This window comes from Aliiglaciecola sp. LCG003 (assembly GCF_030316135.1).
Taxonomy (GTDB): domain Bacteria; phylum Pseudomonadota; class Gammaproteobacteria; order Enterobacterales; family Alteromonadaceae; genus Aliiglaciecola.
Genome location: NZ_CP128185.1, coordinates 2,479,873 through 2,537,543, shown reverse-complemented (window position 1 = coordinate 2,537,543; position 57,671 = coordinate 2,479,873). Strand labels below are relative to the sequence as shown.

Below are 57,671 nucleotides of genomic sequence, written 5' to 3'. Positions count from 1 at the left end.
GAGCAAATAGGCGCATTGCTAACAAATGGCACTATTACTGCTGGCCCAAATAACGATTTATGTCAGGCGGCCTCTGGGGGTCAACTGATGGATTTGGACTTAACCAATTTAGGTATTAATGATTTGCGTCATGTAACACGCTATAGTCCAATTCCAGCTAGACAGGGAAGTAACGACGATGGTACTGAAACGTTAGACGTACAGATTACAGTCCCTGATCCGTCAGTGGTTAACGTGCTTGCGGCTATTCCTGAATCAGGCGTTTCTGCTATTACTAAACCCGAAGGCGGTTGGCCAATAGTGATATTGCAACATGGTATTACTTCTAAGAAAGAAGATTTCTTAGCGATCACCGGCGCTTTATCACTGGCAGGTTATGCAACTGTAGCAATTGACCATCCTTTGCATGGTAGCCGCGGTTTCACTATTGATGGCCAAGTGGTTAATACATCTGGCGGTTTCGGTGGTTCAACCACCGATTATATGAACCTAGCGTCATTATTGACGACCCGTGACAACAATCGTCAAAGTATTGTTGACATTATGGGCCTGCGTTTAGGCTTAAATGCCATAGTAGATACCACAGGTGGAACGGTTGATCTTAATGCCGGCAAAGTTTCCTTCATTGGTCAAAGCTTAGGTTCTATTTCTGGAATCAGTGCTGTGGCAGTTGCCAACCAGTCTTTCGGCGAAGACAGTCCGTTGAATGCATTTGATGGTATGTATAACTTCGAATCTGCAGTCTTTAGTGTGCCTGGCGGCGGTATTTCTGGCTTCCTAATTGAATCGCCGAGCTTTGGCAATTTAATCAAGGGCTCTTTGTTAGCCGCTTCTTCCACTGATTTCCAACAGTTCCTTGCAACTTACGCTGCTGAACAGGAGATCCCTGCAGATCAAGCCATTGTTCCAGCCTTTATCGCGTTTGAAGCCCAATTGACTGAAGCACAACGTGCTGGTGTTAATGCTACTTTTGCAAGCTTTGTGTTTGCGGCGCAAACAATCAGTGATGCTGCAGATCCAAATAACTTTGCTGCCCTATTGGCAGGTAATAGTAAATTTGTGTTTCATGAAGTTGTTGGTGGTGGCGTGAACGATGATGGTTCAGTCGCACTGCCGGATCAGGTTATTCCAAACAGTACAACCAATTCTTCAACTTTCGCCGGAACTGAGCCTCTTGCTCGATTCGCTGGCTTGAGTGGAGTGTCTACTACTACAGAAGGCAATGGTTTGGTGCGTTTCGTAGCAGGTTCACATTCATCATTGCTCAATCCATCGCCTAGTGCGGCGGTAACGGCTGAAATGCAACGCCAAGCTGCGACATTCTTGGCAACCAATGGAACTATAGTAGTGACTAATCCAGAGGTTGTTGCGAACTAGTTTCTAGCTGGTCAGAATAACAAAAAAGCCAAGTCACTGACTTGGCTTTTTTTATGTGAAATTGGTAAAAAAGCCCTGATCATGTATCTTGTCTGCAAATCTGGGTTTTAATTAGCAAAAATAGCCCCATAACCATCAGGTATTATTTTTTAACTAGGAGTGTCATTTGGAGTTTTTATTTCAATACGGTTTGTTTGCTGCCAAAGCTATTACTATTGTTGTAGCAATACTATTGGTTGTAGGAGGCATAATTGCCTTAGCAGCAAAACAAAAACAGGGATCAGGACAGCTCGAAATTAAATCTTTGTCTGAGCAAATTGAAGAGTTGAAACAGCATGCAAAGCACTTGCTGCTAGACAAATCTGAGTTGAAACAGCAACAAAAAGATGAAAAGAAAGCTGAAAAAGCAGCCAAGAAAGCTAAAGATGCGGATAAAGATCATAAAGCGAATTTGTTTGTAGTCGACTTCAAAGGCTCAATGGACGCGCACGAAGTTGATAGTTTACGCGAAGAAGTCACCGCGATTTTGTGCAGTGCGCAAAAGCAGGATGAAGTATTAGTTAGGCTTGAAAGTGGCGGGGGGGTGGTACATGGTTATGGCTTAGCCGCGTCTCAATTACAACGTTTAAAAGACCGTGACATTCACCTAACGGTAGCGGTAGACAAAGTCGCGGCAAGTGGCGGATACATGATGGCCTGCGTAGCTGACCATGTTTTGAGTGCCAAGTTTGCCATTATAGGTTCAATTGGTGTGATTGCCCAACTACCTAATTTCAATAAGTTATTAAAACGCAATAATATCGAATTTGAACAACACACTGCTGGGGATTTTAAACGAACGCTGACTATGTTTGGTGAAAACAATGATCAGGGACGTGAAAAGTTCAAGCAAGAATTGGAAGAAGTGCATGTGATGTTCAAAGACTTTGTGTCTTCACATCGCCAGCAATTGGATATCGACAGAGTCGCAACAGGCGAGTACTGGTATGGTGCTAAAGCACAAGAGCTAGGCTTGGTAGATGAAATCCAAACTTCAGATGATTTTTTGTTGAACAAGTTAACCAGCCATAAGATTTATTCAGTGAAATATTCCAAGAAGAAAAGTGTGGCAGAACGCTTGGGTATGGCGGCGTCAACTGGAATTGAATCAGCATTAATTAAACTCTGGTCAAAAGGCCAAACGATTTTTAAATAGTGCGAATGTTTTAAGTATCGCGGTTGATGATCAAGTTAGCTCTGGTTAATTTGTTCATCCTACAAAGCAACCCGATTTGAGCTTTATCCAGCTCAAGTCGGGTTTTTTATATTGAGCTTCTATTTATAACATGTTGAAATATTGTTAGTTAGCTACATTCTCAATCGTGCATTTTTTGTTGAATGTTAATTAGGATAAATTCCGCTGGTTTGTTAACTGCAACCGCAAAAGAGATACGAAACATGCCATCCTCTATGTCTTGGCTGGTCATCGATTGGTTTAATCCTATGTTGACATAGAAAGCATCGCTAGGCTTAACGCCTACCAGTCCACCTTGTTTCCAAATATCGGTCAAAAAATTAGATACCATATTTTTTATCAGTGGCCAGGTCGGAGGCTCGTTTGGCTGAAATACAAAAGCCTTAACGGCTAATGCTATCGATTGCTCTAACCTAATTTTATGATTTATTCGCCTTTAGTAAAAATGACTTCAAATATCACCTCGAATTTTTAATACTAAATACAATAAGATGAATAACAAATAATAAATTATTTACCTTTCTCTGATCTTCTAAAATTTTTACAGCGTAAGGATCAATGTTGATAAACAGAAGGTGATAATGATGAAATCGATAAAAATATTTACCCTGATGACGGTGTTTTCGTTTGCGTTAGTGGGCTGTAATAATGACGACGATGAAGTTGTAACTCCCCTCAAGCTAAAACTAGCGTGAGAGTAATTCATGCTGCACCCGACGCGCCACCTGTCAATGTATACGCCAGTGGCAGTATTTTAGCTGGCCTTGAAAATGTTGACTATCAAGAGGGCTCCGAAACCATTGAAGTTGATGCTGGTAGTTACGATGTTCGTGTAGAAGCTGTCATCCCAGGTGGCAATATGGACGTCATCAACGAAACACTGCTGCTTGAACAAGATACCTTATACAACGTATTTGCTATTGATACGGTTGCCCAGGACGTAGAGCCATTAATTTTGGCTAATCCGATTACGGCCGTTTCAGCTGGCAATGCTCGAGTACAAATCGTGCATGTCGCGCCTAATGCGCCAGCGGTAGACATATATGTTACGACCCCCGGGGACGATATCACAACAGCTCAACCTTTGGTCACCGCAGACTTTAGAGATTTTACTGGGCAGACAGAGGTCGCAGCTGGCGATTATCAAGTGCGTATTACCTTAGCAGGTGCGACGGAGGTGATTTACGACTCTGGGACATTGAGCTTAACTGATGGCGCAGATTTGGTCGTGGCAGCCACTCAAAGTGTCGCGGCAGGCGGATCGCCGGTTACTTTACTAATAATCGATGATGCTGGGGCAGGACAAGTGTTGGACGTCAATTCGGGGTCAGATTTACGTGTGGTTCACGGTATCGCTGACGCACCAGCGGTTGATGTCATAGCAAACAATGAAATTGTATTGTTCGACGGTCCTCAATTCACCCAATTTTCTGAGTATATCAATATAGGCGCAGCGTCTTACACTATAGATGTAGTGGCTGACGCAGATAATAATATTGTTGCCATCGACGACGCGCCTGTGACATTAGAGTCTGGTAAAATTTATACTGCAATAGCCAACAATACCCTTGCCAACGCCGACCTCGATCTTGTCACTGATATGCCACGTTCTGTGGCAACTGAAGCCAAGGTAAGGATCATTCATGCCGCCTCTGCGGCCGGGGCAGTTGATTTATATATCACGTCGGATGGCGGCATTATTGCAGTGGAGCCTAGTTTCGTAAATATTGATTACAGTACTGGAGCACTCACCGATACAGGTTATGTCAGTTTGGCAGCGGGCGATTACGTAGTGACCGTCACTGCTACAGGAAGCAAAGAAGCTGTGATTGAAACACCAGTTTTGAGTTTAGACGGGGGAGGAGTATACACAGCGATAGCGGTGAATGGTGAGGCTGATATGCCACCACAACTGATTACATTGGACGATTTAGCTGGGCCATCAATTTAGTTAAATTTATCCAAAATTTAACGCCATAAAAAAAGCACCTCTGTTGAGGTGCTTTTGGCATTTAGGGATAACTATTCAGAATAAGTATCTATCACCATCCACATTGACGGTTTTTATTTTGTTCATCCAACCAGACTTTCAGCGGGGCAAAGTAATCTAGTACTGCCGTTGCATCCATTTGATCTTTACCTGTCAAGGTTTCAAGCGCTTGCTGCCAGGGCTGACTTTGCCCCATCTCTAACATGGCGTTGAGGGCTGTGCCTGCATCTTTACTACCATAAATAGAACAGCGGTGCACCGGTCCTTTATCTCCGGCTATTTCACAAAGGGATTTGTGAAATTGAAATTGTAAAATGTGTGCAAGGAAGTATCGGGTGTAAGGCGTATTAGCCGGAACATGATACTTTGCGCCGGGATCGAAAGCATCCGCAGGTCGTTCAATGGGTGATTGTAGACCCTGATATTTCTCTCTCAATTCCCACCAAGCGGTATTATAATCTTCTGGCTTGATTTCGCCTGAAAACACCTTCCAACGCCATTGGTCAACCATTAATCCGAATGGCACAAAGGCAATTTTATCCAAGGCTAATTTGAGTAACATACCAATGTCGTTTGACGCATCAGGTACAGTATCTACCAAACCAATTTCTTTTAAATATTTGGGTGTAATTGATAAAGCTATAGTGTCACCAATAGCTTCATGGAAGCCATCGTTAGCTGAACCTTGATACAACAAAGGTAATTGATTGTACGCTCGTTGATAATAGTTATGACCCAGTTCGTGATGGATAACGGCAAACTCTTCACCGGTTTTCTGAATACACATTTTGATGCGAAGATCGTCTTTATTATCCAAATTCCAAGCTGATGCATGGCAAACTACATCTCTATCGGCTGGCTGAGTAAACAGTGAACGTTGCCAAAAGGTCTCTGGTAGAGGCTCAAAACCTAAAGAAGAAAAGAATGACTCCGCTTGTTTGACCATTTTAACTTCATCGTAGTTATGCTCATCCAGCGCGGCCGTGACATCTATCACATCGAGCTTCTCATCGGGTTTGACTATGTCGTAGATATTTCCCCAAGTTTGGCCCCACATGTTGCCTAGTAGATGGGCTGGAATAGGCTGGTCTTGCGGAACTACTTGTTCGCCGTACTCTTCACCTAATTCCGCTCGAACGTGACAATGAAGGGCTTCGTAAAAAGGTTTTACTTGACCCCACAAACGGTCTAATTCGACTGCAAAATCATCGGCTGGCATATCATAAGCACCACGCCACAATTCGCTAGTATCCTCGAAACCAAGTTCTTGAGAACCTAAATTGGCCAACTCAGTTTGTTCTACATATAAGTCTTTCATTGGCGGAGAAACCTCTCGCCAACCTTGCCACATCTCTAACAATAATTTTGGATCTCGTTCGGTGGCCATGATATTTGACATGTCGGTCAGTCTGAAACACTCTTCTTCACTTCGGCAATACTTACCACTGCCATACATACCGGAAAGTTGGGACCCTAACTCGGCTAAGCGTGCTGACTTATCTGGGTCGGCTGGGGCCGGCATAACTAGGCCATTACGCATTAAATTGAGTTTGCGACGGGTATCTGTGTCAACTTCTATTTGATTAAATTTGGCTGATTCTTTGGCCAGCCCAGACACTGTGGCGGTGATCTTCTCAGACATATAAGCACTAAGTGCAGCGGTGTCTTGATTAATATAAGTCTGATATGCCCACTCAGCTTGCGCGGCGGGAAGTTGTAATGTGGCAATGTCTTGTTGGGCTTTATCAACAAAATCTTTGGCGTCTTTAGCGGTCAATGGAGTGGGCACTTCTTTAGAGACGACTTGCTTGTCGCCACAGGCGCTGAGGCAAAGTGCGGCGACCACCACCACTGTGCATTTATCTAATCTTATGTTCATTGTTGTACCTTCTTAACTGCAATAGATGGCTGATAGAAACAAAAAAACGGCTTCAAAAGCCGTTTCTAGTATTTTGTACCTTCTAATTATCGAGGTTGTTTCGAACCTGGATTACGAGATTCTATTTGTTCTGCCCAATAAGCTTTGACTGAAAAATTGCTTTTGGTTTTTTTCTTTGCTGGCTTAGCTTTGGCTGCCGGTTTGGCTTTAGCTTTGCTCGCTTCTTTAGGGGCTGCTGCAGGTTTTTCGCTGGCAGACCCAGAAGATAGCTCAGATGTCATTTCTTCTAATGCAGCTAATCGGACATTTTTTTCACCATTAACGCTATACCAACCACCTTTTGCTTCGATAGTTGGTGCTTTTCCATGGGCTGCTTTGTAAGCTTCAGTAAATTTTTCAATAACTTGGTCTTTATCCAGATTACTCATTGTGTAGTCGACACCCTTAGTTAATATTAATTGATATTCATCGTTGGCTTTTATACCTTGTTTTTAGAATAATGTCTAATTTCGACAAATTTGTATCGGAAATGCATATAATGTTACAAAAAGGGTCACCATGAGTATAACCAATCAAGCGCTTCTTCATTATCTTAACGATTTACTCAAACCAGCCAGATTAAAAGATTATGGCCCTAATGGTTTGCAAGTTGAAGGTAAACAGCACATAAATAAAATCATCACAGGGGTGACCGCTTCACAGCAACTGATTGACTATGCAATTAGCCAACAGGCAGATGCGATTTTTGTCCATCATGGTTATTTTTGGCGTGGCGAGGACCCGTGCATAAGGGGTATGAAGCGTAATCGACTGAAAGCCTTATTGACTCACGACATCAATTTGTTTGGATATCATTTGCCCTTGGATATTCACCCCCAGTTGGGCAATAACGCCCAGTTAGCAAAGCTATTGGATATTGAAACAACAGGGGGGTTAGAACTCGACAATCCAGTTAGCGTGGCAATGCAGGGGATATTTGCTCAGCCTATCTCACTAGCAGCCTTAGAAGCAAAAGTGACCACTGTGCTACAGCGAAAGCCACTAGTAGTTGATGGAGGGGAACACCAGATCAAAACCGTTGCTTGGTGCACCGGTGGTGGCCAAAGTTTTATCGAAATGGCCGCTGAACAAGGTATAGATGCTTTTATTACCGGTGAAGCTTCAGAGCAAACGGTGCATACCGCACGAGAAATGAATATTCATTTCATCGCCGCCGGCCACCATGCCACTGAGCGTTATGGCGCTAAAGCCATAGCGCTGCATTTGTCCCAACAATTTGATCTTGAAACCGAATTTGTTGACGTGGATAATCCCGTTTAGTCAAACCAACTTTTTAGGCTGATCCACATATTGCCCATTTTCTCATACCACCAACGTTCGGTATGAATGATATTTCTGGCTTGGGGAAAATAATAGCCTAGGCCAGGGACATCGGATTCTCTGACTAAATGATCTGTAGGGGCGGGGATAGGGTTAAGGTTTTGGTGCTGGAAGAGGTACATTGAGCGTTTCATATGGGTCGCTGCCGTCACCAGAGCAAACTTTTTATGAGTCAGTCTAGTGGCCAAATTCGCCGCTTCATCTTCGGTGTCACGGGATTTCTCCACTTCGAAGATTTTATTTGCAGGTACGCCCATCGCAACTAAGAACTCTTTATTCATGTATGCGTTGCTAAAAGGTTCATTACCCAGGTTGCCGGAGGTAATAATGCTAGCATTGGGGTTAAATTGTAAAATACGCATAGCTTCAGTCGCCCGAACAACTGAACATCTAGACATTTGCGAGGTGATAGGTAATGCCCGGTCATTTACATGATTGCAACCTAACACCACAATTACGTCAACTTTGTTTGATACATCAAATTGCGGATACTCTCGTTCCAGATCATATAACAGCGCATTGGGGACTGGGCTAAATGAGATGACAAATAACAAACAGCTTGCGCTACCTAGAAATACCAAGGCTTTGGTCTGTTTATTTCGGAGTAAAAAATACATTCCCAGCAACAGTAACAGCAAAATGAAGGGCATGGGCATCAGCAAAACACCTAATAGTTTTTTAATAATGAAGAAATCCACGTAAGATTGGCCTTATCTGAATGTATGTAAAGTGGTTATGAATAAAAACACCGATCAAAGCTTCGACGCTATCATCGACAAATTTGCAAATAATATCTACGGCTCAACTAAGGGTCAATTGCGCCATGAATTACTGCTGCATTATTTGCAACAGTATATCAACCTTGCGGAAAGGTCGCTTGATATTATAGATGTGGGAGGCGGCACAGGTATCATGTGCGAAGCCTTAGCAAAATACAATCATCGATTAACCTATAATGATATCTCTGAACAAGCCGTATTATTGGCAAAGAGCAATTTAGCGCAGCTGAGCAATATTGAATTTAATTGCGGTAGTTTGACCGAGTTGCCTGACTCAAAACACTATGATCTGCTTATCTGCCATGCCGTTTTAGAATGGTTAGTATCACCTTTCGAGGCCATTGAAAAAATGCTCAGTATGGTCAGAGTTGGTGGCGTCCTATCAATAAGTTTCTTCAATCAAGATGCACACCGATTTGGTAATCTGCTATACGGAAACTTTGATTATGTTGAAGCGGGACTGAAGAATAAAAATACGGTGAGATTGAACCCTAATAATGCGTTAAAACCTGCTGAGGTACTAAGCTATTTAAGCGAGAAATCAGTTGAGGTGATCCATACGGCAGGGATCCGATGGTTTCATGACTATCTTCAAGATAGAAGTATGCAACAAAGTCGGTATCAGCAAATAAAATCCTTAGAACTGGAATATGGTACTCGAGAGCCTTATAAATGGCTGGGCAAGTATTTCCATATTATATTACGAAGAACGGCTTGATGCGCAACAATCTCAAGCGATGAAGGTGTTAGTGTCGGTATTACCTTGGTTAACCAGCATCAAGTTATTGATAGTCGTACTGGCAATTTGTCGCAACGCTTCATCGGTATAGAATCCCTGATGGCCGGTGATGACCACATTCGGAAAACTTAATAATCGGGCAAAAACATCATCTTGCATAATATCAGACGACTTATCTTGGAAAAACAACTCGGACTCCATTTCATAAACGTCCAGACCGAGATAGCCAATTTTGTGTGATTTAAGACCATTTATGATGGCTTGGGTATCAATTAACCCGCCTCGAGACGTGTTAATTAGCATGACATTGTGCTTCATTTTATCGATAGTCGAATGATTGATTAAATGATGGCTTTCTTCTGTCAGCGGACAATGCAGGGTAACAATATCAGACTCTTCGATTAGCTTGTTCAGCGGTACATAGTGCACATCTGGCAGCTCTTCTAAGCTAGTATCTGGGTGGGGATCGTAGCAGCGTACATGGCACCCTAAGCCGCGCAATATATTGATCACACAACGGCCTATTTTCCCAGTACCTACAACACCAACAATTTTGCCGTGAAAATTAAACCCAGTAAGCCCTTCTAAGATAAAGTTATTTTCCCGAACTCGATTGTAGGCTTTGTGTATCTTTCTATTTAATACCATCATTAATGCAATAGTATGTTCGGCAACTGCTTCTGGCGAATAGGCGGGCACCCGAGATACTGTGATCCCGGCCTGCTCGGCGGCTGCCAAGTCTACATTATTAAAGCCTGCACAGCGCAAGGCAATATGCTTCACGCCCAGTGAGGCAATTTGCCCAATGACAGCCTTAGTCAATTGGTCGTTAACAAAAACACAGACTATGTCGTATCCTGCGCATAGTGAAGCAGTGCTCTCTACCAACCGTGCGTCGAGATAGTCAATCGATAAATCTAAACCTTGGTTGGCAGCTTCAAAATAGCGCCTGTCATGGGGCTTGGTACTAAAAAGAAGCGTTTTCATGACGTTATCTGCTGGCAATGGTTCATAAAAGTTTTTCGATGTCTTTTTCGATATCTTCAGGCTTGGTTTTAGGTGCATATCGTGCAATCACTTTGCCGTCTCTATTGACTAAAAACTTGGTGAAGTTCCACTTTATACTTTTACTGCCTAATAAACCCGGAGCTTCGGACTTTAGGAAATCGAAAAAAGGCGATGCATTTTTGCCATTCACATCCGTTTTTTTGAATAATGGGAAATCAACATTGTAATTAAGCGAACAGAATTGTTCGATCTCGCTATCATCACCAGGTTCTTGATGACCAAATTGATCACAAGGAAAGCCAAGCACTTCAAATCCACGATCTTTGAACTTTTCGTGCATAGCCTGCAAGCCAGTATATTGCGGAGTAAAACCACATTTACTCGCTGTATTAACAATCAATACTACCTGTTGCTTATAGTCAGCTAGGGATTTTTTTTGTCCATTGTTAAGGGGCATGTCGAATTCGTAAATAGTGCTAGGCATAGATGAATCTCAATTAATATATTAGAAGGGTATATTGAGGCTTTTTGACACCGGATCAACAATTATATTCAAATGTTGCGGGCCTAAAAATACATAGGCCCACATTAACTGACTAAATCACACTAGAGGGACGTAGTTCCATTGGTGGCCTTCATAATGGATTTTCGCTTTTGCGTACTCTCGCTCCGCCCGCCAAGTGCGATTGTTGAGTTTTACCACTACGCCTGCATAGAGACGCTTATTTGCCACCAACATTATGTCTTGCTGATACGCATCTTTGGCGTATTTCATTAATTCTGCTTTGGCTTCCAGCCACTCCAAAAGCTGATTTTCATTTTTAATCAACTCTTCTGCTTCTTGCAATTTGCGGCGTAAATCAGGATGGATTTTCTTACTGCGGATCAAGTCCATCTTGTCATTATGCCGCACGTTATTGCTACGCATCTGATCGAGTAATTCATCAATGGTGTCTTTGCGTTCCATTAAATTGTTAAAACCCGGGCTGAAATCTATGTTTAGGTGGCTGCCTGAAACGGCTCCTAAGGTACCGGCGATAATCTCAGCATTGCATTGGATATCACAGGCAAAGAGGTTACCGTTTGGCTTGTCAATGGGACCAACAATAACGCTGCCGCCACATTCAATTTTACTGTAAGCCAGTTGTCGACCAATGGTGACATTGCCTTTACATTTGATGTTAAGTCCTTGTCCGTGTTGAACGTGAATACCACCGTCGGCAATTAATTTAGTACTGAATTCTGTGCTGTTTTCGTTTACTTTCCCCATGGCACCTTCGGTAATGATGATGTCACCTCCGGCAATAATGGTGGCAGATTCGACAAAACCATTTACCGTCACATCACCACTGGCAGTAATTTCCATCTTTTCAGTAACATCGCCGTTGACTAAAACGGCGCCATCAAATTTGATGTTACCTGTACCTACATTTACGCCTTTACAAATAAAGGTATCATCAACCCACATTTTATCATTTTGAAATTTCGGCATACCGGTGATCGCAGCAATATATAGATTTTCGTCATGATCGCTGATTTTTGTTCCATCACCTGGTCTGAATTTGACCCAACCACCAGGTTTTGAAACTAACGGAGTGCCTTTAACGGTGTAACCATTGCGTCCTTTGGTCGGAGGCTGACGGCGTAAAATTTCCGCGCCAGCTTTGACACAGATGACGTCACCTAAATTACGCATATCGACGCGGCTAACACCAGATGTTTGAGGTTTGAGGATACGCTCTAAGGCATTAGGTACTAGTGGTTTGAGCTTGGATTCTTTGCCGTTTTTAACTGGAAGGCCTTTAGCAACAACGTCTTCTACGACTTCTCCAGGTGCGGCTTTCTTGGCTTGAATAGCCATGGTACGTAAACGTTTTTTACTTAACCCGCGTTTAATGCCTTTCTCAGCGGCTATTTTGAGTAATTCTTTCGGTGATGGTGAATGACCGCCAAAGGCAGTGGTGATACTCAAAGATGCAACCATATCGTTATCTTCGATACGAAACTTAATTACCGCATCTTTTAACTCGGCAATATTGACCTTTATCGGATAGGGGGTTTTTTCTGCTTTCGCTTTGGAATACTGATTGTAAGCATTGGTGATGTCGTCTTCGGAAAAGTCACAGTTGCGAAACTCACTGTTTTTAAGAAGCTTAATCAGTGTTTTTACGTCCAACTTCCCAGGAACTTCCTGTGGCATTATCACCACATTCAAGTATTTTTTGGAGTCGTCGAGTTGAAAATCTATCCCTTTCATTCATACCACCGGAAGTATTAAAAATTAACGCGTCAATACCATATCGACTATTTTACCAAATATATAACTAATTTCGTTGTTGTTTAAAGATTTTCTGCATAATCATACAGCGCTCGTAAAATCGCTTGCTTGTCAGGGTTGTTCTGATTGGCTTCAGATAACACTTCAAGCTGTTGGATATATTCAGAAAGTTTTATACTTGCTGGAGAGTCAGGGTCGGTCAAACGGTACTCCCGATGGCGCTGCCATTTTAGTACTTCTGCTTCATCTAAGGTATTGGCAAAATTGCGAGCGCGGTAGCGAAATAACATAGTGCTGAGTCGAGCATCTTCAAATTGCCAATCTTTGGCTGCTAAGTGCATTTCAGGTGTGTCGTGGATCTGGTGCAATGTTTTACGGTCACGATCACTGATAAACCCCCCTGTATAGAGTGCGAAATCCACATCTGGTGTATTGCGAGCTTGCTCTTCTAATTGATACATCTCACTTAACAGATTAGCCAGCGAGGGTTGTGCTTTTATTAATGCAAGATGTTTTAAACAACGTTGCCGGTCAATCTGCAGTCGCTCAGCATTTTCCTCGCTTAGGGTTTTGGCCGGCGCGATAATAGGACACTTATTCAAATGGATTAATTTAATTGGCAAACGCTGTTCACCCTCATCTAATAAATGAGATGCTTGATAGAGTTTTGCCTTGATTTGCTCTGCCGTCATATTAAAAAGCGGACTCGGGTCAAGGGCCAAATTAAGACAGATTACCGCATTTTTATTTGTAGGGTGGTAGGCAACAGGGACTATCCACGTACAGCACCCGTTGATAGCAGGTAATTTTGAAGAGATATGTACCAAGGGCACCATATTCTGAATGTCAATATGCTGACCCACTGCTTGTTTTCGTCGAAGGTCAAAGACGTATTGGAATAGTTTAGGTTGTTTTTGTTTGATTAATTTCGCCAATGCAATGGTGGCCGTTACATCAGACAATGCATCATGAGCGTCCTGATGGGAAATATCATTTGCTTGCGTAAGCTGATCTAATTTAAAACTAGGTGAACCATCTTCTTTATATACCCAATTGATGCCTTCTGGCCTCAGTGCATAGCAGGCTCGGACTAGATCGATTATATCCCATCGACTATTTCCGTTTTGCCATTCTCTGGCGTAAGGATCATACAAATTTCGGTACAAACTGTTGCGCGTTACTTCATCATCAAACCTAATGCTGTTATATCCTGCAGTGCAGGTATTTGGCCGGGCCATTTCCAATTGAATTTTTCGGATAAATTCTGCTTCGCTGACCCCATCACGCAGGGTCAATTGGGGCGTGATACCGGTGATTAGCGCTGCTTGAGGATGAGGTAGGTAGTCATTGGGTATCTGGCAATACCAATTGAGAGGTTTTTCGATCGGGTTAAGCTCTAAGTCGGTTCTGATAGCGGCGAACTGACTCGGAAAATCCTTTTGCGGATTTACCCCCCAGGTTTCATAGTCGTGCCACAAAATAGTATCGGTCAAATCGTGTGCCTTGTTGAACAGCCTCAGCGGGCGGAAACGTGTTGATCTTGATAGTCATATCTGAACAGATTTAGCGGCTAAACACAATCTCAGTTATTGCCAACAAGCCGCTATCGAAGGGATTTTAGGCTGTTTTTAGTGCAAACCGGCCTGTTCGCTTTTATTTTCGTTAAAAAGTATTGAATAAGTTAGGTTTTTTAAGCAGTTATGACTATCTTTAAAGTAGCAGGTCGAAACTTAAGAGTTTGCCAAACAGGAGGCTTAGTGGAGTCATTAAAAGTCAGTCATTATATGAATCGTCGTCCCGTTACCTTCACTACTGAAATGCCAGTAGCTGAGGCTGTAGAACGTTTATTAACTGGAACGCAATCAGGTAGCGCAGTGCTGGACTCACGTCGAAAGGTGGTGGGATTTTTATCCGAACAAGATTGCATTGAACGGATGATTACCAGCAGCTATTATCGCGAACAGGTCGCTCGGGTGAAAGATATTATGCGCACGGAAGTTTTGTCGGTTAAAGAATACGACTCAATTCTTGAGGTTGCTCAGCGAATACTAAAAGAAAAACCCAAAGTCTATCCTGTGGTAGATGATGACGGCTATTTCCTTGGCACAATAAGCCGAGCAGATGTGTTATATGCCATTGATATACAACTGCGAGATGGTTACAAGCGCACTTAGAAAATCGCCTAGGTCCCACCTTGGCAAGGTGTTAAAGTGATTTAAAAGATCAGCATAGCAGCAGGTTTTACTGCCGTTATGCTAATTGGCGCAAAATAAACTCAATCCATAGCAACAAGCAGAATAAATATATCAACTTAGTCAAAACCTAAATTCTCTTGTTTTATCAGCTAAGGCTATGATTATCCTATGTAATTTCTTGTATCCCTGAGGGATTCCTGCAAATTTCAGCTGAAAGTGAGGCTTAACGGGCCGGCAATTCTGGTAATTTTGTGCGTATTCTTCTAGGATCCAGCGGATTTTGTTTATCTTAGCTAGGTTTCCTTTGTCTCAAAGTGCTCAAACAGACCAACAATTATTATCTTCCTTACGTCAGCGGATCTCACTGTGTGTGGGGGCTGATAGGTTTCACCTGCGCAAAAAGTTGCAGCGTCTCCAACAGTCTGCACCCTCTGAGTTAGCCACCAAGCTGGATAAGTTGTTGGCTGAGATCCAGATGTCAGCGCAGAAGCGTCAATCCCGCATTGATAACCTGCCGCATATCAGTTACCCAGATCTGCCAGTGAGTGAGCACAGAGACGATATTGCCCAAGCGATCCGAGATAACCAAGTGGTTATCATCGCCGGTGAAACCGGCTCGGGTAAAACTACCCAAATCCCGAAAATATGTCTCGAAGTAGGCCGGGGTATCGATGGTCTTATTGGCCACACGCAGCCGAGAAGACTGGCAGCCAGAACTGTAGCGAACCGAATTGCGGACGAATTACAGACGCCCCTAGGTAGTAAGGTTGGTTTCAAAATACGCTTTTCTGATCAAGTCAGTGATGATACTTATGTGAAGTTGATGACTGATGGTATCTTGCTAGCCGAGATTCAAAATGATCGATTGTTAAACCAATACGATACGATCATTATTGATGAGGCCCATGAACGAAGCTTAAATATTGATTTTATTCTGGGCTATTTGAAGCAGATGCTCCCGAAGCGTCCCGATCTCAAAGTCATCATTACCTCTGCCACTATTGATCCCGAACGTTTTTCAAAGCACTTTGATAATGCGCCAATTATTTCAGTAAGTGGGCGTACTTATCCGGTGGAAATGCGCTATCGGCCACTGAATGAGGCTGAGCAAACCCTTGACCAAACTCAAGGTATTATCGCTGCTATTGAAGAGCTGAACCGCGAAACCAAAGATGATGTGTTGGTATTTCTCAGTGGTGAACGGGAAATTAGAGATACCGCAGAAGCCCTTAAACGTCGACAATTTAAAGGGGTCGAAGTGCTACCCTTGTATGCGCGTTTATCTGTTGCAGAGCAAAACCGTATTTTTCAGCCCCATGGACTTAGACGCATAGTGTTGGCCACCAACGTTGCTGAAACCTCGTTAACTGTGCCTGGCATCAAATATGTCATAGACCCAGGGTTTGCCCGTCTTTCCCGCTATAGCTATCGCAGCAAGGTTCAGCGCTTGCCCATTGAAGCGATTTCTCAAGCGTCTGCGAATCAGCGGGCAGGGCGCTGTGGTCGAGTATCTGAAGGTATCTGTATCAGATTGTATTCAGAAGAGGATTTTAATAACCGCGATGAATTTACCGATCCTGAAATTTTACGCACCAATTTAGCATCGGTTATATTGCAAATGTTGTCGCTGAATTTAGGTGGCATTCAAGCCTTTCCCTTTGTGCAATCACCAGACAGCCGCTTCGTCAACGATGGCTTTCGATTGTTGGAAGAATTACAAGCCATTGAGAAGCGCAATGGTAAGTCTGTGTTGACCCACATTGGTCGCCAAATTGCCAAATTACCCATAGACCCTCGTTATGGTCGGATGGTGGTGGAAGCTGCTAAGCAATCTTGCGTATCTGAACTAATCATTATCTCTGCGGGCCTGAGTATTCAGGACCCACGCGAGAGACCTCAGGAAAAGCGCGCTGCAGCGGATGAAAAACACAAGGAATATGAAGATAAACAATCTGACTTTATTGCTTATCTCAATCTATGGAACGGTTTCAAAGCACAGCAACAAGCCTTGTCATCAAGTCAGCTAAGAAAATGGTGCCAACAAAATTTTATTAACTACCTCCGCATGCGTGAATGGCAAGACATCGTCAGCCAGCTAAAAAAGGCCATTGTAGATATCGGCATTCGACTCAACGCTAATCAAGCGGATTATCAAGCCATACATACTGCTTTGTTATCCGGTTTGTTATCCCATGTAGGTTTTAAAGATAAAGACAGTGACTTCTTAGGCGCACGCAGCAGTAAATTTGCTATTTTCCCCGGTTCTGCCCTTGCCCGTAAATCGCCGAAATGGACCATGGTTGCGGAACTGGTGGAAACCTCGCGCTTATTCGGCCGAGTCGCTGCCAAGATAGAGCCAGAATGGATAGAACCTTTGGCCGGCCATTTATCTAAACATCAATATAGTGAGCCATCTTGGTCTAAACGCCGCGGCGCGGTGCAGGCTTTCGAAAAAGTCTTGTTGTTTGGATTGGCAATTGTGTTTAATCGACGGGTGTCCTATAGCCAAATCGATCTGCAGATAAGTCGAGAAATATTTATTCGTCAGGCGCTGATCAATGGTGATACCAAGTTGAATATGCCATTTTTGCAGTTCAATCATAGTTTGATTGATGAAGTGCATTTGCTCGAAGCCCAATCTAGACGCCGTGATGTACTAGTTGACGAGCAGACACTATATGAATTTTATGATCACATTGTGCCCGCTGATGTTTGTTCAGAAGTAAGCTTTAGTAAATGGTGGAAGCGCACGGATCAGGCTATCAAAGAAAATCTCAAGTTCGATTTGGAGCAACTCAAAAAGCATGATGCAGCCGACATAAATGATTGGAACTTTCCTAAGGTGTGGCAGCAAAATAATCTTTCCTTAGCGTTGCAATACTGTTTTGAACCCAATCAGGCTGATGATGGCGTCAGTGTACTAATTCCGTTACCCATTTTAAATCAGGTAGACGAAAGCGGATTTGATTGGCTGATCCCTGGTTTTCGCCATGAACTTATTATGACGCTGATCAAATCATTGCCTAAGCGACTCAGACGTAATTTTGTGCCGGCTCCAAATTATGCGGATGCCTGTTTGGATGATATGGCGAACACTGACAAGCGTGGACATCCGCTCCCTTTTATTGAGTCCTTGAGTCAAAAACTTCTAAAAATGACGGGGGTCAAAGTTGAGTTGGATGAGTGGGATGTGCTTAATCTGCCGGTTCATTTACGTTTCAATTTTATCGTCATCGATGGCAGGGGGAAGGTGCTGCAACAAAGCCGTGACCTACATCAACTCAAACAGGCGTTGAAAGGTAAGGTTAGTCAAACCCTTCAGCAAGCGGCGAGTCCCGAGGTGGAACAGAAAGAGCTGACGGATTGGTCGTTTGATACCCTTGAAAAAGAGTATCTAGACAACTCTCAAGGCTATGAAGTAAGGGCTTTTCCTGCTCTGATACCGGATAAAGTTGGGGTGGCGATCAAGTTGTTTGACACCCCGGAAAAAGCTCAAGCGCAGCATCAAATAGGCTTGCGCAAGTTGATAAGGTTGAACATAACTTCACCGGTTAATTATCTGCAAAACAAACTGCCCAATAAAGCTAAATTAGGGCTCTACTTCAATCCCTTTGGCAAAATTCAAAACTTAATCGATGATTGCATTGATGCTGGAATAGACAGTCTGTTAGACAGTTTCCAGAAACAGAACCAAACTGAGATAAGAAGTCCTGAATTGTTCGCGCAAGCACGAGAGTATGTGCGCAGCGAAATCAATGATCGCGTATTGGCAATTGCCGAAAAAGTAGAAACTGGACTGACTCAAGCCCATAAAATTCAGAAACGTCTTAAAGGCTCAGTATCACTGGATTTGATCAGCGCCCAAGGGGATATTAAACAACATCTTAATTCATTAGTGTTTACTGGATTCGTGGCGCAAATTGGCTATGCAAGACTAGACGATTGGAATCGTTATATTAATGGCATTGATCGGCGTTTAGAGAAGCTACCCATAGATCCACACAAGGATCGTATGCATCAGTTGAGCATCGAAAAAATTCAGGCCAAATATCAGGTTAGCTTGCAAAAAATCCCACAAGGTAAGCCAATACCAGATGCGTTAGCAGCCATAAGATGGATGATCGAAGAATTGCGTGTGTCACTATTTGCGCAGCAGTTAGGGACCGCCTTTCCAATCTCTATTAAGCGGATTGAAAATCAATTGCAGGGATTTTAAGCAAACATCGTTGACTTTGCAGACAATGCACCCTATAAAAGTGATTGGACACAATTCGCTAAATTGAGGTAGAAAATGCTGGGATACGACGATAAACGTAACTTTTTTCGCATGATGTTGAATTCACCCTGTGAGTTGACCGTTCACGATGATGAATCTACTCGTTCGCTGCAGGCAGTGTGTAAGGATATCAGCGCGACGGGCATGTCATTCGAAGTTGAAGAACAATCCGTTGAAATAGGTACCCGAGTAGATGTATCTATTGAGTCTACAAGCAGCCAAATCCCATCACTTAATGCTAAAGCAAAAGTGGTGAGATGTGACAGCGTGTCAGATTCTAGTTGTATAATTGGTGTTGAAATCAACGAGATGAAATAATCCAATTAGCCTTGTGAAGATTGGCTCTGTTGGCTTAGGCAACTCGGCAAACAAAGCCTTTTAGGTAAAATCCTTCTGGATAATTACTTGCCACTGGATGGTCTGGGGCTTGACCTAATCTTTGTAAGAAGTGCATGGTTCGGTTAGCATCAAGTGCCGCATCGGCCACAACTTTTTGAAAAAGATCCGAAGATAATAAACCTGAGCAACTAAAGGTAAACAACAGCCCGCCAGGATTGAGGATCTGCATCGCCAGCATATTGATATCCTTGTACCCTCTACATGCCCTGTTAAGCGATGCCTTAGAGTCAACGAATTTTGGTGGATCGAGTATGATCATATCAAATTTTCTTCCGGCATCTCGATATTCCCGCAGTGCCTGAAATACATCCTGATTAACGAACTCAGCTTTTTCTAATGGTAATTGATTGATTTCCATATTGCGTTTAGCTGTGGCGAGTGCGTTGTCCGAAACATCTAAATTAACTACGCTTTTCGCTCCCATCGTCAGGGCATAACTGGAGAATGTGCCTGTGTAGCAAAAACAATTTAATACCTCTTTATCTTTGGCATAAGAGGCTGCAATTTGACGGTTATCTCGTTGATCCAGATAGAATCCTGTCTTGTGCCCCTTATTTAGATCGACAATTATTTTAATACCATTTTCTTCGATGACGACTTCGTCAGGTACATCGCCATGTAATACTTGAGTCAATTGCGGTAACCCTTCTTTTTCGCGCACGGCGACATCACTGCGCTCTAACACCGAACAATCGGGAAAACACTTGGTCAGGGCCCATAGAATTTTAGCCCGGTGCTTTTCAGCGCCCGCACTCAAAAGTTGGCATACGATCACATCAGCATATTTATCTATGGTGATCCCCGGCAAGCCATCCGATTCTGCGGCCACGATGCGATATCCTGTTAAACCATGTTTAGCAATAATCGGGGTGCGCAACGCAATCGCTTGTTCAATTCGGCGGCGAAAAAAACCATTGTCGATAATTTCATTTTTATCAAAGGTCCAAACTCGGGCCTGTATTTGAGATTTCGGTGACCAAGCGCCTCGGGCTAAAAATTGATTATTGGAGTCAAGGATATCAACCGTATCACCGCTTCTGACGGTTCCTTTGAATTCTTGAATCGCGCTGGCAAAGATCCAAGGATGCTTGCGTAACAGCGATTTTTCACGGCCGGGATGTAAAATAAGCGATGCGGACATATATTTCCTAAATCAAAATTGGTTTTTAACGATTAAAAAAGCGAATATAGCACATCAAGCTAGCAGACGTGTATTTTGGACATTAACAATGAGCATCTCACAACCCATGCGATACGTAGAATATGTTTCTGGGGGTACGCCCACACAAATGAGTATTCAGGACGGCACCTTGAGCCCACCTAAAGCCAATCAAGTGACGGTCAAGGTCCAGGCATTTGGCGTTAATCGAGCCGATACCCTGCAGCGACAGGGTAAGTATCCAGCACCAGCTGGGGAAAGCACGATTTTGGGCTTGGAAGTTGCGGGTAGGGTAACCGCTTTGGGCGATAAAGCGGATAACTGGAAAGTAGGGGATATGGTATTTGGGTTGGTCGCCGGTGGAGGGTATGCTGAGTATGTGAATGTTGACCAAACACATTTGATTACAAAACCTGAAAATGTGGATTTCAGTTCAGCGGCTGGGATCGCTGAGGTGTTTTTAACCGCCTACCAAAGTCTATTTACTATCGCCAATTTACAACCCGGGCATCGTGTATTGATCCATGCCGGGGCTAGTGGCGTGGGACTGGCCGCTATACAATTGGCAAAACGTCATGGTTGCCAAGTTGCTGTGACCAGTTCAACTGCAACGAAATTAGCCCAGTGCAAAAATACAGGTGCAGATCTACTGATTAACTATAAACAACAAGATTTTGTTGAGGTCTTAACAGAGCAAAAATTTAGCGCCGATGTGATCATTGATTTTGTCGCCGCAGATTATGTTAACCGAAACCTCAAAGTGTTGAATTTAGATGGTGTTATTATTCACTTGGCGCTACTTGGTGGACGTTACACTGAGCCATTGGATATGGCGCAAGTGTTAACCAAGCGCGCTAAGATTATGGGTTCAACCCTGCGCAGTAGAACGGATCAATATAAAACCCAACTGATTGCGGATTTTAATCGCGACTGTTTAGCGGGTTTTAACAGCGGTGAACTGTCTGCAACTATTGATACGGTAATAAATGCCGAGGATATTGCTCAAGCACATTTGCGGCTGGAGAATAATGACACTATGGGCAAATTGATAGGCATTTGGGAGAAGTAAAAGTCTCCCAATTGTTGCAGTTAAATTATCTATTCAAAACCGATGTCATCAAGTAAGTTTTTACCTTCCGCTGCTTGGCGGGCAATATCATCACAGCGTTCATTTTCAGGATGTCCTGAATGGCCTTTAACCCATTTCCAAGTTATTTTTTGCTTACTAGCTTGCTCATCCAACCTTTTCCAAAGATCGGCATTTTTGACAGGTTTTCGAGCGGATGTCTTCCAACCATTCTTTTTCCAGTTCTGAATCCACTGATTGATGCCATTTTTGACGTACTGGCTGTCGGTAGTTAAGGTTACAGTACAGGTCTCATTCAAGGTCGCCAATGCTTCAATGGCTGCCAATAATTCCATCCGGTTGTTGGTGGTATGTTTAAAACCTTGGCTAATCTCTTTGCGGTGATGGTTGAAAATCATGATAGCGCCATAGCCACCTGGTCCTGGGTTGCCAAGACAAGACCCGTCTGTATATATATGAATTTGTTTCATGCGATTATTGGTGATTTAACAATGCATGCAAGTATAATGGCTCTATTAGTGAAAAGTACATGAGTAATACAGGTAATGCGTCAGATAGTATTAGATACAGAAACAACCGGTATTGACCCAAGACAGGGTCATAGAATTATTGAAATTGGCTGCGTGGAACTAATTAATCGCAAGTTAACCGGTAATCATTTTCATGTGTATATCAATCCAAATAGGGAAGTGGAGCAAGAAGCGATTCAAGTCCACGGTATCACTAATGAGTTTTTGGCCGACAAACCTAAGTTTCACGAAATTTATGATGGTTTCGTCGACTTCATTAAAGGCGCTCAACTGGTTATCCATAATGCTCCTTTTGATATAGGCTTTATGGACCATGAATTTGCTCTATTGAAACCAGTCAATCCATTGCGCTCAGCCGATATATGCACCGTGCTTGACACCCTTGCATTAGCGCGAGATTTCCACCCAGGCCAGAAAAATAATCTTGATGCTTTATGTCGTCGTTATGGTATCGACAACTCTCACCGAGAACTGCATGGTGCGTTGCTAGATGCTGAAATACTAGCAGATGTTTACCTGTTGATGACAGGTGGCCAAACTGACTTGAATTTATCCGGTAAACAACAAAATGATAAGAACGCTCAACAACAAGAAGCTATTCAACGTCTAAGCACAGATCGAAAAGCATTTAAGGTAATTCAAGCTTCAGCCGATGAATTAACACAACATGAACAACGTTTAAAAATTATTGAGGAAAGCAGTGGGTCGTGTATCTGGCGTCAATACCAATAAGTTCAGCGCTTTTAGATTAGCCGTTCTAACGGCTTTTTGGTTCGCGTTTACGCCAGCAAATGGGCAACAAACTGAGCCAGTGAACCCTGAAAATCCCCTCATTCAGTTAGGGGATGAATACCACAACAGTATTAAATTACTGCAAAATAGATTTCGGATAGATTATCAAGTTGAAGACATCACTATGGTATTTTTCCGAGAGTATGGCAGCCGTCCAGTGGTGCTAGTCAGACCCGATGGCTCTAAAATTTTCCAGATTCAAGCCGATGGTGAAAAAGTCTATTGGTATGACTCCGCCACTTATGATCTGATCAATATTAAAAATCCTATGCCAGGCCCCTGGCAAGCGGTTGGACAAATTTTACCCAACAGTCGGGTCATGGTATTGAGCGATGTGAAGTTAAATGCTGATCCTTTACCTGACATACTTTTCTCCGGTGAAATATTAAAGCAAACCGCACGCCTAACCAATGGTGAAGAGCCCATTAATAATGCTGAGTTTCGAGATGTAGTATCGCTAGATATAACCTTCATCAGCACCAACAATCCAAATTACAATAATTTTGGGGCGGCCAAGCAAAGCATCGCAACCTTCGAAGATAATGGTCGCGGTATGGACGAGACGCCCCTTGATGGAATTTTTACTGGTCAGTTCAATTTGTCCATTGCCGATGGGGAATGGACTCCTGTGTTTGTTGTCAGCACGCCTATGCTGACAAGAGAGCAGGTCGGTCGTCCGTTGATGCTATATCCAAACCCGATCAAAATAAATTTTGAAGAAAACGGCGGGGGAGATGGCTATCACAAACTCCTCATAGATGCAGACCGTGAACACGTGGATATGAAAACTCTGCTCATCGATGGCAAAATACGCTTTCCCAATGGCGACGTGCAAAATTTTTCCCTAACCGAACAGATACCAGGTGTTCGTGAACATCTTATTATTAATTATGAGTCAGGGGTTTATCGGATAAAGCTGACCGCTTATGGTAGTACTACTACTGGGCGAGACTTCATTCTAGATGTGCCGGAATTTACCCATTTAGTTGAAGAGCCGGTGCCCTTTGTCGCTAGCGACGAACAGATGCCGGAGCAAGCCGACGCTCTAGAGCCTACTAAAGCTACTTCGACGAACCTTGTTACGGATGACACGGAAAAGCTAACAACCGAAGAAGTGTTAGAAGATAGCATGTCTGCGGGCTTATTTTGGACCTTGATCATTGGCCTAAACGTCTTTGTACTATTTGCTGGGGCAGGCTTAATTTGGTTCTTTTTAAAACCCAAAGGTGTGAAAAAAGCTAAATTGCCGAAACCTCCCAAAAACAAGTCCGCTAAATTTAATCCCATTGGCAAGGTAAAGGGATTATTTAAAAAAAACAAAGTACCCGCAACCACTGATGTCAATGTTGCAGAATCTGAGGACAGCGGCATTATAGATTTGTCTCTGCCGAAAGACTCTTAGTTAGCGGATAACTTTGTGAGCAAGCTCCGTTTTGCAAGAAGTGGATTTAGCCCCCTAGGAAATGCTGTTTTTTTTAGCGGTTTGAATAAAAATAAAGCAAAATGCTCATAGCTTATTCAATAAGAATAAAAACCAACAAAAACAGGTTGACTCCCCTAAGGTGAACCCTTATTATCTGCGCCGCGGTTGACCGAGGGGTTAAATACTCAGTCAGCCCGGAAGTGCAACACAGCAGCGGAGTGGTAGTTCAGTTGGTTAGAATACCGGCCTGTCACGCCGGGGGTCGCGGGTTCGAGTCCCGTCCACTCCGCCAACTTGTGTTGTAGTTTTTGCGAATGGAGTGGTAGTTCAGTTGGTTAGAATACCGGCCTGTCACGCCGGGGGTCGCGGGTTCGAGTCCCGTCCACTCCGCCAGCAAAACATCTTCGAAATCTATATAGCGGAGTGGTAGTTCAGTTGGTTAGAATACCGGCCTGTCACGCCGGGGGTCGCGGGTTCGAGTCCCGTCCACTCCGCCATTTTAGATTTCGTTAGAAAATTTCCTGTCGTAATCTATGTTCCTCTTCAGAACCTAAAATAAATTCCTGTGTCAATGCTGTTTCTATACATAACATAGTCAAAAAGCCATCATCAGACATATCTCTCATCTTAGTACTATTTTGCTGCCATGGATTCCATACCACTATACTGTCATGTCCGCTGGATTTGATCAGGGTTGATTGTGTATCACCAATTTTTACTTCAGGACTCTCACACAAGTGGATGCGATCGGTTTCCGCGCTGAACTGATAGGGTTCAGGTGTATCAAACATTTGCCAGTCCTGAGTTTTGTCCGAATATGGACCATCTAAACCGGTTAATTCAACATTATTGATATCGCTTACTCGGAAATAACTGTGCAGCGCACAATTAAATTTAAATGCATCTGCAGAGGTGTTTTTAGTGATAAGCTCGACAATCAATGACTTTCCTACCAACACATGTAGGGACAGTTCGCACGGTTGATCCCAGCCTGGGCCCTGGGTGTTCTGAGGCGTAAAAGTAAGGCTTGTCCCCTGTGTTGTGTCTTGTGAACTGGTGAGGGTCCATTGCTGCGTCCTGACGAAGCCGTGAGAGGGCAAGTCTTGGCGAACTTGATTATGTGCATCGCTAAACCAAGGCCAACATATTGGAATGCCGCCGCGAATTGGGGTTTTATTGTCAAAAATCGCCCTATCGCTTAACCATAACCGGTCACGCTGATCTGATTTAGGGACAAAACTTAGTATATGCGCTCCCATCAACGAAATTTGAGCCGTGGCAAATGCATTATCGATATAAACTGTGTCAACCTGATCAATTGTTTTTTGACTAACGGATGGAGAATCTTGCATGATGAATGTATTCCTATCATTAAAAAAGGCGACCAAAGGTCGCCTTTTAGTCACTAATAATATTACTTGCTAATATGCGCGACCAAGTCTAGTACTTTATTTGAATAGCCAATTTCATTGTCATACCAAGAAACGACTTTAACAAAGGTATCTGTTAAGGCAATACCTGCTGTGGCATCAAAGATTGAAGTACGGGTGTCGCCATTAAAATCCTGTGATACTACTGAATCCTCAGTGTAGCCTAGAATGCCTTTTAACTCACCTTGTGAAGCATCTTTCATAACTTTACAAATAGCTTCATAGCTAGCAGGCTTAGCTAAGTTTACAGTTAAATCGACCACTGATACATTAGCAACAGGTACTCTAAACGCCATACCCGTTAACTTACCATTTAGCGCAGGGATAACCTTACCAACCGCTTTCGCGGCTCCGGTAGACGATGGGATAATGTTTTGTGAGGCGCCACGGCCTCCGCGCCAATCCTTATGAGATGGGCCATCTACGGTTTTTTGCGTAGCAGTTGTTGCATGTACTGTGGTCATGAGTCCATCAACAATACCGAAATTATCATTTAGCACTTTGGCTAAAGGAGCAAGGCAGTTAGTGGTGCAAGACGCATTTGAGATTATGTCTTGCCCGGCATAATCGTTGTGATTAACACCCATAACAAACATGGGCGTTGCATCTTTAGAAGGCGCAGACAGGACTACTTTTTTAGCGCCTGCTTGTATATGCTTGCGGGCAGTATCGTCAGTTAAAAATAAGCCAGTGGCTTCAATAACCACGTCAACATCTACATCATTCCATGCTAATGCCCCAGGATCGCGCTCAGAGGTCACTCGAATACTTTTGCCATTAACCACCAATTGGCCATTTTCAACCGCCACATCACCATTAAATCGACCGTGGGTTGAATCGTATTTGAGCATGTACGCCATGTAATCCGCATCTAGCAAATCATTAATTGCGACCACTTCAATATCTGCGCGCTCACAGGCTGCTCTGAAAACAAAACGTCCAATACGGCCGAAACCATTTATTCCAACTTTAATAGCCATGTAAATTCCTCTATGTCAAACTAAGATGTTTGTTGTAAGATAATTACAAAAATTATGGATCATTCTCATCAATAAGGCAAAATATTCGCCTAAAAATGTTATTTTATTACGAAAATAACTATGCAAACGTATTCAATAACGTTTATTTCACAACTTAGTTGATAATGTTTAACCAAATAGTCTAGTCAATTTTAAACAGGACACTAACTAGCATGACATCTCCGTTAATAGATAAGCTTGTGGAACTTAAGGGTGTAGAATCTAATTACATCGATGCATGGGGAAAACCTGCGCGGGTCAACGAGCAAAGCAAAAGCAAATTGCTAGAAGCTATGGGTTATCAAGTCAAGGATAGCGATGCTTTAGAAAAGCAAGTTGAAGTAGAATTTCAACAGATGTGGATGTCGCCGTTGAATCCGGTTCAGGTCAATCGTGAAGCAAAAGATTTATACATTACGGTGAGATTGCCAATTGAGTTGGTGAATGATGATTTTGAGCTATCGATTCTTTGTGAAAATGGCGATCTATTAAGCCAAAAATTTGTGCCTATCGATGGTGACTTGATCAATACAAGTCTGATAGATGAGATCGAATTCCAAGAATACCTCGTTAAGATTGAATTGAGCTTAACCATTGGCTATCACACTTTACGTTTAATGGCCGAGGACGGAGATATCATCTCGTCCATGCGTCTTATTATGGCGCCTGCATCTTGTTATCACCCTGAGCAAATTGAACAAGGTAACAAAATTTGGGGCTTAAGTGTCCAGTTATATTGTCTCAGAAGCGCCACTAACTGGGGAGTAGGGGATTTCACCGATTTGGCAAAATTGGTTGAAGAGTCAGCAAAAAAAGGTGCCCAGTTTGTTGGCCTCAACCCTATTCACGCTTTATATCCAGCAAACCCTAATGCTTGCAGCCCTTATGGCCCATCTTCTCGACGTTGGTTAAATTTTATTTATATTGATGTGACGGCCATTGAAGGTTATTTGTCTGATGACGTACAGCAAATCGTTAATGATGCTGAGTTCACCGCTACCTTAGAATATGCTAGAAATGTCGATTATGTTGATTATGAAGCCGTTACTCGACTGAAACTAAGGGCCTTGGAAGCCGTTTTTAATTATCAACAGAGTAAATATTTAACTAAAAACACTAAGCAAAACAAGGAATTCAAAGCCTTCGTAGAGCAAGGTGGAGATAGTCTAGAAATGCTTGCGGTTTACGATGCATTGCAAGAAAGTCTAGCGGCACAAAATAAACCGTCTTGGGGCTGGCCTGTTTTCCCAAAAGAGTATGCTGATTTTCAGTCTAGTGCCGTAGCTAAATTCAAGAAAGCCAACGCGTCGCGAGTGAAATTTTATTTATTTTTGCAGTGGCAAGCAGCGCTGCAGCTTGAGGCTGCAAACCAAGTTGCCGAAAAACACCAGATGACAATAGGGATCTACCGTGATCTGGCCGTAGGGGTCAGTGAGGGAAGTGCTGAAATCTGGGGTAACAAAGATTTGTATTGCACCGATGCCAGTGTCGGGGCTCCACCTGATGTATTGGGGCCATTAGGACAAAATTGGGGTCTGCCACCAATGAATCCAGACAAACTTTACCATCAACAATACCAACCTATTATTGACCTATTTGACTCAAATATGAAGTCATCGGGGGCGTTGCGCATTGACCACGTCATGGCACTACTGCGTTTGTGGTGGGTTGCACGGGGTGACAACGCTAAAGACGGTGGCTATGTGTACTATCCAGTTGATGACTTATTAGGCATTCTAGCATTGGAAAGCCAACGACATAAAAGTTTGGTCATTGGTGAAGATTTAGGCACAGTGCCTGAGGAAATAAAAAGTAAACTTGCCGAAAACGGAGTTTATTCTTATCGGGTGTTTTTCTTCGAGCAAGCTGAAGATGGCGGGTTTTATTCACCTTCACATTATCCAATTCAATCCATGTCAACCCTGACTACTCATGATATGCCGACCTTATCCGGTTATTGGCATTGCCATGATTTAGAGCTAGGTAAAGAATTGGGTTTGTACCCAACGGATGAAATTCTTGCCGAGCTATATGTAAGTCGTCACGAGAATAAGCAAAAAATATTGGATAGCCTGCACGGACACTCTTCAATCCCTGAGTGGATTGACCAAAAAGTCGATCAACTTGGTATGAGCAAAGAGCTTAACTTTGGCATGCAAACCCATATGGCCGGAGGGTCAAGTGCGTTACTTAGCTTGCAGTTAGAAGACTGGTTACAAATGGATAAACCTGTCAATATACCTGGAACCTTTAATGAATATCCTAATTGGAAGCGCAAGTTAACTCGCCAATTAGAGCACATATTCACGGACCCAGAACTGGTAGAGTTAGCACAAAACCTAACCAATGCTAGACTAAACGCTAGCAAATAAACTTAATTAATTTATGTTGTCTAGGCGTCAATTTTATCTGACGCCTTTCGACTTTAAGGCGAACTGATGCAGTTAGAAGACCAACTTAAACATGCGCAATGTACAAATCCCTTTGATTTCTTAGGTAAAAAGAAGCTTGGCGATAAAACCCAATTTACCGCTTGGCTTCCTGGCGCTAAAAATGTCAGCGTGTTTGAGTTAGTCAGTGGTAAAAAAGTGGGGACTTTAAAGCCTGTTGGGAAAAAATCAGATCTATTTCAAGGAGCTTTTGCCAAAGTTAAAAACAGCTTGGTTTATGGCTACCGGATTGAGAACCTCGAAACCGAATACGAAGTAATCGACCCTTATCAGTTTCAGGAACAGGCCTTCCACGCGGTGCATTTTGTTGACCATGCGCCGGAAAACGTCTACCAGCAATTAGGTGCTCAACTGTTGCAATTAGATGTTGGCCTCGATGCGCCAGTGAATGTTACTCGCTTCGCGGTGTTTGCACCCAACGCTACAGCAGTTTCAGTGATAGGTGATTTTAATTTCTGGGACGGTAGCTGCCATCCAATGCAGAAAACCTCAATGGGTTATTGGGTATTAGTCATTCCTGGTGTGCATGCGGGGCATAAATATAAGTATCAAGTAAAAGATGCACATGGTAATCCATTACCCCACAAGGCAGACCCTGTTGGCTTTAGTGCTGAGCAATATCCATCGCACGCATCTGTGGTGTTCAATCACGACAATTACGAATGGAATGACGGTGCTTGGTTGGAAAAAACCAAGGCTGATAAATATCACCAAGCGATGAGCATCTATGAAGTTCATTTAGGCTCGTGGAAGCGACCTGATGCAAAATTTGCCAGCACCTATTTGACCTATCATGAACTAGCGGATGATTTAGTTAGTTACGTCAAGGAAATGGGCTATACCCACCTTGAAGTTTTACCTGTGTCTGAATTCCCCTTCGACGGCTCTTGGGGCTACCAACCTGTAGGCTTGTTCTCACCCACCAGTCGCTTCGGCGACCCGGATGATTTTAAGTACTTCGTGGATATTTGCCATCAAAACAATATCGGCGTCATTATTGATTGGGTACCAGCTCATTTCCCTGAGGATGGCCATGGACTTGCCCGTTTTGATGGTACTCATGTGTATGAATATGATGATCCTAGAAAAGGATGGCATCCAGATTGGAATTCATGCATTTATGACTTCGGCAAAGATACCGTAAGGCAATTTTTGGTCGCCAATGCAATGTTCTGGGTAGATAAATTCCATATTGATGGATTGCGTGTCGACGCGGTGGCGTCTATGTTGTATTTGGATTACTCCCGTAAAGATGGTGAGTGGATCCCTAATATAGATGGTGGGAATGAGAACTATGAAGCTATTAGTCTTTTGCAATGGATGAACCAAGCCGTTTACGAACGTTTTCCTCGTGTCATGACCATTGCCGAAGAATCCACCTCTTTCCCCAAAGTTTCCCGACCTGTTTTTGAAGGAGGGCTAGGGTTTGGTTTTAAATGGAATATGGGATGGATGCATGACTCCTTGCATTATATAACTAAAGACCCATCTTATCGCCGTTATCATCATGGTGAAATTACCTTTAGCATGGTATATTCCTTTACCGAAAATTTCGTCCTCCCGATCTCCCATGATGAAGTGGTACATGGTAAAGGTTCATTGTTGCGTAAAATGCCTGGGGATGAGTGGCAACAAGCCGCAAACCTGCGCTGTTACGCGGGTTTTATGTATGCTCATCCAGGAAAAAAACTCAATTTCATGGGCAATGAAATCGGCCAAGCTGCTGAGTGGAACCATGACAGTTCGATACAATGGGACTTACTGAAATTTGATAAACATAAAGGAATTCAAAGCCTATATCGTGACCTCAATGGTATATATCAAGGTTTTCCATCTTTATATGAAAGTGATCACGAGCCGGCATGCTTCGCCTGGATCGATCACGAAAATGCCGACCAGTCCATTTTATCAATGATGCGAACTTGTAGAGATGCGAAGCAAAAAATGGTTATGATCAGCAACTTTACACCGGTGCCCAGAGATAATTTCCGACTTGGCGTCCCTGATTCGGGCAGTTATGAGCTTGTGCTCAATACTGATGATAAAAAATATTGGGGCAGCGGATATCCTGTATTGGATTCGATGCAGGCTGAGCCGCAGAGTTGGAATAATCAACCCCACTCAATTTGTATCAATTTGCCACCATTGGCAACGATGTTTATTTTATTGAAAGACTAAATGAAAGTATTCAATGACAGACTTTAAGATACAAATATCCGAAGGAAAGGCCCATCCATTGGGCGCGAATTTAACCGATTCAGGCTGTAATTTCGCGGTACATTGTCCCGATGCGCAAAAAGTGATGTTGTGCTTCTTTAAAGCGGATACCGAAGAGCCGCTAGTCTGTGTTGAGATGATGGCTAAAACTGGCCGAGTGTGGCACTGTCATCTTGCAGGTGTGCAGGAAGGCCAGTTATATGGCTACCGGACGTTCGGCGGCCATCAGAGCCAAACTGGTGTGAGTTTCGATCCTGAAAAATTATTGATTGATCCTTACGCGAAAAGAATTAATCGACCTATTGTCTGGAACGAAAAGCAGTATCAAGGTGATAGCCACTTCATGATGCCCAAATGTGTAGTGGTCAAAAGTGAACCGGTCCAAAACTTACCTACATCCACTAGGCCCTACATTCCACTTAGCCAAACCATTGTGTATGAAGCCCATGTCAAAGGCTTAACCCAGTTGCATACTGATGTGCCTTTGGCGCATCAAGGGAAATATTTGGGAGCATGTCACCCTGTAATCATAAATCATTTGCAGGAATTGGGCGTGACTACGGTGCAGCTTTTGCCCGTTATGGCCTTTATGCCAGAGCCGTTTATTTCGCAAAAGGGACTGACCAATTACTGGGGATACAATCCAGTCAACTTCTTCAGTCCCGAGCCGCGCTACGCTGTGAATGACCCAATCGCTGAATTCAAAACCATGATAAACACCTTTCACCAAGCCGGTTTAGAAGTGATTTTGGATGTGGTCTATAATCATACTGCTGAAGGTTCTGCCGATGGACCTATATTGTCGTTTAAAGGCTTTGATAATGCGTCCTTCTATTTATTTGAACGCAACGAATATGGTGTGGTTGACTATCAAAAGTATGTGAATAATTCGGGTTGTGGTAACAGTGTTAACACCGCTTATCCTTACGTTTTGAAGATGGTAATGGATTCTCTTCGCTATTGGGTCAGCGAAATGGGAGTGGATGGATTCCGCTTTGATCTAGCTGCAAGTTTAGGCCGTGATCCTTATGAATTCTCATCTTTCGCTGGATTTTTCCGCACGCTACGTCAAGATCCCATATTAGCGGAAGTAAAACTCATTGCTGAGCCATGGGATATAGGTCATGGTGGGTATCGCTTGGGACAATTTCCATCAAATTGGCATGAAACTAACGATAAATATCGAGATACAGTGCGGGGGTTTTGGCGAGGTGATAAGGCGCTTACCGCCGACTTTGCGACCCGTTTGCTGGGCTCTAGAGATATTTTCCCCAAAGGTAAGCGGTCCATTCACTCTTCAGTCAATAATGTAACCTACCATGATGGATTTACCCTGCATGATATGGTTACTTATGCAAAGCGCCATAACGAAGCAAATTTAGAGAATAATCGAGACGGACATGGACATAATTTGTCAGAAAATTATGGAGTAGAAGGCCCTACGCTTAACCCTGATATTATGGCGTTGCGTGAAAAGCAAAAACGGAATCTATTTACCACTTTGATGTTATCCCAAGGTATCCCGCATATTTTGGGCGGAGATGAGCTGAGTAAAACCCAACTCGGCAACAATAACGCCTATTGTCAGGATAACGAGTTAAATTGGTTAAATTGGCAGTTAAATGAACGCCAACAAGATTTTTTGGATTTTTGTAAGTACATAATATCTTTACGAAAAAACAGTATGATTTTGAGCGAGTTATCGCTGCTGGATGATAACTATAACTTACACCACAATGTAGATGAGGTTAACTGGTATCGTCCCGATGGTGCCACAAAAGTCGCTCAAGATTGGCATGATCCTAACAATAAAGCCTTCGCGGTCGAGTTAAAGGGGTGTGTGCAACATACTGACGAGCACTGGTTGCTGATTTTCAATGCCTTTGATAACGACGTGCGCTTCCACTTACCTGAACTAGAGACAGGTATATGGCAATTGAAATTGGATACTCGTTATAAAAAGCTATCGGATTTATCCAAAATCAAAATTCGCGACGTATTCCTACAAGCCTACCGTAGTGTTTCTATTTTTCAGCGAACTTAGCAAATGCCCCTATGTGACTGTGTTGATTAGTTGACAACTGAGTCACTGTATTTTATCCAGTTTTACTTGATAAGCCGCGGGGCGAACTCTATTAACCTAATGCAAGTTTAACAGTAAGTGAGCGGAGTATGTTATGAAACTGAACGACCAACAGTGGCGTGAGAAATTAACGGATGAAGAATATCGTGTTACCCGACAACGGGGAACCGAGAGACCTTTCTCTGGAAACTTATTGCACAATGAAGCGACTGGCGACTACACCTGCACCTGTTGCGGCTGCGTATTGTTTAAGTCTGACGATAAGTTCGATGCTGGCTGCGGTTGGCCCTCATTCTCAGACCAAAGTGCAGCGGGTAATGTGGAGTATCGTAGCGACAATAGCTTAGGCATGCAACGTACTGAGATTGTCTGTAAGCAGTGTGATGCACATCTAGGTCACGTGTTTAACGATGGTCCCGCACCCACCGGCCAGCGTTACTGTGTGAATTCAGTGTCTATAAAATTTGACCAAAGCTGACGGACCCATTCCGGCTAAATCTAGATAGAGCTGGTAGAAGTGTGAGTTGAATCCGTTTAGATAGCAAAAACTCATTCAACTATACAGTATTTTTGACCCAAGCTATCTATTTGTAGCTGTGGCAGTGTTATAGGCTACAAGTTCGATAGCAAAATAGATTAGAACTGAAAATATTTTATGTAATCTTTTTACATGAAATTGGCCGTCAGACCTTGCTCTTTGGCTTAATTCACCTGTTTAGCGCTATTTTGTCGGAAATTTACCATCATTCTGTCTCGAATGATTTAAACTCTCGAGTTACTGAAACTTTATACCAATTTGGTGGAATGAAAACTTGCCCTTAGAATGGCGGCCGATCTGGTATTCGTCCCTCGACGGGTATGACTTAAGTTTTCAACTTTAGGGTAGTAAAGAATGAATCAGCAGTTTGAACAGGAACTTATGGGCAGTTGGCAGGAGCGTCAAGAATACGCCGAAATGATGCAACCTCTGCTTGGCAAACTTTATCGGGATAAAGCCGTTGAAGTATCTATTTTTGGTCGTCCTATGTTGGGCGCTAATATTGTCGATATTATTAAAGCACACCGTACTGTTAGATTGCATACCGGCGAGAAACTCAGACTAAGAGAAAGTTGGCCCATTCTTGAAGCCTTATCAAAGTTAACCCTTGCGCCAGCCCACATTGACTTAGGGAAGTTGGCTTACGCCTATCATCATGACCAACAAAACCAAGGCCTTGATATTGACCAATATCTCGCCAAAGAATTAGCTGGTATTGTAGGTGAAGTGGATACTCATCCTGTACAAGATGTTGTGCTGTATGGCTTTGGTCGTATCGGACGATTACTCGCCAGACTGCTGATTGAGCGCCAAGGAAAAAATAATAAACTTCGCTTACGGGCAATTGTCGTTAGGGGCGGCAAAGATGGAGATTTAGAGAAACGTGCCAGTTTGTTGCGACGCGATTCGGTACATGGTCCCTTTAATGGCAGTATTACCGTTGATCACGAACGCAATGCATTGAAAGCCAATGGTTCTTATATCCAAGTTATCTACGCAGATTCTCCAGATTCAGTGGATTACACTCAATACGGAATTAAAGATGCGATAGTGGTGGATAATACTGGGATGTGGCGAGACCGAGACGGTTTAGGCATGCACTTGAAAGCCAAAGGTACTAAAAAAGCTATCTTGACTGCACCAGGTAAAGGTGATGTGAAAAATATTGTATTTGGTGTTAATCATCAGGACATTTTACCTGAAGATACAATTTTGTCCGCTGCCAGTTGTACCACCAATGCGATTACACCAGTGCTGAAAGTATTGGATGAAAAGTTTGGAATTGAAAATGGCCATGTTGAGACTGTACACTCATTCACCAATGATCAAAATCTGATTGATAATTTTCACAAAGCCGACCGTCGTGGTCGCAGTGCATCACTTAATATGGTGATTACAGAAACCGGAGCGGCTCAAGCTGTGTCTAAAGCCTACCCAAAATTACACGGTAAATTAACCGGTAATGCTATCCGTGTTCCTACCCCAAATGTGTCTCTGGCAATATTAAATTTAAATCTTGCTAAATCGACCAGCCGTGATGAGATAAATGATTTTTTACGTAATCAATCGTTGTTTTCAAAACTACAGCACCAAATTGATTTCACCTCATCAAAAGAAATCGTTTCAACGGATTTGGTCGGCACGAGATCTGCGTCGGTAGTTGATTCTCAGGCCACGATAGTAGCTGATAAACGTGCGACCTTGTATGTATGGTATGACAATGAGTTTGGTTACAGCTGCCAAGTAATGCGTGTAGTTCAGGCTATGGCCGGATTAACTTATCCAACTATTCCTGCCTAATACCCTAGCAACCGCCAGCTTAGTTGTTGGCGGTTGCCCTTAGTATCGATGTTATTGTTCGACATGCATTCTACTTCCGCTATTATGCTGAGTTGTGAAGGCTTTTGAGGAAATCTCCATAGTGCGGATATCTAAATCTAGACTGCTGTTGTTCGCCCGCGATCTAATCATTATTGTGGCTATCTTTTATGCAATAGGGCAATGGCAAAGTCGTCATCTGCTTGATGATGATGGTTCGATAAATATTGCTAACCAGACCTTGCTGTCTATAGACGGCAATGCTCAGTCATTATTTAAATATAATAAACGCACGCTGGTATACTTCTTCGCACCCTGGTGTAAAATTTGTGAATTGAGCATCCCTAATCTTAATCAACTGTCTGATCCAGAGTTGGAAGTTGTTTTGGTCGCGTTAGATTATCAAAGTCAACAACAGGTTACCCAATTCATTCAGGGCAATCAGGTCAAACAAAGAGTGCTATTAGGCATAATGGCTTAAAGCAGCAATTTAATATTCCCGGATACCCAACTTACTACTTTTTAGATGAACGGCATAACGTAGTGGCGAATTCATTTGGTTACAGCAGTGCGCTGGGTTTAAAATTAAAAAATTATTTAAATAAATAATTTCCGCTAGGTTATTTTAGTCCAGACTATGGTAGATTGACCGCGGGAAAATCAGTAGAGAATTGGCGAGTGAAAATAACCAGCAACTTTGATTCAGGCAACATTATCGTTGTCAAAGCACAACAGCCTGATGACATCGAACTTCAAATCCGTAAAGACAACCAATCTGACTTTTATCAATGGTTTCATTTTAAATTAGATAGTAGTCCTTTTGTTGAGCATCAGCTTACCATTAGTGATTTAGCTAAATCCGCTTACCCTTCAGGTTGGGAGGGTTACCAAGCGGTGGCTTCTTATGATCGTCAAGAATGGTTCAGAGTCGCCTCTGAATTTGACGGTAACAATCTTGTTATCACCCATACTCCTGAACATGCCCATACGTATTTCGCGTACTTTGCGCCCTATAGTTATGAACGACATCTAGATTTATTGTCCATGGCGCAAGTATCTTTTGATTGCCAAGTAGAGAATCTTGGTGAAACACTCGACGGTCGAGATCTATCCATGTTGGTTATTGGCCAACCGGAAGAAGGCAAGAAAAGTATCTGGATTACTGCTCGTCAGCATCCTGGCGAAACTATGGCAGAATGGTTAGTCGAAGGGTTATTACAACGGCTGCTGGATGAGGATGACGGGGTTGCTAGAAACTTATTAGATAACGCAGTTTTCTATATAGTGCCAAATATGAATCCAGACGGTTCGGTACGTGGACATTTACGCACTAATGCTGTCGGCACTAATTTGAACCGTGAATGGGCGACGCCAAGCATGGATAAAAGCCCTGAAGTGTATTTAGTAATGCAAAAGATGGCTCAAACAGGTGTCGATTTATTTTTAGATATGCACGGTGATGAATCGATTCCCTATAACTTCGTTGCAGGTAGCGAGGGCAATCCTGGCTATGATCAACGAATTAAGCAATTAGAAGATGCCTTCAAGGCGGCCTTACTACTAGTCACACCTGAGTTCCAAGATGAATTTGGCTATGATAAAGACGAGCCTGGTAAAGGTAATATGACGGTGGCAACCAACGCAGTAGGTCAACTTTATAATTGTCTAGCCTACACCCTAGAGATGCCATTTAAAGACAATGCTTTGTTGCCTGATCCGGCTTATGGTTGGTCACCAGCGCGTTGTAAACAATTAGGCGAAGACGTTTTAGTGGCTGTAAATGCTATCGTTAAAACACTGCGTTAGGGTGTTTGGGCGAAAAAAACACGATAAGTATCATATCCATAAATTAAAAAAATAAAAAAAGGGGCAAAATTTGGAAGGGTTACATGATGTTCTAAAGTTTCTGGACAGTATACTAGGCGGTAATGCTTTATTTCCATTTATCCTGCTAGGTACGGGTTTGTTTTTCACCATCTATCTTGGCTTTCCACAGATACGTTATTTTAAACATGCGTGGAAAGTGGTTACTGGTAAATTCGATAACCCTGGCTCCGAAGGTGATACCTCTCACTTTAGAGCATTGACAACGGCTTTGTCAGGCACCGTTGGAACCGGAAATATCAGTGGTGTAGCTTTTGCTATCTTTTTGGGCGGGCCAGCGGCCTTGTTCTGGATGTGGGCAACTGCATTCCTGGGAATGACTACTAAATTTGTCGAAGTTACTCTGTCTCATAAATACCGTGAAAAGACCGACGATGGCACTATGGCTGGCGGCCCCATGTATTACATGGACAAACGTCTCAACATGAAATGGTTGGCAGTAGCCTTTGCTATCGCCACTGTGATCAGTTCATTTGGTACGGGTAACTTGCCGCAAAGTAATGGTATCGCCACCAGTATTCAAGAAACCTTTGGCTTTGAACCTTGGATTGTTGGCAGTGTACTAGGAATTTTACTAGCACTAGTTATCTTGGGCGGTATCCAACGGATAGCGGCGGTTACCTCTAAGATAGTGCCCTTTATGGCAGTGATTTATTTGATTGGGGCGCTTTCGGTTATTTTCGCTAACTTAGAAAATATTGGTCCAGCTTTCACCTCTATTGTTTCTGATTTGTTCACCGGCTCAGCAGCAACAGGTGGCTTCCTCGGCGCATCCATTGCGTATGCGTTTAACCGTGGGGTAAATCGTGGTTTATTCTCCAATGAAGCGGGTCAAGGTTCAGCGCCAATTGCCCATGCCGCGGCTAAAACTGACGAACCTGTTTCTGAAGGTATGGTGTCAATCCTTGAGCCCTTTATTGACACTATCGTTATCTGTACCTTAACGGGGTTAGTTATTTTGTCCTCTGGTGTTTGGAAAGAAAAGCATCAAAATATTTTCGAACGCTCTAGTCTAGAAATTGTCACAGGCGTATACGCCGAAGACAATCAACAAGACCGCCAAAACTTGTATCGTTATCTTAACCATATCGATGACAGTGGCGTTGAAGCTTATACCGGTGAAATCCAAGTCGTTTCAGGCAAAGCAGTCACCAGTGGTTTTACCATCATTCATGCTCGTTCGTTGGCAGAAGATGTGTTGATTACCGTAGGTGGTGAAGAAGATTTATTTACCGGTACGATTAAAATCCAGGACGGGGCGATAGTGAAAGACAACATAGTATTGTCTGGAAAATCATTGGTCCATTCTGCCAGATTAACGACCATAGCCTTTACTAAAGGATTTTTTGGTGACTTTGGGCAATATATCGTTTCCATTGGCCTGTTGCTGTTTGCGTTTTCTACGGCTATCGCGTGGTCATATTATGGCGATCGCGCCATGACTTACCTGCTAGGATCCCGCTCTGTTATGCCATATCGGGTAGTTTATGTTGCTGGTTTCGTGTGGGCCTCTTTTTCTGATACAGAATTAGTCTGGACCTTGGCAAGCGTAGCGATAGTGGTGATGACCTTACCTAATTTATTTGGTATTTTAATGCTAAGTAAAGAGATGAAGTCTTCCATAAAAGATTATTGGAATCGTTTCGATAAAGAAAATAAATCTTAATTTTGATTTGAACAGTAATAAAGAAACGCGGCTAGCCCGCGTTTTCTGATATTTCGGCAGGACGAATGCCGATATCAAATTTGTGTGGAGTGAAAAATGGCGTTAACTGAGTGCCCATCTTGTGGCAAAACGATTTCCGATAAAGCGAAGACCTGTTCCCATTGTGGTTTTGGCGTAGGTGATGCCTCTTCTGAGGATTTGTTACGGAAGAAGAATTTCAATAAATTTAAACGCCAGCACAGTATCCAAAATCAGTCTATGTTAGCCATGCTAATGTTTGTTTCAGGTTTTGGCTTTATGTATTGGGGCGGCACACGGCCGGGTGATATGCAGCACAATTTGGCCATTGCCTGTTCGGTTATTGGCTTTATCTGGTATGTGATCAATCGAGTTCGACTCATTTTTATTAAGCGGGCTGACTGATGGATCTTCAAGTATTAGTCTCCTCCATGTCGCAGCAAACCTACGAGCGCTTGCTGCAGTCGGTGGAAACCGGAAAATGGCTAGATGGTTCGCCCTTGACAGAGTCACAAAGGGAGAGCAGCATGCAAGCAGTAATGATGTATCAAGCTAAAGTATTAAAGCTCGACCAACATATGACGTTGAATCAAGACGGCGAAATTACCCATAAAAGCCGACAACAATTAAAGAATGAGTTTGCACAACAAGGCAGCATAGCGCGGTTCAAACAGGATGATTTTTAAAAAACTATTTCGCCCCAAATATCAAGATCCGAATCCACAAGTACGAATTGCCGCCATCGGGAGTCTTTCTCCTGAAGAGCAGCAACATAAGAGTCAGTTACATGAGCTGGCATTTAACGATGAAGACCCAAATGTCAATTTGGCAGCACTTAAGCGTCTGAATAATTTTGCGTTGTGGTGCAAAATGGCGCAAACGGGTAAATCAGAACGGGTGCGTAAAAAAGCCCAATCTATGGTCGAAGATGCATTATTCGCTCAAGGTGAATTAGACATCAGTGCCAAAGAAAGACATCAATTTATTTTAGAGTGTAAGTCGATTTCGTTATTAGAAAAGTTATTGGCATTACCTTCTTTGCAAACTGAGCATGCCGACCTTTTGCTTGGTATGCTTAAAAAGATTGATAAACCCCATGTCACTAGGCAAATATTTTTGTCTACCGCAAACGAGCAAATACAACTAGCGTTATTGGCTGAAATTGATGATCAGTCGACATTACTAAAGTGTGCCAAACGCTCAGAACTTAGCAGCGTTAAGCAGGCGATTGAGTCGAAAGTTGAACAATTAGCGCAGTCTAAGGCTAAGCCCAAAGAGTTAGAAAAAAACGCCAGAATGATCTTGTCGCAACTATTGGCTCTCAAAGATAAAACTGATTTGTTGTTTGTTCAACGTCAGAAAGATAACCTGAGTAAGGCCTATCAGCAAGCCCAACTGGAGTTTGACTGCCTTAAAGCTGACGTTAGAACAAATTTAGAAGAGCGCTTTGCAGAAATTAGCAATAAGGTTGACGCCGTCATTGCACTTTTAGAGCCGCAGTGGCGAGCAAGTATTATTGCTTCTCAATTGGAATCTAATTTAGACAGTATCCAGTTAAGAATTGAAGCGCTATTAAGCAACATTAATCTTGAGCTGTGTAAAGATATCAACAAAGTCACCATGGGTGAAGTTGAAGGATATGAACATCAACTACAAGCACTTCAAGCAGAGTTACAATTGTTAAGTGACAAGGTAAACCAAGCTGAGACGCAGAATTATGCTATTCCACAGGTTCATCGTAATATTGAACAATTATTTAATCGCATCAATCAATCAAAAGCGACCTTAGGGCGTTTACCCGAGTTTCAAAAATCTGTCGAAGTAGCCGATGAATTTTTAACTAAATTTGCAAACTTGCCTTTGCCTACTGATTTGAGTCAACTCGACGCATCTAAAGCCTATTTGCATGAGCAAACTCTTACTTGGAAGGAGTATATCGCTTCTTATCAGTCTAACTGGCCGCAAAATTTGCAGCAACAGTGGAAAGCAGTACGTACCAATTGGCAAGCCGCTATCACTGTATTGTCTGAACAAGTTAAACAGAATGAAAACCGAGTAAAAGGCAAACTCCGTGCCGTTGATAGCTTAGTCAATCAAGGTAAATTTAAAGCAGCCATGGGCTTGTTTGAAAGGGTGCGTCAGTGGTACGCAGAATTACCTGAAAAACAACAAGCTATATTACAGCGAAGTTTTGATAGCACGAAAGAGCAAATCGAAAACCTTAAAGATTGGCAGCAGTATATTGCGGAACCTCGTAAGCCAGCTATATTGGCTGAAGTGGAAGCTATTATTTTAACGCCGTTAGAAATTAAACAGCAATCAGCAGCGGTTAAACGGTTACGCAGCGAGTGGAATAGTCTAGGGAATTTGCAGACCGATGAAGATTCAGCCCTGAACAAGGAGTTTGAAATACTGATCGAAAAAGCTTTCGAGCCTTGCCGTGATTATTTTGTGCAACAAGAACAGGAGCGAGCTAAAAACCTGGTAGATAAACAAGCTATAATAAGCAGTTTGAATGATTTACAGCACCAGTCTCTAGCTGGTAATGAATTAGTTAGTCGACTTACTCCTTTACAAAATGGCTGGCGCAATATTGGTAAAGTTGATTACCAATTGACGACCCAGCTAAAGCAGCAGTACGAACAAGCACTTGCTCCTTTAAAGCAGCGCGTAAAACAGTTCTATCAGGATAATCAGCAACAGAAAGAGTCCCTGATTGCCCAAGCAAAGGCATTATTAGATAACGAAGATGTCATGGCAGCGGTTGAACAAGCTAAACTGTTGCAGCAGAAATGGAAGAGCATAGCTTCAGCGGGTCATAAGCGTGAAAACACTCTGTGGGCCAATTTTCGTGACGTGAATGATCAATTGTTCGCCAAGCGACAACTCGCATTTGATAGCTCTAAGGAGCAATTAAATCAACAAACCCAAGCCCTTGATGAGCAACTTCAACAACTGAGCCAAGACTTAACCAGCGCTGCTGGCTTATCTGAGTTGGATGAGGCCGACAGTGCAATTGCACAGGTCAATCAGCTCGCCGCTGATTTGCCGGATAGTGCTAGTAGAAGTTACCGAAATAAAATCCGGCATTTAACCGAGCAGGTAGAGAAAAAGCGCCAAAAAGTGTTAACTAATAAAGATACGCAAGTCATGAATCAACTGTTCGATGTGCTAGAGAAATCTGCAACACAGCCCGAAATCCAATCTCTACTTCAAGGACTACCAAATCAATGGCAACAACACTTTAATGCCAAGCAAGCGCCAGATTCATCCCGCCAAGATTTAACTATTTTGATGGATATATTGGCAGATGTGCCTAGCCCCGATAGCGAGCGCGACAGGCGTAAAACCTTACAACTGCAAGTTATGACCGATAAATTGCAGCACGGCGACGCCCTAGATAAACATGAACTTTTATGTTTGTGGGTGCAGCATGGCAAGCTTGATGCCGATGAATTACCCTTGCTAGAACGAGTAAAAGCACAATATAATTAGATAGCCACTGTGCCAGCGTAAAGCTGGCACTTGTGTATGTGCTTGAAATCAGGTGAGTATAGTTAGCCGAAACTTAAATGGAATTAAACATGTTAGTTAAGAAGTTTTCACGATATCTGTTTTGTATTTTGCTTGTAATATCCAATACAGCTGGCGCAAATAACCTGATCTTAGATGCAAAAACCTGTTTCAGCGGCCCATTCGAGAGTCACCAGTCATGGATGGCTGTACTTAAAAAAAATAAAAAAAATTTCAATAGCGAACAATTCTTAGCTCGATTTCCGGAGCAAACATTCAAGCAAATAAAACAAAACCTAGACTGTATCGATTTTACTTACACTGTAGGTGGTCTAACCGTTGAAGGTTACTACTTAAAACCCAAAAATGCGCCAGCACAGTCTTTACCTGTAGTGATTTACAATCGTGGTGGTAATGCTAGGTATGGTTATGTCAATTTCGGCCAAAAAATTGGCTTTATTGCTGATATTGCGCAAGATGGTTATTTAGTCATCGGTAGTCAGTATCGTGGAGCCAGTGGCCGAAAAATTAAAAACAACGGTCAGGATGAGTTTGGTGGCAAAGATGTCGAGGATGTTTTGGCTTTGCAGGATATTATTAAACAGATTCCTGCGGCGGATCCTGACAAAGTTGCCCTAGTAGGCTGGAGCCGCGGGGTGATGCAGTCCTATATTGCTGCCCAGTCGATGCCCAAAATTAAAACGATGATTGCCATTGCCGGCAATGCCGATGTAGAAAAAGCGTTAGCGTGGCGGCCAGCGATGGAGAAAGTCTATGCATCACGGGTTCCTGACTTTGCTAATAATAGACAAGCTGCGCTGGAGCATCGTTCAGTGATCAAGTGGTTGGATAAGTTGCCAGCCAATAAGCCTATTCTACTCGTTCACGGTGACAAAGATAAACGCGTGAATGTTGAACAATCCAAGTTATTTGCTTCAGCATTACAGAGGCGTGAGCATCCACACAAATTAGTCATCTATGCCGGCGATAACCACGGTCTTTTCGCCAGTAGAGACAAATTGCGTGATGAAGTCAGTGAGTGGTTAGAGACCTATCTTCGCAACTAGTTTGCGCTTATAGCTTAGTTATTAATCGCGACTATCTGTCTTTATCGAAAGTGATGAGTTAGGTTAATTCCGCAGAATAATCAGAGAGTGAAAACCAAAATGCAGCTTGTAGTACCTTCACACCAATATCAGCAAAGTTATATTCGATATGTTGAAGAATTGGGCCGTGAAGAGCGCTATCCTTTTCCACTTGATTTTGCTTATGCTGATTTTGATAGCCTGCTAAGCAAGCTCGACAACTTTTCCAAAGGCATAGAGTTGCCACAGGGCTTCGTACCCAGTACAACCTTGTGGTTAGTCGATAAAAGTGAGTTGGTTGGCGTGACAAACCTACGGCATTTCTTGAATGAAAAGATCGAATATTGTGGTGGTCATATAGGCCTAGGGATTCGACCGTCACGCAGAAATAATGGCCTGGGAAGCTTGCTTATGAAGCTTTCAATCGAGCATCTAAGCCATATGGGTGTAAAGCAGATACATATTCATTGTTACCAATCCAATCTAGCCTGTGCACACACTATTGTCACTAATGGTGGAGTGCTGCATTCAGAGGTAAATGCAGAAGGGCAAACTGTACAGCGTTACCTTGTGGATGCGCCTAATTATTGTTAAATTTCGCGCCCAAAAAAACAGTGTGCTTTGTTTGGCTATAATATTGTCACTCTATAGTTTCAAATAACTGGCTAAGCCCTTTTTCAAATTGAATCCTTGGCATTTGATCAGTAATTGTAAGAATAATTTTATCAGTGTATCTGGCTTTATTCTCAAACTCAGGTGGCATTGAATATCGATATTTTTTGAATCTTTCGATGATAGAATTTACCGCCTGACGTTTCATCGAAGTGTTAATTACGCTAATTCTCATTGGTTTATATAAAACTATATTGCGGTTTGATTGGGTAATTTCTAAATCAAATGATATGTCGATTGAACCATTTTCATCGTTTAAATAAGCCTCTTTTGGATAGGGGATGCCTGGCACAATTACTTGATGGGGGACGTTAGCGATAGTATTGCCAAGATTGATATTTAGGATGTTGTTACTGCCGACAACCAACCAACTTTCCTCAAGGGATGTCCATGGTGTTTTGGTTACAAACTTACTGCGCACAATTCCTACAATTTGATCTCCACGCTCTTTTAAGTGGTAGTTCAGCTTACCTTTATAAAACGAAAGTACATATTCGCCCCCAGAGGTATTCCATGAACCAAACTGGTAAGTCGGTTGATTTTGAGCGTACTCTTGTAGTTCAGCTTTACCATTTTCATACAACCTAACAACGTTATTTCTGTTTAAAGCGGTGTGGAGATAGAACACTTTTGGATAAAGGTGAGCATGGTTTTGTTGGTGAAAATCGTAAATTTTTTGATTGGAATCTTTGCTTAACGTGTCGTCATTTATTGCTTTTAAAGCTCGATTGAGTCCAAGTATTTTATGTGTGACTTTGTTTTTTTGAGCATCAAAATGTATCCCAACAGCAACAATTCCCCCATTTTCTATGCTGCCTGCCGATATATCGAAGTAGGGGGGTGACAGTCTTTAAATTTTAAATTGATATAGGTTTTCATTGAATTGAAGCAATATCTACCGGCAGGAACTGTAACAACAGCATAGCTGTCATAATCATGATTAATTACTTTTACTTCGCCAGTTGAGACATTTTTGATTGAGCAAGAGCTGAGCTTTGCCGGTTTTTCCAGAGGCGTCATTTTATTGTTCATTGCGAGGGGGTTTAGTTTAACTATCAGTAGCCCTTCACCAGACGAAAACTGTTTTGGAATTGCTTTACCCCCTCTATCGAATAAGCTAGGTTTTGTATCGGTCGTTTTACAGGCGACAAGTAATAGCAGTGCCAATAATAAAAAACAGGACTTTCTCATTGCTTCACAGTTCCATCAAAATCAAATTTAGAGGGGGCAGCTTTATACTAAACAAGTAGGCATAAGATCTCACCCCTCCGTCAATTCCCCACGAAGATTAGCCAGTAGTTGTGTTTTGATTTGTTCAATGGGTAACTCTTTGCTGAGTAAGTAGTGCAATTTGGCCAAGGCTGCTTCTGGGGTCATATCGTTACCCGATACCACGCCTACTTCGCGTAAAACATGACCGTTGGCGTAGCCTGTCATATTTACCTTGCCACTAAAACACTGGGTACAGTTAAGTACGACAATGTCGTTCTGTTGGGCTAATCTTAGTTGCTCAAGTAAGGCAGGGTTTTGCGGCGCATTACCAACTCCATAGCTGAGCAATATCAACGCTTTTACCGGCTGTTGCAGTGTGTTTCGTAGCACTTCAGCACTAATTCCCGGATATAGAGTGATCACACCAATAGGTTGAGAAGTTACGTTACTGACTGTAAGAGTATTACTTGTGGCGCTTCTAACCTTACCTGCAATCAGTTCAATATTAATACCTGCACGAAGTAAATCAGGAAAGTTTGGTGAGCCAAATGCATCAAAACCATCAGCGTCAACCTTGCGGCTACGGTTTCCACGAAATAAGCGATTATTGAAATACAAGGAAACCTCAGGAATAGGATAGTTTGCTGCAATATACAATGCATTGAGCATATTCACCTGGCCATCAGAGCGAAGCTCTGCCAGCGGAATTTGTGATCCGGTTACAATCACCGGCTTAGTTAAATCTTCCAACATAAATGACAGGGCCGATGCGGTGTAAGCCATGGTGTCAGTGCCATGCAGGATGATAAAACCATCATATTGGGCATAGTTTCGTTTAATATCATCAGCAATTTGTTGCCAGTCATTTGGGCTCATATCCGATGAATCAATTAAACTGTCATATTCGTGGATAGTGAAAGAGGGCATTTCTTTTCGATGAAATTCTGGCATATTGGCCAAGGTTTGCGATAAAAAGCCAGCAACAGGCACGTATCCTTGTGACGATGGACGCATACCAATAGTGCCACCCGTATAGGCAACATAGATGTTCTTTTGCATATTCTTCCAACTGAAAACGTTAGCGATTTAATCGGCAATTGTAGCTTGTTTAATTGGCGCTTGCACCGTCAGTGTCATTTTAGTCTCGTATAGCTAGGTCAAATAAGGCGATGTTGATTAAGCCTTAAATGACTAGGCTATCTGGTTGAAAACTTGAGATAAATGGTGGATGCTAAGGTTAACCTAACTAAAGGTACCCCTCATGTTTCACAATTTATTGGCTATATTTATACTTAGCTTGGGCAGTGCAGCTCTAACCCATGCAACCCAACAACCAGATCCTAAAGACAGTCAAGAAGCCGTTGACGCAGCTCAGCAGTATCCTATTTTATCAATGCGTGAGCGGGCCGCTATGATTGATACTATGCTTGCGGATCGATTAGATAACGTGTTACCTGATTTAATGGCTAGGGAAGGGATTGACATGTGGGTGTTAGTATCTCGCGAATATAATGAAGATCCAGTGCTAAAAACCATGTTACCTGCAACCTGGTTGTCTGCACGGCGGCGCACGATTTTAGTATTATTTAATCCCGGAGAGGGTAAACCGGTCGAGCGGTTAGCAGTGGCTCGCTACAATGTCGATAGTCTTTTTGCCAAAACGTGGGATAAAGAAAAGCAACCTGATCAATGGCAAGCTTTACTGGCGTTAATTAAACAAAAGAATCCATCAAAAATTGGCATTAATATCTCCAAACATTATGGATTAGCCGACGGCTTGAACGCCACAGAATATCAAGAATTTACCGCCGCGCTGGATAAGTTCAGTGCTGAAAAAATTGTGTCTGGAGAAAAGTTAGCGATTGGGTGGTTAGAAACTCGTTCGAAGCTAGAAATGCAGTTATACCCCCAGCTCACTGCGATAGGGCATGATCTGATCAAACGAGCATTTTCAAACGAAGTTATTACGCCGGGAATAACCACCACCGAAGACGTGGTGTGGTGGTTGCGGGAACAAACCAGAGAATTAAAGCTATCCACCTGGTTCCATCCAAGTGTTTCGCTGCAAAGAGCCCGTCAATATGACAGTGAAAAGTGGGATCCTGCAAAAGAGTTGAGTCAAGGCCAGGTGATCCAGCCCGGAGACCTGTTGCATGTGGATTTTGGATTGGTCTATTTGCGTTTGCATTCTGATCAACAGCAACATGCCTATGTACTAAAATCTGATGAAGTAGAAGCGCCGCTTTTTTTGCAAAAAGCGCTAGCGATTGGCAATCGTTTGCAGGATATTTTTACTGCAAATTTTGCACAAGGTCGCACGGGGAACGAAGTGTTGAAATTATCTCGCCAGCAGGCCATCGCTGAAAATATCAAACCGACCATTTACACTCACCCCATTGGTTTTCATGGTCATGCCGCGGGCACCACTTTAGGGATGTGGGATTCACAAGACGGCGTACCTGTTCAAGGCGATTATCCGTTGCACTATAATACCGCCTATTCCATTGAGCTAAACGCGGCTGTCTTTGTTGAAGAGTGGCACAAGGAAATACGCATTATGTTGGAAGAACAAGCTTATTTTGACCAGCAAGGCGTGCAATATATTGATGGCAGGCAACGCCAGTTGCATTTAATTAGCAGTCAATAAAACTTGTTACAGAGTTTGTCGGCGTATGTACTTAACAGCGACAACTGTTACTATCTGGCTGAACCTAACCGAAGGAATTAGAATGCAAAATTCAGTGATATTTAACAAAGGTAAAATGACCATACTGGCATTGTCAGTCACCCTAGGCTTGTCTGCTTGTGCGAATAATCAGGCTAAAATTGAACAAAATTCTGGTTTGTTGACCGTCAGTGCTGCAGAAGCGGCGCAGATGAGTGAATCTCAAAAGCTGCAATTAGTCACTGAAACATACTTTACCGATTCCCTAAAGTTTAGCCCAGTCTACGCTACCTTCGTGGGTGTAAATGACTATAATGATCAATTCGAACGCCCAATCAATGCTAAGACACTGGCTGAAGGGTTAGCTTTCGAGAAGAAATATTTAGCCGCTATTGAAAAAATTGATGCCAGTCAGTTAACGGGTCAAGATTTGCTCAGCTACGAAATATTTAAACGTGATCGTGAAATGGGCATTAAAGGTACCCAATTTAACGCCCATCTGATTCCGATTAGTCAAATGGGCGGCGTGCATAGCTTCTTCGCCATTTTGGGCTCTGGCAGCAGCGCTCAACCTTTCAATACGGAAAAAGACTATCGTAACTTTATAAGCCGGGCTAACGGTTTTAAAGAGTATATGGATAGCGTGGTCGTTGTGATGCAAGAGGGGATTAATAAAGGCATGGTGCATCCTAAACCTATTGCTGAAAAGTTGGTTCCTCAACTTGGCGCGCATGTGGTTGATGATGTTACCCAAAGCGTGTTTTATGCACCACTTAATAGCCTTGATGACAATACCAATATCGATCCAGCAGCCAAAGAAGCGCTGAAAAAAGACTATATCACTATGATTGAGACAGTGATTATTCCGTCATACAAAAAAGTCTATGAGTTTGTTAAGAATGAATACGTGCCAAATGCACGCAGCACCGTTGGTTTGTCTGACTTACCCAATGGAAAGAGCTGGTATGAATATCAGATTGAAACAAATACTACCTTACCTTTAACTGCTGAAGAGATTCATCAGTATGGTAAAAGTGAAGTGGCTCGAATTTTAGGTGAGATGAGAAGTGTTAAAGAAACAGTAGGCTTTGAAGGTGATTTACCCGCATTTTTCGAGCATTTACGGACCGACGACAAATTTTATTTTGATAGCGCTGAGGAATTAATCGCTGGCTACACGGAAGTGAAAGATAGAATTAATGCCAAACTACCCATGCTGTTTGAGGTCTTTCCCAAAGCAGATTATGTGGTAAAAGCCGTAGAGCCTTTCCGCGCCGCATCTGCCGCGGGTGCAAGCTACATGGCACCTGCTCCGGATGGTTCTCGTCCAGGTATTTTTTATATTAATACTCGTGACTTAAAAGCTCAGCCTAAATTTGGTTTGGAAACCTTAAGTATCCACGAAGCAGCACCGGGTCACCATTTTCAAATTGCGATTCAGCAGGAAGTCGAATCCTTACCTAGCTTCCGTAAATTTGGTGGTTACACAGTCTTTGCGGAAGGTTGGGCCTTGTACGCTGAAAGTTTAGGTAAAGAACTGGGTCTCTTCACTGATCCCTATATGTGGTACGGCCGTCTAAGCGACGAGCAACTGCGCGCTATGCGTCTCGTGGTTGACACAGGTTTACATGCCTTTGGTTGGAGCCGCGAACAGGCTATTTCCTATATGATGGAAAACTCATCTATGGCTGAATCAGATATCGTTGCTGAGGTTGAGCGTTATATTTCAATGCCTGGGCAGGCTTTGGCGTATAAAACTGGTCAACGTCACATACGTATGTTGAGAAATAAGGCGACTAAAGCCTTGGGTGATAAGTTTGATGTGAGAAAATTCCACACTCAGATTTTGATCGACGGTGCCGTTCCTATGCCTATTTTGGAAGCCAAAATTGATCGCTGGATTGCCGTACAAAAAGCTTCATAACATGTGGGGTCAGAGTAAAAAACTGTAACATGTGGGGTCAGAGTAAAAACTGAAAGTGTCGCAAAACGACAGTACAGATTATATTTTTACTCTGACCCCATAATCACACTAACCTACAATTAAAACTCTTGTACGGTCGGACGTAGTACTATCTCATTGATATCTACATCACTGGGTTGCTCAATTGCATATGCAATGGCGCGGGCGACTGAATCAGATGAGATCGCTTGTTTATAAAAATCTACCACAAATTCAGCGCTTTCTTTATGAGAAGAACCATACTTTAATTCTGAATCAACCGCGCCAGGTTCAATTGAGGTAGTACGGATCTTTCCGCCTACTTCATGCCTTAGGCCTTCGGTAATCGCTCTAACTGCGAATTTAGTACCGCTGTATACGGTGCCTCCAGGGCTGAATACTTTGATACCCGCCACTGAGGATATATTGATGAAATGACCTGAATCTTGCTTGCTAAATTCCGGCAGGGCGGCTGCAATACCATTCAATACCCCTTTGATATTGATGTCGATCATCTTGTTCCATTCTTCAACTTTAAGGTCTTGGAGTGGGGCGATGGCCATTAAACCGGCATTGTTAATGATCACATCTATTTTCCCATAGGTAGAAACCCCATGCTCAACTAAGGACTTAACACTGTCTAAAGAAGTAACATCCATTTGTTTAAATGTTGAGATACCGCCTTGTTGGTTTATTTCTTCACTGATGGCCTTGAGCTTTTCAACCCGTCTTGCGCCTAAAACCACCTTGGCACCACGTTCTGCTAAATGTCGCGCGGTTGCTTCACCTAAACCACTGCTTGCACCTGTTATGACTACTACTTTGTCTTTTATAAAACCGCTCATTGTTTTCTCCAGAGGTACTGAGTTAATTGCATGGTAGAAGTATGGTTTATCAGTTGGTTCCGGTAAATGGATTTGTTATGCTTTCACAATTCCTAAAAATGGAATTTAAATGTGCTAAATAAATTGGAAATGCTGCGAATATTCAAAACTGCGGCTGAGGCAGGCAGCTTTAAAGGGGCTGCAATTAAGCTGGGTATCTCGCCTCAAGCGGTTACCCGTGCGGTAAAAGAGCTGGAGCGCTTGCAAGATGAAGTATTGTTTCATCGCAACACGCGGCAAATACAGCTTACCTCATTTGGCGAATCTTTCTTAAGTACAGTAGTACCAGTGGTGAGTCAGGTTGACCAACTCTTTCTATCACATTCTGATCATGCCGGAGACGCTCTTGCTGGCAACGTCAGAGTGGCGGCACCTCTGGGCTTCGGTAGGGCAATCGTGGCGCCTGTGTTGATTAATCTTCTTAAGCGCTACCCAAAAATTAATGTTGATTTAAGATTGAGTGACAAATATGCCGACGTGGTAGAAGAACGGATCGATATTGGCCTGCGTATCGGTTTCGTGCGTGACAATCGCTACATAGTGCGAAAGCTGGGTAAAGTAGACTTTCATGTGGTTGCCGCGCCCGAATTGATTAAAAAGGTAGGTGAGCCTAATAGACCAGAGGACTTGGCAAAACTCCCTACTTCATCAGTACTTGACGCCAGTACCGGAAGAACTTGGCCATGGTATTTCTCCCAAGGTAGTGAGTTAAAAATGCCAGAGTCGAGGATGATTTTTGATGATGCCCAAGCGGAATATAAGGCGGTCAAAGAAGGGCTAGTATTTGCCCAAGTACCTAGTTTTTTATGTACGGAAGATGTGCAGAATAAGCATATCAAAAAGGTATTAAAAGAGTTTGAGCCGGAACCTTGGACTTTATATATCTACCGCCCACAACGAGGACCCGTGCCGCACAGAGTCAGAACATTATTTGATGATTTATCAGCTGAAATAATGGCTATTTTAGCCCAGTAACTTAGCCCCTCTAATTGAGACACCCATCTTTATTCAGTTTTCTACTCCGCTGTAATTGAGACACCCATTTTTATTCAGTCGCGCTGTAATTGATATATTCTAATTTAGACACCCATCTTTAATTAGATTTGTTATGTTTTTTTGTAGGAAATGTTGGATAGTCAAAGTGTCTTAATGTTGGGTAGGTAAATTAAAGTCTGACTGCACGTTTTGGATGTAATCTGGCTTTTCCACTTAATAGCCAGGTTGATTTGCCAAATCCCAAACAGCCGTGCTTACCCGCTTATTGTGGCATGCAGAGACTTGATGATTTGATGTTGTTATGCGTGTTTGAACAATATTTTTGCCTTACCCATGCCTCTTATGCGTTGATGTTTTGTGTGACGCTTGAACTGCTGAAGCATATGCTCACTGCCCACCGCGGTGGCAAAGTGCTTTTCGAATTCAGTGGTGAGTGCCAGCCATTGCTCTGTATTGATGTTTAGTCGTTGAAGAATATCGCTCTGGCTATGGTCAATATATCCGGCTTTGTCGTCTCGAAGACTTCTGCCAGTGCTATCAACTAGTACACAATAATCAATCAAGCTGAAGGCGATACCTTTGGGCATGTTTTGTCGATAATTACCTACAAAACACATCAGAGAAGCAGGTTGTTTGCCTTCTTTGAGGGCGTGAATACGTTGAAACACACTAGTATGCTTGGAGGTTTCTGGCGTACTTTCCATTTTGGAGCGAATTGGGTTTAAATCCACATAGGCCATACAGGCTAGCACCGCGCTTTCATCTAGCAAGGCCTGGCTTTTGAATCTTCCTTCCCAAAACCTGCCCGTGCAGCCATCTTCTGCATTGGCTTCACGAGCAATGTGTTCATTTAATTCACGCATAAACCAACTGATGTCGTATAAGCGATGACGGACAACCTCAACGGTTTCATCCACTGTCAGTTGCTCGCAAGTACTAAGCGCATCACCCCGTAAATACTTTTGTGTGAGTAACGTGCCCTTGTGTAATCGATGCCAACGGCTAAGGACCTCTTTGTCAGGCCAACTGCCCGCAAGGTCTTTATCCACACACAGCACCACATGGGTATGATTACTCATCACCGCATAGGCCGCGATATCAATGGCAAATACCGAACCTAAAAATAACAAACGAGATTCTACCCAGTCCCGGCGATGTTCATAACTTTGTCCCGTGTATTTATCTTCGCCACACAAAAAAGAACGCCGTACACAGCGGGAAACACAATGATAATAAGGGGTATCGATTAAGCTGATTTGATTTTTTCGAGCTTGAGGCATACATCATCCATCCATGGTTGATTAACGTCCTTTAAGTCTAGTCGAAGATTGAAACTTTAACAGTCTAGGAATGGGTGTCTTGATAAATACTGGAATGGGTGTCTTGATAAATAATAAATAGGAATGGGTGTCTTAATAAATATAATAAATACTCATAGATAATACTAAGTATGATAATGTCGGTGCATTTTTCGTACGGGATATTCCTGAACCATATAGTCTTAGTATATTCGCATTAGGTCTATTAGGATTAGCCTCACGCAGGTGTAAGGAAATTCTCATGTGGCAATATTAAACTAGGGGTCAAAGTTAAAATTTGATATTGCTTTGAGACGATAGTCTGGTTTATATATTTTTACTTTGACCCCAAAATCGCCGAGCGTGAAGCTCGGCATGTTGTGAGGATATTATGTGTTAAGCTGCTTGGGATTCGTCTTGTTGGCTGTCCTCGTCAGCGACTTCATTGCTAAGTAGGTACTCAAAAGCTGCTAGTGAAGCTTTAGCTCCTTCGCCCATAGAGATGACTATCTGCTTATAAGGAACCGTGGTGACATCGCCACAGGCAAATATGCCCTGTTCTGAGGTTAAGCACTTGTGATCTACAATCACTTCACCGTGCTGGCTCAAATCCACAACTCCTTTAAGGAATTGGCTATTGGGTACTAAACCAATCTGCACAAACACACCTGCCAGCTCTTTCGAGTGAATGGCTTCGGTTGCACGATCAATATACTCAATCGTATTTACTTTACCGTTTTGTGCCGTAATTTGCTTAGTAGCAACATTCTTCAAAATAGTGATGTTGTCGCGTTTCAGCGCTTGATTTACTAATACCTGATCGGCTTTTAGCTCAGGCATAAACTCAAAAACAGTGACTGATTTAACAATGCCAGCTAAATCCAGCGCAGCTTCGATTCCTGAATTACCACCGCCAATAACTGCCACATCTTTGCCCTTAAAGAAAGGACCGTCACAGTGTGGGCAATATGCCACGCCATTGCCGACGTTTTCTTTCTCACCAGGCACACCTAGCTCACGCCAGCGAGCGCCGGTAGCCACTATCAGTGTACGTGTTCTGATTTGCTCACCAGATGACAGAGTGATAGTTTTGATATTGCCTTTTTCTATATGTGTGACGCGCACATGTTCTTTGAGTGTGATCTCATAATCATTCATATGCGCCATCAAATTACCGACCAACTCGGGACCAGTCGTTTTTGGGGTTGAAATCAAATTTTCGATTCCCATGGTATCTTTAACTTGACCACCAAATCGGTCTGCTACCACGGTTACTTTTAAGCCTTTACGTGCACTGTAAATCGCAGCACTTACCCCAGCTGGGCCTGCGCCAATTACTGTAACGTCTTGCAATGGTAGTGACTGTCCTACATTGGCTTGAGTTAAGCTAGGATCAAACTCAATTAATTTATCTATCAAGGTAGCGGCTTCCACTTTACCATTAGCAAATAATTTGCCATTTAAGTAAACGCTGGGCACACCTTGGATCTCACGTTCGTCAACTAAACTTTGATACAAGCCACCATCAATCATTTCTGAACTGATGTTGTCATTTAGCAAAGCGAATTGATTCAGCGTTTGCACTACATCAGGACAGTTATGACAACTCAAGCTGATGAAAACTTCAAAGTGTAGTTTATCTTTGACACCTTTTACGATGCCCTTAATACTATCGTCTAGTTTTAGCTGAGTACCTGATGCATGCAACATGGCTAAAACTAAGGAATTGAATTCATGACCACCTGGGATCCCTGAAAAGCGAATGCCAGTATCTACGCCGTCTGCCTCAATTAAAAAGCTGATTGCACTGCGTAATTGGCCGTTGGTGTCACGTTCTTCCACTTTAAGTTTGTCGCTAACACTAGCAATGTCGGATAAAAACGTCTTTAATTCTTCACGCTTGCTGTGTTCGCCGTTTTGCAGCACAAACGTGACGCTCTTTTGCATTGACTCGGCATAACCTTTCAATGCGTTTAATATTTCTTTGCTTAACATGGTTAATCTGCCTCTTGAAATGTGTCAGAAATAGGCGCAGAAAAGAATCTGCGCCTGACCTAAAATGGTGAACGCTTAGCTTAGATTTTGCCTACTAAATCTAAAGAAGGGGCTAATGTTGCTTCGCCTTCTTTCCATTTTGCTGGGCAAACTTCACCAGGGTGAGATGCAACGTACTGAGCCGCTTTCACTTTACGGACTAAATCGTCAGCATCACGACCGATACCTTCAGAGGTGATTTCCATTGCTTGGATAACACCTTCTGGGTCAACTACAAATGTTGCACGGTCTGCAAGGCCCATGGTTTCACGCATACAATCGAAGTTACGAGTGATTTCACCTGTTGGGTCACCAATCATGGTGTAGTTGATTTTGCCGATTGTGTCGGACGTGTCATGCCATGCTTTGTGAGTAAAGTGAGTGTCAGTTGACACTGAATACACTTCTACGCCGCGAGATTGTAGCTCTTCATATTTGTCGGCCAAATCACCTAACTCTGTTGGACAAACAAAAGTAAAATCAGCTGGGTAGAAGAAGAAAATAGCCCATTTGCCTTTTACGTCGTCACTGCTTACTTCGATGAATTCACCGTTTCTAAATGCGTTTGCCTTGAAAGGTTTAATTACGGTATTAATTAGTGCCATGTTGAGTTCTCCAACGTTTAGTTAATAAAATTTGTTTGTTCATTCATCGCTTGAGAATGAATCCTTGCGACTTGGGAGTATATTAATGACTTGCCTAACAGAAAGATAATTAGATAAATAGAACCACATAATCGAAAAAACTGGTTAGAAATGAAAAGTTAATTAACAAAGGAGGGAGTTAGAGAAATCAGATGGGCTTTCTAACGCTAAATGCTGGATGAAATACACAGCGCACACTTGTGTATGCGCTGTCTGTTCTATACCTTGATACGAGTTTTTAGTTGGTAATAACACATATCTAAATTACCATTACCTTTGTAATGAAAGAAGGGATTGTCTAATTTCTTAGCACTATCTAACCGCTGCTGAACATCAGCAGAATTCTGCTCTTGTACCTGCACATATATTCTGTCTTCAATAGCGATATTTTCGGCCAACTTAACCCAATTAATCAGACTGCGCTGGGCGGGTGTATCAATCACGCCGCTAGCTTGGTTGACCGAAGCACGGTTAAGGGATTGAATAGCAGGCATACCATATATGACTTTTCCAAACGAGCTCATATTGCGATCTAGATGTCGTGTGGCTTGACCGATAACAATATAAAAATCGGAGGTTGCGCTGTCTTTTTCATTGCTTCTAGCCATGGCAACTGTGCCGGGACAATGGAGCAACCATTCTTGTTTAGCTTGCGGATCGCGACCGGCGGAAAAGCCATGCAAATAACCCGTTTGCGGTGCCATAAAATCACCATCTTGAACCAGTTTAAAATCAGAATCTGCAGGAGTAGGGCGGCTAAACTCGGCTTTAAGAGGTCGCTTAAACTTAGTCGCTTTTTGCTCTGACATATCACCAGCTTGAGCTACAAATCCATCGATCACCCGATAAAAGTCCAAGTTGTCATAGTAACCGCTGGCGACTAAATCTTTAAAGCGTTGAACATGCTTCGGCGCCATAAAAGGCGCTAATTCAATTATCACTAAACCTTCACTGGTTTGCATATAGACCAGATCCCTTATGTCTGGTGAGCGCCAGCCCGATTCAGCTTGGGCAAGGGCAATATTGCTAAACAGCAAACAGCACAGTAATCCAATAAAGGGTGATTTCATTTTTGTGA

Annotated in this window: 47 protein-coding genes and 3 tRNA genes (1 of these 50 running past the window's edge); 31 read left to right on the top strand and 19 right to left on the bottom strand. The window is 42.8% G+C overall.

Features of this window, described 5'->3' with window-relative positions:
• Together QR722_RS10920 and sohB are read left to right on the top strand one after the other, a co-directional pair.
• Nucleotides 1-1,377 carry the 3' portion of a VolA/Pla-1 family phospholipase gene (locus tag QR722_RS10920; protein ID WP_286282878.1) on the top strand. Its footprint begins 1,203 nt before the window's first position, so the window shows 1,377 of its 2,580 coding nt (coding positions 1,204-2,580); its start codon lies off the left edge, out of view; it ends in the stop codon at nt 1,375-1,377.
• Nucleotides 1,378-1,543: 166 nt separating this feature from the next.
• The gene (gene sohB / locus QR722_RS10915) at nt 1,544-2,572 is read left to right on the top strand and encodes a protease SohB (protein WP_286282877.1); all 1,029 of its coding nucleotides are present in this window, start codon (nt 1,544-1,546) and stop codon (nt 2,570-2,572) included.
• Nucleotides 2,573-2,732: 160 nt separating this feature from the next.
• Here sohB and QR722_RS10910 read toward each other — a convergent pair whose 3' ends face one another.
• Nucleotides 2,733-3,011 carry a hypothetical protein gene (locus tag QR722_RS10910; protein ID WP_286287646.1) on the bottom strand — a complete coding sequence of 93 codons (279 nt, stop codon included), beginning with the start codon at nt 3,009-3,011 and terminating at the stop codon, nt 2,733-2,735.
• Between the two features lie 291 nt (nt 3,012-3,302).
• Here QR722_RS10910 and QR722_RS10905 point away from each other — a divergent pair, with 291 nt between their 5' ends.
• Nucleotides 3,303-4,562: a DUF4397 domain-containing protein gene (locus QR722_RS10905; RefSeq protein WP_286282876.1), complete on the top strand. Its 1,260-nt coding sequence runs from the start codon at nt 3,303-3,305 to the stop codon at nt 4,560-4,562.
• Between the two features lie 91 nt (nt 4,563-4,653).
• Here the strand turns inward: QR722_RS10905 and QR722_RS10900 are convergent, their stop codons facing one another.
• Together QR722_RS10900 and QR722_RS10895 are read right to left on the bottom strand one after the other, a co-directional pair.
• Nucleotides 4,654-6,480: a M2 family metallopeptidase gene (locus QR722_RS10900; RefSeq protein ID WP_286282875.1), complete on the bottom strand. Its 1,827-nt coding sequence runs from the start codon at nt 6,478-6,480 to the stop codon at nt 4,654-4,656.
• Between the two features lie 86 nt (nt 6,481-6,566).
• Entirely contained in the window at nt 6,567-6,908 is a 342-nt protein-coding gene (locus tag QR722_RS10895; RefSeq protein ID WP_286282874.1) for a hypothetical protein, read from the bottom strand.
• A gap of 130 nt (nt 6,909-7,038) precedes the next feature.
• Between QR722_RS10895 and QR722_RS10890 the strand changes: the two genes are divergently transcribed.
• Nucleotides 7,039-7,800 carry a Nif3-like dinuclear metal center hexameric protein gene (locus QR722_RS10890; protein WP_286282873.1) on the top strand — a complete coding sequence of 254 codons (762 nt, stop codon included), beginning with the start codon at nt 7,039-7,041 and terminating at the stop codon, nt 7,798-7,800.
• Here QR722_RS10890 and QR722_RS10885 read toward each other — a convergent pair.
• The gene (locus QR722_RS10885; protein WP_286282872.1) at nt 7,797-8,558 is read right to left on the bottom strand and encodes an ElyC/SanA/YdcF family protein; all 762 of its coding nucleotides are present in this window, start codon (nt 8,556-8,558) and stop codon (nt 7,797-7,799) included. The two genes, QR722_RS10890 and QR722_RS10885, sit on opposite strands and share 4 nt — an antisense overlap.
• Nucleotides 8,559-8,595: 37 nt before the next feature.
• Here QR722_RS10885 and QR722_RS10880 point away from each other — a divergent pair, with 37 nt between their 5' ends.
• Nucleotides 8,596-9,357, top strand: coding sequence for a methyltransferase domain-containing protein (locus QR722_RS10880; RefSeq protein ID WP_286282871.1), 762 nt, complete (start codon nt 8,596-8,598; stop codon nt 9,355-9,357).
• 12 nt (nt 9,358-9,369) lie between these two features.
• Here the strand turns inward: QR722_RS10880 and QR722_RS10875 are convergent, their stop codons facing one another.
• The 4 genes from QR722_RS10875 to sbcB all read right to left on the bottom strand — a co-directional run bounded on the left by QR722_RS10875 (nt 9,370) and on the right by sbcB (nt 14,157).
• The gene (locus QR722_RS10875) at nt 9,370-10,365 is read right to left on the bottom strand and encodes a 2-hydroxyacid dehydrogenase (RefSeq protein WP_286282870.1); all 996 of its coding nucleotides are present in this window, start codon (nt 10,363-10,365) and stop codon (nt 9,370-9,372) included.
• A 22-nt stretch (nt 10,366-10,387) separates the two neighbouring features.
• Nucleotides 10,388-10,870, bottom strand: a complete 483-nt coding sequence (locus QR722_RS10870) for a glutathione peroxidase (protein ID WP_286282869.1) — start codon at nt 10,868-10,870, stop codon at nt 10,388-10,390.
• Between the two features lie 117 nt (nt 10,871-10,987).
• A complete protein-coding gene (locus QR722_RS10865) occupies nt 10,988-12,643 on the bottom strand; it encodes a flagellar assembly protein A (protein ID WP_286282868.1) in 1,656 nt (551 codons plus the stop codon).
• Between the two features lie 83 nt (nt 12,644-12,726).
• Complete coding sequence (sbcB, locus tag QR722_RS10860; RefSeq protein WP_286282866.1) at nt 12,727-14,157, bottom strand: exodeoxyribonuclease I; 1,431 nt, start codon at nt 14,155-14,157, stop codon at nt 12,727-12,729.
• Between the two features lie 264 nt (nt 14,158-14,421).
• Here sbcB and QR722_RS10855 point away from each other — a divergent pair, with 264 nt between their 5' ends.
• From QR722_RS10855 to QR722_RS10845, 3 genes are all read left to right on the top strand, one after another.
• Entirely contained in the window at nt 14,422-14,838 is a 417-nt protein-coding gene (locus tag QR722_RS10855; protein WP_286282864.1) for a CBS domain-containing protein, read from the top strand.
• Between the two features lie 325 nt (nt 14,839-15,163).
• Nucleotides 15,164-19,075 (top strand): ATP-dependent RNA helicase HrpA, encoded by a 3,912-nt coding sequence (gene hrpA / locus QR722_RS10850; RefSeq protein WP_286282863.1) that lies wholly within the window; start codon nt 15,164-15,166, stop codon nt 19,073-19,075.
• Between the two features lie 75 nt (nt 19,076-19,150).
• Complete coding sequence (locus QR722_RS10845; protein ID WP_286282862.1) at nt 19,151-19,453, top strand: PilZ domain-containing protein; 303 nt, start codon at nt 19,151-19,153, stop codon at nt 19,451-19,453.
• A gap of 34 nt (nt 19,454-19,487) precedes the next feature.
• Here the strand turns inward: QR722_RS10845 and QR722_RS10840 are convergent, their stop codons facing one another.
• The gene (locus tag QR722_RS10840) at nt 19,488-20,675 is read right to left on the bottom strand and encodes a class I SAM-dependent rRNA methyltransferase (protein ID WP_286282861.1); all 1,188 of its coding nucleotides are present in this window, start codon (nt 20,673-20,675) and stop codon (nt 19,488-19,490) included.
• 106 nt (nt 20,676-20,781) lie between these two features.
• On the opposite strand from QR722_RS10840, the gene QR722_RS10835 reads away from it, so the two are divergent.
• On the top strand, nt 20,782-21,762 hold the full coding sequence (locus tag QR722_RS10835; RefSeq protein WP_502872469.1) for an NAD(P)H-quinone oxidoreductase: 981 nt from the start codon (nt 20,782-20,784) through the stop codon (nt 21,760-21,762).
• A gap of 29 nt (nt 21,763-21,791) precedes the next feature.
• On the opposite strand, the gene rnhA is transcribed toward QR722_RS10835, so the two are convergent.
• Nucleotides 21,792-22,250 (bottom strand): ribonuclease HI, encoded by a 459-nt coding sequence (rnhA, locus tag QR722_RS10830; RefSeq protein WP_286282859.1) that lies wholly within the window; start codon nt 22,248-22,250, stop codon nt 21,792-21,794.
• A gap of 75 nt (nt 22,251-22,325) precedes the next feature.
• Here rnhA and dnaQ point away from each other — a divergent pair, with 75 nt between their 5' ends.
• The 5 genes from dnaQ to QR722_RS10805 all read left to right on the top strand — a co-directional run bounded on the left by dnaQ (nt 22,326) and on the right by QR722_RS10805 (nt 25,022).
• Nucleotides 22,326-23,042 (top strand): DNA polymerase III subunit epsilon, encoded by a 717-nt coding sequence (dnaQ, locus tag QR722_RS10825; protein WP_286282858.1) that lies wholly within the window; start codon nt 22,326-22,328, stop codon nt 23,040-23,042.
• Complete coding sequence (locus tag QR722_RS10820; RefSeq protein WP_286282857.1) at nt 23,011-24,504, top strand: TIGR03503 family protein; 1,494 nt, start codon at nt 23,011-23,013, stop codon at nt 24,502-24,504. Before dnaQ ends, QR722_RS10820 begins: the two co-directional genes overlap by 32 nt.
• A 236-nt stretch (nt 24,505-24,740) precedes the next feature.
• A tRNA-Asp gene (locus QR722_RS10815) sits at nt 24,741-24,817 on the top strand.
• A gap of 24 nt (nt 24,818-24,841) precedes the next feature.
• A tRNA-Asp gene (locus tag QR722_RS10810) sits at nt 24,842-24,918 on the top strand.
• Between the two features lie 27 nt (nt 24,919-24,945).
• Nucleotides 24,946-25,022: transfer RNA gene (locus QR722_RS10805), tRNA-Asp, on the top strand.
• A 12-nt stretch (nt 25,023-25,034) separates the two neighbouring features.
• Here the strand turns inward: QR722_RS10805 and QR722_RS10800 are convergent.
• Nucleotides 25,035-25,877 (bottom strand): D-hexose-6-phosphate mutarotase, encoded by an 843-nt coding sequence (locus QR722_RS10800; RefSeq protein WP_286282856.1) that lies wholly within the window; start codon nt 25,875-25,877, stop codon nt 25,035-25,037.
• A gap of 62 nt (nt 25,878-25,939) precedes the next feature.
• Nucleotides 25,940-26,935, bottom strand: coding sequence for a type I glyceraldehyde-3-phosphate dehydrogenase (gap, locus tag QR722_RS10795; protein ID WP_286282855.1), 996 nt, complete (start codon nt 26,933-26,935; stop codon nt 25,940-25,942).
• Between the two features lie 212 nt (nt 26,936-27,147).
• On the opposite strand from gap, the gene malQ reads away from it, so the two are divergent.
• The 13 genes from malQ (at nt 27,148) to QR722_RS10730 (ending at nt 44,840) form a co-directional block, all read left to right on the top strand.
• Nucleotides 27,148-29,346: a 4-alpha-glucanotransferase gene (gene malQ / locus QR722_RS10790; protein ID WP_286282854.1), complete on the top strand. Its 2,199-nt coding sequence runs from the start codon at nt 27,148-27,150 to the stop codon at nt 29,344-29,346.
• 66 nt (nt 29,347-29,412) lie between these two features.
• Nucleotides 29,413-31,602 carry a 1,4-alpha-glucan branching protein GlgB gene (gene glgB, locus QR722_RS10785; protein ID WP_286282853.1) on the top strand — a complete coding sequence of 730 codons (2,190 nt, stop codon included), beginning with the start codon at nt 29,413-29,415 and terminating at the stop codon, nt 31,600-31,602.
• Between the two features lie 13 nt (nt 31,603-31,615).
• A complete protein-coding gene (gene glgX, locus QR722_RS10780) occupies nt 31,616-33,685 on the top strand; it encodes a glycogen debranching protein GlgX (RefSeq protein ID WP_286282852.1) in 2,070 nt (689 codons plus the stop codon).
• Between the two features lie 133 nt (nt 33,686-33,818).
• Entirely contained in the window at nt 33,819-34,202 is a 384-nt protein-coding gene (gene msrB, locus QR722_RS10775) for a peptide-methionine (R)-S-oxide reductase MsrB (RefSeq protein ID WP_286282851.1), read from the top strand.
• Nucleotides 34,203-34,616: 414 nt separating this feature from the next.
• Nucleotides 34,617-36,062 (top strand): glyceraldehyde-3-phosphate dehydrogenase, encoded by a 1,446-nt coding sequence (locus tag QR722_RS10770; protein ID WP_286282850.1) that lies wholly within the window; start codon nt 34,617-34,619, stop codon nt 36,060-36,062.
• 121 nt (nt 36,063-36,183) lie between these two features.
• Nucleotides 36,184-36,561: a TlpA disulfide reductase family protein gene (locus QR722_RS10765; protein WP_286282849.1), complete on the top strand. Its 378-nt coding sequence runs from the start codon at nt 36,184-36,186 to the stop codon at nt 36,559-36,561.
• Between the two features lie 197 nt (nt 36,562-36,758).
• Nucleotides 36,759-37,886 (top strand): M14 family metallopeptidase, encoded by a 1,128-nt coding sequence (locus tag QR722_RS10760; protein WP_286282848.1) that lies wholly within the window; start codon nt 36,759-36,761, stop codon nt 37,884-37,886.
• Nucleotides 37,887-37,956: 70 nt separating this feature from the next.
• Nucleotides 37,957-39,630: an alanine/glycine:cation symporter family protein gene (locus QR722_RS10755; RefSeq protein WP_286282847.1), complete on the top strand. Its 1,674-nt coding sequence runs from the start codon at nt 37,957-37,959 to the stop codon at nt 39,628-39,630.
• 96 nt (nt 39,631-39,726) lie between these two features.
• Nucleotides 39,727-40,053, top strand: a complete 327-nt coding sequence (locus QR722_RS10750; protein ID WP_286282846.1) for a zinc ribbon domain-containing protein — start codon at nt 39,727-39,729, stop codon at nt 40,051-40,053.
• Nucleotides 40,053-40,334, top strand: coding sequence for a YeaC family protein (locus QR722_RS10745; protein WP_286282845.1), 282 nt, complete (start codon nt 40,053-40,055; stop codon nt 40,332-40,334). Before QR722_RS10750 ends, QR722_RS10745 begins: the two co-directional genes overlap by 1 nt.
• A complete protein-coding gene (locus QR722_RS10740; protein WP_286282843.1) occupies nt 40,324-43,143 on the top strand; it encodes a DUF349 domain-containing protein in 2,820 nt (939 codons plus the stop codon). Before QR722_RS10745 ends, QR722_RS10740 begins: the two co-directional genes overlap by 11 nt.
• An 89-nt stretch (nt 43,144-43,232) precedes the next feature.
• Entirely contained in the window at nt 43,233-44,228 is a 996-nt protein-coding gene (locus QR722_RS10735; RefSeq protein ID WP_286282842.1) for an alpha/beta hydrolase family protein, read from the top strand.
• 99 nt (nt 44,229-44,327) lie between these two features.
• Nucleotides 44,328-44,840, top strand: a complete 513-nt coding sequence (locus QR722_RS10730) for a GNAT family N-acetyltransferase (protein WP_286282841.1) — start codon at nt 44,328-44,330, stop codon at nt 44,838-44,840.
• Nucleotides 44,841-44,886: 46 nt separating this feature from the next.
• Here QR722_RS10730 and QR722_RS10725 read toward each other — a convergent pair whose 3' ends face one another.
• Together QR722_RS10725 and ansA are read right to left on the bottom strand one after the other, a co-directional pair.
• A complete protein-coding gene (locus QR722_RS10725; RefSeq protein ID WP_286282840.1) occupies nt 44,887-45,501 on the bottom strand; it encodes a hypothetical protein in 615 nt (204 codons plus the stop codon).
• A gap of 677 nt (nt 45,502-46,178) precedes the next feature.
• Nucleotides 46,179-47,189: an asparaginase gene (ansA, locus tag QR722_RS10720; RefSeq protein WP_286282839.1), complete on the bottom strand. Its 1,011-nt coding sequence runs from the start codon at nt 47,187-47,189 to the stop codon at nt 46,179-46,181.
• 202 nt (nt 47,190-47,391) lie between these two features.
• On the opposite strand from ansA, the gene QR722_RS10715 reads away from it, so the two are divergent.
• Both QR722_RS10715 and QR722_RS10710 read left to right on the top strand, forming a co-directional pair.
• Nucleotides 47,392-48,777, top strand: coding sequence for a M24 family metallopeptidase (locus QR722_RS10715; RefSeq protein ID WP_286282838.1), 1,386 nt, complete (start codon nt 47,392-47,394; stop codon nt 48,775-48,777).
• Nucleotides 48,778-48,859: 82 nt separating this feature from the next.
• Nucleotides 48,860-50,719: a DUF885 domain-containing protein gene (locus QR722_RS10710; RefSeq protein ID WP_286282837.1), complete on the top strand. Its 1,860-nt coding sequence runs from the start codon at nt 48,860-48,862 to the stop codon at nt 50,717-50,719.
• A 119-nt stretch (nt 50,720-50,838) separates the two neighbouring features.
• On the opposite strand, the gene QR722_RS10705 is transcribed toward QR722_RS10710, so the two are convergent.
• A complete protein-coding gene (locus QR722_RS10705) occupies nt 50,839-51,594 on the bottom strand; it encodes an SDR family oxidoreductase (protein WP_502872468.1) in 756 nt (251 codons plus the stop codon).
• Nucleotides 51,595-51,693: 99 nt separating this feature from the next.
• Here QR722_RS10705 and QR722_RS10700 point away from each other — a divergent pair, with 99 nt between their 5' ends.
• A complete protein-coding gene (locus QR722_RS10700; RefSeq protein ID WP_286282835.1) occupies nt 51,694-52,596 on the top strand; it encodes a LysR family transcriptional regulator in 903 nt (300 codons plus the stop codon).
• A 320-nt stretch (nt 52,597-52,916) separates the two neighbouring features.
• Here the strand turns inward: QR722_RS10700 and QR722_RS10695 are convergent, their stop codons facing one another.
• Nucleotides 52,917-53,897, bottom strand: a complete 981-nt coding sequence (locus QR722_RS10695; protein WP_286282834.1) for a transposase — start codon at nt 53,895-53,897, stop codon at nt 52,917-52,919.
• Nucleotides 53,898-54,045: 148 nt separating this feature from the next.
• Between QR722_RS10695 and QR722_RS19400 the strand changes: the two genes are divergently transcribed.
• A complete protein-coding gene (locus tag QR722_RS19400; protein ID WP_353506910.1) occupies nt 54,046-54,192 on the top strand; it encodes a PEP-CTERM sorting domain-containing protein in 147 nt (48 codons plus the stop codon).
• A gap of 119 nt (nt 54,193-54,311) precedes the next feature.
• On the opposite strand, the gene ahpF is transcribed toward QR722_RS19400, so the two are convergent.
• The 3 genes from ahpF to QR722_RS10680 form a co-directional block, all read right to left on the bottom strand.
• Nucleotides 54,312-55,910: an alkyl hydroperoxide reductase subunit F gene (ahpF, locus tag QR722_RS10690; RefSeq protein WP_286282833.1), complete on the bottom strand. Its 1,599-nt coding sequence runs from the start codon at nt 55,908-55,910 to the stop codon at nt 54,312-54,314.
• 80 nt (nt 55,911-55,990) lie between these two features.
• Nucleotides 55,991-56,554, bottom strand: coding sequence for an alkyl hydroperoxide reductase subunit C (gene ahpC, locus QR722_RS10685; RefSeq protein ID WP_286282832.1), 564 nt, complete (start codon nt 56,552-56,554; stop codon nt 55,991-55,993).
• A gap of 257 nt (nt 56,555-56,811) precedes the next feature.
• Nucleotides 56,812-57,663 (bottom strand): peptidylprolyl isomerase, encoded by an 852-nt coding sequence (locus QR722_RS10680; RefSeq protein WP_286282830.1) that lies wholly within the window; start codon nt 57,661-57,663, stop codon nt 56,812-56,814.
• Between the last annotated feature and the right edge of the window lie 8 nt (nt 57,664-57,671).

Bases quoted from the DNA above. Each gene is read 5' to 3' on its own strand.
- QR722_RS10750 (WP_286282846.1), top strand. From the start codon at position 39,727: ATGGCGTTAACTGAGTGCCCATCTTGTGGCAAAACGATTTCCGATAAA.
- ahpC (WP_286282832.1), bottom strand. From the start codon at position 56,554: ATGGCACTAATTAATACCGTAATTAAACCTTTCAAGGCAAACGCATTT.
- QR722_RS10800 (WP_286282856.1), bottom strand. From the start codon at position 25,877: ATGCAAGATTCTCCATCCGTTAGTCAAAAAACAATTGATCAGGTTGAC.
- QR722_RS10845 (WP_286282862.1), top strand. From the start codon at position 19,151: ATGCTGGGATACGACGATAAACGTAACTTTTTTCGCATGATGTTGAAT.
- QR722_RS10900 (WP_286282875.1), bottom strand. From the start codon at position 6,480: ATGAACATAAGATTAGATAAATGCACAGTGGTGGTGGTCGCCGCACTT.
- QR722_RS10680 (WP_286282830.1), bottom strand. From the start codon at position 57,663: ATGAAATCACCCTTTATTGGATTACTGTGCTGTTTGCTGTTTAGCAAT.
- QR722_RS10835 (WP_502872469.1), top strand. From the start codon at position 20,782: ATGCGATACGTAGAATATGTTTCTGGGGGTACGCCCACACAAATGAGT.
- QR722_RS10735 (WP_286282842.1), top strand. From the start codon at position 43,233: ATGTTAGTTAAGAAGTTTTCACGATATCTGTTTTGTATTTTGCTTGTA.
- QR722_RS10710 (WP_286282837.1), top strand. From the start codon at position 48,860: ATGCAAAATTCAGTGATATTTAACAAAGGTAAAATGACCATACTGGCA.
- ahpF (WP_286282833.1), bottom strand. From the start codon at position 55,910: ATGTTAAGCAAAGAAATATTAAACGCATTGAAAGGTTATGCCGAGTCA.
- QR722_RS10740 (WP_286282843.1), top strand. From the start codon at position 40,324: ATGATTTTTAAAAAACTATTTCGCCCCAAATATCAAGATCCGAATCCA.
- QR722_RS10695 (WP_286282834.1), bottom strand. From the start codon at position 53,897: ATGCCTCAAGCTCGAAAAAATCAAATCAGCTTAATCGATACCCCTTAT.
- rnhA (WP_286282859.1), bottom strand. From the start codon at position 22,250: ATGAAACAAATTCATATATATACAGACGGGTCTTGTCTTGGCAACCCA.
- malQ (WP_286282854.1), top strand. From the start codon at position 27,148: ATGACATCTCCGTTAATAGATAAGCTTGTGGAACTTAAGGGTGTAGAA.
- QR722_RS10890 (WP_286282873.1), top strand. From the start codon at position 7,039: ATGAGTATAACCAATCAAGCGCTTCTTCATTATCTTAACGATTTACTC.
- QR722_RS10840 (WP_286282861.1), bottom strand. From the start codon at position 20,675: ATGTCCGCATCGCTTATTTTACATCCCGGCCGTGAAAAATCGCTGTTA.
- glgB (WP_286282853.1), top strand. From the start codon at position 29,413: ATGCAGTTAGAAGACCAACTTAAACATGCGCAATGTACAAATCCCTTT.
- QR722_RS10745 (WP_286282845.1), top strand. From the start codon at position 40,053: ATGGATCTTCAAGTATTAGTCTCCTCCATGTCGCAGCAAACCTACGAG.
- QR722_RS10730 (WP_286282841.1), top strand. From the start codon at position 44,328: ATGCAGCTTGTAGTACCTTCACACCAATATCAGCAAAGTTATATTCGA.
- gap (WP_286282855.1), bottom strand. From the start codon at position 26,935: ATGGCTATTAAAGTTGGAATAAATGGTTTCGGCCGTATTGGACGTTTT.
- QR722_RS10770 (WP_286282850.1), top strand. From the start codon at position 34,617: ATGAATCAGCAGTTTGAACAGGAACTTATGGGCAGTTGGCAGGAGCGT.
- QR722_RS10865 (WP_286282868.1), bottom strand. From the start codon at position 12,643: ATGAAAGGGATAGATTTTCAACTCGACGACTCCAAAAAATACTTGAAT.
- ansA (WP_286282839.1), bottom strand. From the start codon at position 47,189: ATGCAAAAGAACATCTATGTTGCCTATACGGGTGGCACTATTGGTATG.
- QR722_RS10875 (WP_286282870.1), bottom strand. From the start codon at position 10,365: ATGAAAACGCTTCTTTTTAGTACCAAGCCCCATGACAGGCGCTATTTT.
- glgX (WP_286282852.1), top strand. From the start codon at position 31,616: ATGACAGACTTTAAGATACAAATATCCGAAGGAAAGGCCCATCCATTG.
- dnaQ (WP_286282858.1), top strand. From the start codon at position 22,326: ATGCGTCAGATAGTATTAGATACAGAAACAACCGGTATTGACCCAAGA.
- QR722_RS10880 (WP_286282871.1), top strand. From the start codon at position 8,596: ATGAATAAAAACACCGATCAAAGCTTCGACGCTATCATCGACAAATTT.
- msrB (WP_286282851.1), top strand. From the start codon at position 33,819: ATGAAACTGAACGACCAACAGTGGCGTGAGAAATTAACGGATGAAGAA.
- QR722_RS10895 (WP_286282874.1), bottom strand. From the start codon at position 6,908: ATGAGTAATCTGGATAAAGACCAAGTTATTGAAAAATTTACTGAAGCT.
- QR722_RS10870 (WP_286282869.1), bottom strand. From the start codon at position 10,870: ATGCCTAGCACTATTTACGAATTCGACATGCCCCTTAACAATGGACAA.
- QR722_RS10715 (WP_286282838.1), top strand. From the start codon at position 47,392: ATGTTTCACAATTTATTGGCTATATTTATACTTAGCTTGGGCAGTGCA.